This is a genomic window from Streptomyces sp. NPDC000880 (assembly GCF_053599675.1).
Genome location: NZ_JBSFMS010000018.1, coordinates 1 through 54,510 on the forward strand (window position 1 = coordinate 1; position 54,510 = coordinate 54,510).

At 69.4% G+C, this 54,510-nt stretch carries 55 protein-coding genes, 7 tRNA genes and 3 pseudogenes (1 of these 65 only partly in view); 31 read left to right on the top strand and 34 right to left on the bottom strand.

Going from position 1 to position 54,510, the window contains the following annotated elements:
• Window positions 1–186: 186 nt before the first annotated feature.
• Window positions 187–666, bottom strand: a complete 480-nt coding sequence (locus ACWDO5_RS08675; RefSeq protein ID WP_450529586.1) for a TIGR02611 family protein — start codon at window positions 664–666, stop codon at window positions 187–189.
• 189 nt (window positions 667–855) lie between these two features.
• Here ACWDO5_RS08675 and ACWDO5_RS08680 point away from each other — a divergent pair, with 189 nt between their 5' ends.
• Complete coding sequence (locus tag ACWDO5_RS08680) at window positions 856–1,269, top strand: SsgA family sporulation/cell division regulator (RefSeq protein WP_003959770.1); 414 nt, start codon at window positions 856–858, stop codon at window positions 1,267–1,269.
• A gap of 191 nt (window positions 1,270–1,460) precedes the next feature.
• The gene (locus ACWDO5_RS08685) at window positions 1,461–2,018 is read left to right on the top strand and encodes a CGNR zinc finger domain-containing protein (protein ID WP_450529588.1); all 558 of its coding nucleotides are present in this window, start codon (window positions 1,461–1,463) and stop codon (window positions 2,016–2,018) included.
• Window positions 2,019–2,021: 3 nt separating this feature from the next.
• Here ACWDO5_RS08685 and ACWDO5_RS08690 read toward each other — a convergent pair whose 3' ends face one another.
• Window positions 2,022–2,174 (bottom strand): hypothetical protein, encoded by a 153-nt coding sequence (locus ACWDO5_RS08690; protein ID WP_450529589.1) that lies wholly within the window; start codon window positions 2,172–2,174, stop codon window positions 2,022–2,024.
• Window positions 2,175–2,256: 82 nt separating this feature from the next.
• Window positions 2,257–2,700 (bottom strand): hypothetical protein, encoded by a 444-nt coding sequence (locus ACWDO5_RS08695; RefSeq protein ID WP_450529590.1) that lies wholly within the window; start codon window positions 2,698–2,700, stop codon window positions 2,257–2,259.
• 167 nt (window positions 2,701–2,867) lie between these two features.
• On the opposite strand from ACWDO5_RS08695, the gene ACWDO5_RS08700 reads away from it, so the two are divergent.
• The gene (locus ACWDO5_RS08700; protein ID WP_450529591.1) at window positions 2,868–3,389 is read left to right on the top strand and encodes a DsbA family protein; all 522 of its coding nucleotides are present in this window, start codon (window positions 2,868–2,870) and stop codon (window positions 3,387–3,389) included.
• 17 nt (window positions 3,390–3,406) lie between these two features.
• Here the strand turns inward: ACWDO5_RS08700 and ACWDO5_RS08705 are convergent, their stop codons facing one another.
• From ACWDO5_RS08705 to ACWDO5_RS08715, 3 genes are all read right to left on the bottom strand, one after another.
• The gene (locus tag ACWDO5_RS08705; RefSeq protein WP_450529593.1) at window positions 3,407–4,246 is read right to left on the bottom strand and encodes a GNAT family N-acetyltransferase; all 840 of its coding nucleotides are present in this window, start codon (window positions 4,244–4,246) and stop codon (window positions 3,407–3,409) included.
• Window positions 4,247–4,360: 114 nt separating this feature from the next.
• A complete protein-coding gene (locus ACWDO5_RS08710; protein WP_450529594.1) occupies window positions 4,361–5,191 on the bottom strand; it encodes an aminotransferase class IV in 831 nt (276 codons plus the stop codon).
• Window positions 5,192–6,247, bottom strand: a complete 1,056-nt coding sequence (locus ACWDO5_RS08715) for a chorismate-binding protein (protein ID WP_450529595.1) — start codon at window positions 6,245–6,247, stop codon at window positions 5,192–5,194.
• Window positions 6,248–6,392: 145 nt separating this feature from the next.
• On the opposite strand from ACWDO5_RS08715, the gene ACWDO5_RS08720 reads away from it, so the two are divergent.
• The 7 genes from ACWDO5_RS08720 to ACWDO5_RS08750 all read left to right on the top strand — a co-directional run bounded on the left by ACWDO5_RS08720 (window position 6,393) and on the right by ACWDO5_RS08750 (window position 7,078).
• Window positions 6,393–6,465 (top strand) — tRNA-Gly (locus tag ACWDO5_RS08720).
• A gap of 33 nt (window positions 6,466–6,498) precedes the next feature.
• Window positions 6,499–6,572, top strand: a tRNA-Cys gene (locus ACWDO5_RS08725).
• Window position 6,573: 1 nt separating this feature from the next.
• Window positions 6,574–6,645, top strand: a tRNA-Val gene (locus ACWDO5_RS08730).
• Window positions 6,646–6,692: 47 nt separating this feature from the next.
• Window positions 6,693–6,764, top strand: a tRNA-Val gene (locus ACWDO5_RS08735).
• 27 nt (window positions 6,765–6,791) lie between these two features.
• Window positions 6,792–6,860: transfer RNA gene (locus tag ACWDO5_RS08740), tRNA-Val, on the top strand.
• Between the two features lie 47 nt (window positions 6,861–6,907).
• Window positions 6,908–6,979: transfer RNA gene (locus ACWDO5_RS08745), tRNA-Val, on the top strand.
• 24 nt (window positions 6,980–7,003) lie between these two features.
• A tRNA-Val gene (locus ACWDO5_RS08750) sits at window positions 7,004–7,078 on the top strand.
• A gap of 115 nt (window positions 7,079–7,193) precedes the next feature.
• Here the strand turns inward: ACWDO5_RS08750 and ACWDO5_RS08755 are convergent.
• The 6 genes and pseudogenes from ACWDO5_RS08755 to ACWDO5_RS08780 form a co-directional block, all read right to left on the bottom strand.
• The gene (locus ACWDO5_RS08755) at window positions 7,194–7,316 is read right to left on the bottom strand and encodes an MFS transporter small subunit (RefSeq protein ID WP_450529596.1); all 123 of its coding nucleotides are present in this window, start codon (window positions 7,314–7,316) and stop codon (window positions 7,194–7,196) included.
• Window positions 7,291–8,649 (bottom strand): L-lactate MFS transporter, encoded by a 1,359-nt coding sequence (locus tag ACWDO5_RS08760; RefSeq protein ID WP_450529598.1) that lies wholly within the window; start codon window positions 8,647–8,649, stop codon window positions 7,291–7,293. Before ACWDO5_RS08760 ends, ACWDO5_RS08755 begins: the two co-directional genes overlap by 26 nt.
• A 150-nt stretch (window positions 8,650–8,799) precedes the next feature.
• A complete protein-coding gene (locus ACWDO5_RS08765; protein WP_356231932.1) occupies window positions 8,800–9,078 on the bottom strand; it encodes a TFIIB-type zinc ribbon-containing protein in 279 nt (92 codons plus the stop codon).
• Window positions 9,079–9,145: 67 nt separating this feature from the next.
• Window positions 9,146–10,108 (bottom strand): phosphotransferase family protein, encoded by a 963-nt coding sequence (locus tag ACWDO5_RS08770; RefSeq protein WP_450529600.1) that lies wholly within the window; start codon window positions 10,106–10,108, stop codon window positions 9,146–9,148.
• Window positions 10,109–10,569: 461 nt separating this feature from the next.
• Window positions 10,570–10,775: pseudogene (locus ACWDO5_RS08775) on the bottom strand (hypothetical protein).
• A gap of 188 nt (window positions 10,776–10,963) precedes the next feature.
• Window positions 10,964–11,221: a hypothetical protein gene (locus ACWDO5_RS08780; protein WP_450529602.1), complete on the bottom strand. Its 258-nt coding sequence runs from the start codon at window positions 11,219–11,221 to the stop codon at window positions 10,964–10,966.
• A gap of 232 nt (window positions 11,222–11,453) precedes the next feature.
• Between ACWDO5_RS08780 and ACWDO5_RS08785 the strand changes: the two genes are divergently transcribed.
• Complete coding sequence (locus ACWDO5_RS08785; protein WP_450529603.1) at window positions 11,454–12,629, top strand: serine/threonine-protein kinase; 1,176 nt, start codon at window positions 11,454–11,456, stop codon at window positions 12,627–12,629.
• Between the two features lie 12 nt (window positions 12,630–12,641).
• Here ACWDO5_RS08785 and ACWDO5_RS08790 read toward each other — a convergent pair.
• Window positions 12,642–13,065: pseudogene (locus ACWDO5_RS08790) on the bottom strand (TrmH family RNA methyltransferase); the annotation flags it as partial.
• A gap of 163 nt (window positions 13,066–13,228) precedes the next feature.
• Here ACWDO5_RS08790 and ACWDO5_RS08795 point away from each other — a divergent pair.
• Both ACWDO5_RS08795 and ACWDO5_RS08800 read left to right on the top strand, forming a co-directional pair.
• Window positions 13,229–13,408, top strand: a pseudogene (locus tag ACWDO5_RS08795) (transposase); the annotation flags it as partial.
• A 132-nt stretch (window positions 13,409–13,540) separates the two neighbouring features.
• Window positions 13,541–13,684, top strand: a complete 144-nt coding sequence (locus ACWDO5_RS08800) for a hypothetical protein (protein WP_450529605.1) — start codon at window positions 13,541–13,543, stop codon at window positions 13,682–13,684.
• Window positions 13,685–13,729: 45 nt separating this feature from the next.
• Here ACWDO5_RS08800 and ACWDO5_RS08805 read toward each other — a convergent pair whose 3' ends face one another.
• The 6 genes from ACWDO5_RS08805 to ACWDO5_RS08830 all read right to left on the bottom strand — a co-directional run bounded on the left by ACWDO5_RS08805 (window position 13,730) and on the right by ACWDO5_RS08830 (window position 19,453).
• Window positions 13,730–14,404: a GntR family transcriptional regulator gene (locus tag ACWDO5_RS08805; RefSeq protein ID WP_450529607.1), complete on the bottom strand. Its 675-nt coding sequence runs from the start codon at window positions 14,402–14,404 to the stop codon at window positions 13,730–13,732.
• A gap of 679 nt (window positions 14,405–15,083) precedes the next feature.
• Window positions 15,084–15,851 (bottom strand): creatininase family protein, encoded by a 768-nt coding sequence (locus ACWDO5_RS08810; RefSeq protein WP_450529609.1) that lies wholly within the window; start codon window positions 15,849–15,851, stop codon window positions 15,084–15,086.
• A gap of 11 nt (window positions 15,852–15,862) precedes the next feature.
• Window positions 15,863–16,966: a mandelate racemase/muconate lactonizing enzyme family protein gene (locus ACWDO5_RS08815; protein WP_450529611.1), complete on the bottom strand. Its 1,104-nt coding sequence runs from the start codon at window positions 16,964–16,966 to the stop codon at window positions 15,863–15,865.
• Window positions 16,963–17,784, bottom strand: coding sequence for an amidohydrolase family protein (locus ACWDO5_RS08820; RefSeq protein WP_450529613.1), 822 nt, complete (start codon window positions 17,782–17,784; stop codon window positions 16,963–16,965). Before ACWDO5_RS08820 ends, ACWDO5_RS08815 begins: the two co-directional genes overlap by 4 nt.
• Window positions 17,781–18,557: an amidohydrolase family protein gene (locus ACWDO5_RS08825; protein WP_450529615.1), complete on the bottom strand. Its 777-nt coding sequence runs from the start codon at window positions 18,555–18,557 to the stop codon at window positions 17,781–17,783. The genes ACWDO5_RS08820 and ACWDO5_RS08825 overlap by 4 nt, the downstream gene beginning before the upstream one ends.
• A complete protein-coding gene (locus ACWDO5_RS08830) occupies window positions 18,557–19,453 on the bottom strand; it encodes an NAD-dependent epimerase/dehydratase family protein (RefSeq protein WP_450529617.1) in 897 nt (298 codons plus the stop codon). The genes ACWDO5_RS08825 and ACWDO5_RS08830 overlap by 1 nt, the downstream gene beginning before the upstream one ends.
• A gap of 232 nt (window positions 19,454–19,685) precedes the next feature.
• Here ACWDO5_RS08830 and ACWDO5_RS08835 point away from each other — a divergent pair, with 232 nt between their 5' ends.
• The 15 genes from ACWDO5_RS08835 to ACWDO5_RS08905 all read left to right on the top strand — a co-directional run bounded on the left by ACWDO5_RS08835 (window position 19,686) and on the right by ACWDO5_RS08905 (window position 35,110).
• A complete protein-coding gene (locus tag ACWDO5_RS08835; RefSeq protein ID WP_450529619.1) occupies window positions 19,686–20,369 on the top strand; it encodes a GntR family transcriptional regulator in 684 nt (227 codons plus the stop codon).
• 53 nt (window positions 20,370–20,422) lie between these two features.
• Complete coding sequence (locus tag ACWDO5_RS08840; RefSeq protein ID WP_450529620.1) at window positions 20,423–21,325, top strand: dihydrodipicolinate synthase family protein; 903 nt, start codon at window positions 20,423–20,425, stop codon at window positions 21,323–21,325.
• A complete protein-coding gene (locus ACWDO5_RS08845; RefSeq protein WP_450529622.1) occupies window positions 21,325–22,098 on the top strand; it encodes an SDR family oxidoreductase in 774 nt (257 codons plus the stop codon). The genes ACWDO5_RS08840 and ACWDO5_RS08845 overlap by 1 nt, the downstream gene beginning before the upstream one ends.
• Window positions 22,099–22,330: 232 nt before the next feature.
• Window positions 22,331–23,740: an ABC transporter substrate-binding protein gene (locus ACWDO5_RS08850; protein ID WP_450529624.1), complete on the top strand. Its 1,410-nt coding sequence runs from the start codon at window positions 22,331–22,333 to the stop codon at window positions 23,738–23,740.
• A 115-nt stretch (window positions 23,741–23,855) separates the two neighbouring features.
• Window positions 23,856–24,872, top strand: coding sequence for an ABC transporter ATP-binding protein (locus tag ACWDO5_RS08855; protein ID WP_450529625.1), 1,017 nt, complete (start codon window positions 23,856–23,858; stop codon window positions 24,870–24,872).
• Window positions 24,869–25,879, top strand: a complete 1,011-nt coding sequence (locus ACWDO5_RS08860; protein ID WP_450529627.1) for an ABC transporter ATP-binding protein — start codon at window positions 24,869–24,871, stop codon at window positions 25,877–25,879. Before ACWDO5_RS08855 ends, ACWDO5_RS08860 begins: the two co-directional genes overlap by 4 nt.
• Complete coding sequence (locus tag ACWDO5_RS08865; RefSeq protein ID WP_450529630.1) at window positions 25,879–26,826, top strand: ABC transporter permease; 948 nt, start codon at window positions 25,879–25,881, stop codon at window positions 26,824–26,826. The genes ACWDO5_RS08860 and ACWDO5_RS08865 overlap by 1 nt, the downstream gene beginning before the upstream one ends.
• Window positions 26,823–27,749, top strand: a complete 927-nt coding sequence (locus ACWDO5_RS08870) for an ABC transporter permease (RefSeq protein WP_450529632.1) — start codon at window positions 26,823–26,825, stop codon at window positions 27,747–27,749. The genes ACWDO5_RS08865 and ACWDO5_RS08870 overlap by 4 nt, the downstream gene beginning before the upstream one ends.
• 14 nt (window positions 27,750–27,763) lie before the next feature.
• Window positions 27,764–28,693, top strand: coding sequence for a D-2-hydroxyacid dehydrogenase (locus ACWDO5_RS08875; RefSeq protein ID WP_450529634.1), 930 nt, complete (start codon window positions 27,764–27,766; stop codon window positions 28,691–28,693).
• Window positions 28,690–29,652, top strand: coding sequence for a D-2-hydroxyacid dehydrogenase (locus ACWDO5_RS08880; RefSeq protein WP_450529636.1), 963 nt, complete (start codon window positions 28,690–28,692; stop codon window positions 29,650–29,652). The genes ACWDO5_RS08875 and ACWDO5_RS08880 overlap by 4 nt, the downstream gene beginning before the upstream one ends.
• Window positions 29,653–29,673: 21 nt before the next feature.
• On the top strand, window positions 29,674–30,525 hold the full coding sequence (locus tag ACWDO5_RS08885) for a fumarylacetoacetate hydrolase family protein (RefSeq protein ID WP_450529638.1): 852 nt from the start codon (window positions 29,674–29,676) through the stop codon (window positions 30,523–30,525).
• A gap of 1 nt (window position 30,526) precedes the next feature.
• Entirely contained in the window at window positions 30,527–31,816 is a 1,290-nt protein-coding gene (locus ACWDO5_RS08890) for an amino acid deaminase (protein ID WP_450529640.1), read from the top strand.
• An 89-nt stretch (window positions 31,817–31,905) separates the two neighbouring features.
• Window positions 31,906–32,298: a RidA family protein gene (locus tag ACWDO5_RS08895; protein WP_450529642.1), complete on the top strand. Its 393-nt coding sequence runs from the start codon at window positions 31,906–31,908 to the stop codon at window positions 32,296–32,298.
• Window positions 32,295–33,914 carry an N-acyl-D-amino-acid deacylase family protein gene (locus tag ACWDO5_RS08900; RefSeq protein ID WP_450529643.1) on the top strand — a complete coding sequence of 540 codons (1,620 nt, stop codon included), beginning with the start codon at window positions 32,295–32,297 and terminating at the stop codon, window positions 33,912–33,914. Before ACWDO5_RS08895 ends, ACWDO5_RS08900 begins: the two co-directional genes overlap by 4 nt.
• Window positions 33,911–35,110, top strand: a complete 1,200-nt coding sequence (locus ACWDO5_RS08905) for a hypothetical protein (RefSeq protein WP_450529644.1) — start codon at window positions 33,911–33,913, stop codon at window positions 35,108–35,110. Before ACWDO5_RS08900 ends, ACWDO5_RS08905 begins: the two co-directional genes overlap by 4 nt.
• 45 nt (window positions 35,111–35,155) lie before the next feature.
• On the opposite strand, the gene ACWDO5_RS08910 is transcribed toward ACWDO5_RS08905, so the two are convergent.
• The 9 genes from ACWDO5_RS08910 to ACWDO5_RS08950 form a co-directional block, all read right to left on the bottom strand.
• Window positions 35,156–36,055 (bottom strand): TrmH family RNA methyltransferase, encoded by a 900-nt coding sequence (locus ACWDO5_RS08910; RefSeq protein WP_450529645.1) that lies wholly within the window; start codon window positions 36,053–36,055, stop codon window positions 35,156–35,158.
• 70 nt (window positions 36,056–36,125) lie between these two features.
• Window positions 36,126–37,364, bottom strand: a complete 1,239-nt coding sequence (cobA, locus tag ACWDO5_RS08915) for a uroporphyrinogen-III C-methyltransferase (protein WP_450529646.1) — start codon at window positions 37,362–37,364, stop codon at window positions 36,126–36,128.
• A 148-nt stretch (window positions 37,365–37,512) separates the two neighbouring features.
• Window positions 37,513–40,794, bottom strand: coding sequence for a nicotinate-nucleotide--dimethylbenzimidazole phosphoribosyltransferase (gene cobT / locus ACWDO5_RS08920; RefSeq protein ID WP_450529647.1), 3,282 nt, complete (start codon window positions 40,792–40,794; stop codon window positions 37,513–37,515).
• A gap of 332 nt (window positions 40,795–41,126) precedes the next feature.
• Window positions 41,127–42,371 (bottom strand): precorrin-6y C5,15-methyltransferase (decarboxylating) subunit CbiE, encoded by a 1,245-nt coding sequence (gene cbiE / locus ACWDO5_RS08925; protein ID WP_450529648.1) that lies wholly within the window; start codon window positions 42,369–42,371, stop codon window positions 41,127–41,129.
• A 102-nt stretch (window positions 42,372–42,473) separates the two neighbouring features.
• A complete protein-coding gene (locus ACWDO5_RS08930) occupies window positions 42,474–43,121 on the bottom strand; it encodes a GNAT family N-acetyltransferase (protein WP_450529684.1) in 648 nt (215 codons plus the stop codon).
• Between the two features lie 147 nt (window positions 43,122–43,268).
• On the bottom strand, window positions 43,269–44,129 hold the full coding sequence (locus ACWDO5_RS08935) for a MetQ/NlpA family ABC transporter substrate-binding protein (RefSeq protein ID WP_450529649.1): 861 nt from the start codon (window positions 44,127–44,129) through the stop codon (window positions 43,269–43,271).
• A gap of 77 nt (window positions 44,130–44,206) precedes the next feature.
• Window positions 44,207–44,878: a methionine ABC transporter permease gene (locus tag ACWDO5_RS08940; RefSeq protein ID WP_450529650.1), complete on the bottom strand. Its 672-nt coding sequence runs from the start codon at window positions 44,876–44,878 to the stop codon at window positions 44,207–44,209.
• Window positions 44,875–45,942 carry a methionine ABC transporter ATP-binding protein gene (locus ACWDO5_RS08945; protein ID WP_450529651.1) on the bottom strand — a complete coding sequence of 356 codons (1,068 nt, stop codon included), beginning with the start codon at window positions 45,940–45,942 and terminating at the stop codon, window positions 44,875–44,877. Before ACWDO5_RS08945 ends, ACWDO5_RS08940 begins: the two co-directional genes overlap by 4 nt.
• 386 nt (window positions 45,943–46,328) lie before the next feature.
• A complete protein-coding gene (locus tag ACWDO5_RS08950; RefSeq protein WP_450529652.1) occupies window positions 46,329–46,976 on the bottom strand; it encodes an HAD-IA family hydrolase in 648 nt (215 codons plus the stop codon).
• A 70-nt stretch (window positions 46,977–47,046) separates the two neighbouring features.
• Here ACWDO5_RS08950 and ACWDO5_RS08955 point away from each other — a divergent pair, with 70 nt between their 5' ends.
• Together ACWDO5_RS08955 and ACWDO5_RS08960 are read left to right on the top strand one after the other, a co-directional pair.
• Window positions 47,047–47,406, top strand: a complete 360-nt coding sequence (locus ACWDO5_RS08955; RefSeq protein ID WP_450529653.1) for a hypothetical protein — start codon at window positions 47,047–47,049, stop codon at window positions 47,404–47,406.
• A gap of 2 nt (window positions 47,407–47,408) precedes the next feature.
• Window positions 47,409–47,831, top strand: a complete 423-nt coding sequence (locus tag ACWDO5_RS08960) for a hypothetical protein (protein WP_450529654.1) — start codon at window positions 47,409–47,411, stop codon at window positions 47,829–47,831.
• Between the two features lie 9 nt (window positions 47,832–47,840).
• Here the strand turns inward: ACWDO5_RS08960 and ACWDO5_RS08965 are convergent, their stop codons facing one another.
• The 3 genes from ACWDO5_RS08965 to ACWDO5_RS08975 form a co-directional block, all read right to left on the bottom strand.
• Window positions 47,841–48,344 carry a GNAT family N-acetyltransferase gene (locus ACWDO5_RS08965; RefSeq protein WP_450529655.1) on the bottom strand — a complete coding sequence of 168 codons (504 nt, stop codon included), beginning with the start codon at window positions 48,342–48,344 and terminating at the stop codon, window positions 47,841–47,843.
• Window positions 48,345–48,380: 36 nt separating this feature from the next.
• Entirely contained in the window at window positions 48,381–48,911 is a 531-nt protein-coding gene (locus ACWDO5_RS08970; RefSeq protein ID WP_450529656.1) for a sigma-70 family RNA polymerase sigma factor, read from the bottom strand.
• Window positions 48,912–48,995: 84 nt separating this feature from the next.
• A complete protein-coding gene (locus ACWDO5_RS08975) occupies window positions 48,996–50,153 on the bottom strand; it encodes a glycerophosphodiester phosphodiesterase (RefSeq protein WP_450529657.1) in 1,158 nt (385 codons plus the stop codon).
• Between the two features lie 230 nt (window positions 50,154–50,383).
• On the opposite strand from ACWDO5_RS08975, the gene ACWDO5_RS08980 reads away from it, so the two are divergent.
• The gene (locus ACWDO5_RS08980; RefSeq protein WP_450529658.1) at window positions 50,384–51,073 is read left to right on the top strand and encodes a lysophospholipid acyltransferase family protein; all 690 of its coding nucleotides are present in this window, start codon (window positions 50,384–50,386) and stop codon (window positions 51,071–51,073) included.
• Between the two features lie 222 nt (window positions 51,074–51,295).
• Here ACWDO5_RS08980 and ACWDO5_RS08985 read toward each other — a convergent pair whose 3' ends face one another.
• From ACWDO5_RS08985 to argH, 3 genes are all read right to left on the bottom strand, one after another.
• Window positions 51,296–52,840: an MFS transporter gene (locus ACWDO5_RS08985; protein WP_450529659.1), complete on the bottom strand. Its 1,545-nt coding sequence runs from the start codon at window positions 52,838–52,840 to the stop codon at window positions 51,296–51,298.
• Entirely contained in the window at window positions 52,837–53,388 is a 552-nt protein-coding gene (locus ACWDO5_RS08990) for a TetR/AcrR family transcriptional regulator (RefSeq protein WP_450529660.1), read from the bottom strand. The genes ACWDO5_RS08985 and ACWDO5_RS08990 overlap by 4 nt, the downstream gene beginning before the upstream one ends.
• Before the next feature lie 113 nt (window positions 53,389–53,501).
• A protein-coding gene (argH, locus tag ACWDO5_RS08995) for an argininosuccinate lyase (protein ID WP_450529661.1) crosses the window boundary here: on the bottom strand, window positions 53,502–54,510 show its 3' portion. The gene runs 419 nt beyond the window's last position; 1,009 of the gene's 1,428 nt are visible here — the last part of the coding sequence; its start codon lies beyond the right edge, outside the window; it ends in the stop codon at window positions 53,502–53,504.

Genomic DNA, 54,510 nt, shown 5'->3' on the forward strand with positions numbered 1-54,510 from the left:
GCCGGCCCACCTGCTCGACGGTTCCGAGCACGCCGGTCGCGGGGTAGGTCCCGTCGACGCGCGGAACAAGCAGCACCGTCGGCTTGCTGTCACCGGTGTGAACGAAGCGCTCTCCCACTGAGCTAATCGCCCGGGTGCACCGCAAACATTACCCGATGTCAGCGGGTCCCCCTGACCATTTTCCGGTCACTCCTTGATCTTCCAGGGCATCACGATCCCGAACTTCCAGACGTAGATTCCGACCAGCACCGCGATGATCACGAGACCGATTGTGGTGAGGATGATGTTCCGTCGCCGCACCTTGGGATCGAGCGCTCGCTGGGCCGCCGCGGTCACCTTGCGTTTGGTCCAGCGCAGCACCAACTGTGCCCAGACGAACTCGGTCGCCCAGATCGCGATGCCGCCGAAGATCACCAGCCAGCCGGGGCCCGGCAGCGGCAGCATCACGACGCCTGCGGCGACCACCGCAAGGCCGGCGATGAAGACGCCGACCTGCCAGCTCAGGTGCAGCGGCTTGGAGCGCTTGATGAAGTGGGGCGCCTTCGAGCCGAGCTCCGGCTCCTCCCCGGCCACCACGTCCACCACGTCTCCCGTCCCGTCCCCCGTCGCGGGTTTCGGGTCCGTCGCCGCGACGGCCTCCCCCCGCTCGTCACTCTCCGCATTCATGGACCCAAACTACCGGATTGAGCGCGGTCACCGAAATGGGCGTATAACACAAAGTGAGGCACCGCCGTACGAGCGACATGAAGGATCACAAAACGGTCAGAGGGGTTTACAACGGCACCGTAGGTGGCATGTCGATTTCGCCGACGTGCGAACCCCCGAGCGCACACTGAGCGAAAGGCCCTGGCGCTTATGAACACCACGGTCAGCTGCGAGCTGCACCTGCGCCTCGTTGTATCGAGCGAGTCTTCACTGCCTGTACCCGCGGGCCTGCGGTATGACACGGCCGATCCCTATGCCGTGCACGCCACCTTCCACACCGGAGCCGAAGAGACGGTCGAGTGGGTCTTCGCCCGCGATCTTCTCGCTGAGGGTCTGCATCGGCCCACTGGCACGGGCGACGTCCGAGTCTGGCCGTCCCGCAGCCACGGCCAGGGCGTCGTCTGCATCGCGCTGAGCTCCCCGGAGGGCGAAGCCTTGCTCGAGGCCCCGGCGCGGGCCCTGGAGTCGTTCCTGAAGCGGACCGACGCCGCGGTGCCACCGGGCACCGAGCATCGTCACTTCGATCTCGACACGGAGCTTTCGCACATCCTGGCCGAGAGCTGAGCCAGGCAGCGAGCTGCACGGCGCCGTCCTACTCGGGGAGACGGCGCCGCGCGGACAACCACATACGGCACACACCGGCGCCGTCACCGCGGATTCCATCGCGGCGACGGCGCCGGTGCACTCTCAGCGCGAACCGCTAGAGTCAGCGCAATTCGGCGGGCACCGGCCCGCAGCAGGCCAGGGAGCGAATCGTGCTGATTCCCCACGACACCCGGATCGCCCTCAACACCGTCGTCGATCTGGTGAACACCGCACCGGAGAGCGAGCAGGGCGACGGGCTCGCGGACGTTGCCGCGCTGTACGACTTCGTGCGCAGCCACGACGTCAGCGGCGTGGGCGAACTGAACCAGCGGGACCTCAGGGCGGTGCACAGCGTACGGACCCAGTTCGCGGAGATCTTCGCGGCGCCCGACAGCCGCACGGCGGCCGAGCTGGTCAACGAGCTGGTGGCGGCCGCGGGGACCACCCCGCAGCTCACCGACCACGACGGCTACGACTGGCATGTGCACTACTTCGCGCCGGGCGCGTCCGTTGCCGACCATCTCGCCGCGGACTGCGGGATGGCGCTGGCCTTCATAGTTGTCGCGGGCGAGCAGGAGCGGCTGCGGCGGTGCGAGGCGCCGGACTGCGGGCGCGCGTTCGTCGATTTGTCGCGCAATCGCTCACGCCGCTACTGCGACAGCCGCACCTGCGGCAACCGCCTGCATGTCGCCGCGTACCGCGCGCGCCGCAAGGAAGCGGCCGGCTGAGGCTCACAGCAGGAACAGATCGTGTATCGCGGCCATGAGCAGTAAGAAGCCGATCACCGCGAGGAAGATCATCAGGGGTGGCTGGGAGAGCGCGAAGAGGCAGCCACGCGGCTCTTCGGTCGGTGCGGGGGCCTGGCCCCGGGAGGTATCGAGCATCTCGGGGTGATGATGTCGCAGCCCGGCCCGTCATGATCGACCAACACGCCCCGCGACTGCGGGAGTTCACTCAGATCCCGTGCTAGATGCCGTGCTTCTTCAGGATCGCCTCGATGTCGCTGAAGTCCTCGCCGGAACCGGCGGCCTTCCCCTTCGTCGCGGGCTGCGCGGCCGGCCGGCCCGCCTGCCCCAGTGAGGGCGCGGAAGCCTCGGACGCGACCGCCTCGCGCTGGGCCGACTTCGCGGCCTTGCGCTCCTTGCGGGTGCCGACGCCGCGCCGTTCGACGGCCCGGGTCGTCATGAAGAGCAGCCACGCGCCGCCCAGCAGGCCGAAGCCGAGCCACGCGGTCGGGCTGAAGGCCGTGTCGACGGCCCATTCGACGGCGCCTGTCAGCACCAGGCCGATCGGGACCAGGGAGTAGGCGGCAATCCGGGTCGCGGCCAGGAAACGCTTGCGGTAGGCCGTGATCGCGGCGACACCCAGGCCCGCCGCGGACACCGCGGAGAAAATGGTCTCGGCAATCATCCGGTCCTCCAGGCTTCGGCGGGCATGGGCGGGTACGTCCCTATCCATCGTGCACCGTCCGGCGGCGCGGGGGCCACGGTCCCGTACGACCTCAGGGAGATCTCCGGGACGACCTCCTCCCCAGGTCCCGGTCCAGGGGCATGCCGGAGGGCTGGGAGACTGGTCCCATGAGCGACTCCACCAACCCCCGCCCCGTCGTACTCGACATCTGGTGCGAGCTCCAGTGCCCGGACTGCCGCAGCGCCCTGGACGATCTGCGGGCCCTGCGCGAGCGCTACGGCGACCGGCTGGAGCTGCGGCTGCGGCACTTCCCCCTCGACAAGCACAAGCACGCCTTCACCGCCGCCCAGGCCGCGGAGGAGGCTGCCGAACAGGGCAAGGGCTGGCCGTATGTGGAGGCCGTGCTCGCGCGTACTGAGGAACTGGCGGCGAAGGGCGAGCCGTTCCTGCTGGAGGTCGCGCGTGAACTGGGCCTGGACGCCGAGGAGTTCGACACCGCCCTGATCGACGGGCGGCACATCCTGATCGTCGACGCCGACCAGGCCGAGGGCAAGGCGATCGGCGTCACCGGCACTCCGACGTACGTCTTCGACGGCGAGCGCCTCGACGGCGGCAAGAGCCAGGACGGGCTGCGGGCGCGCATCGAGGAGATCGCCGACCGGCTGCTCGCCGGCTCCGAGGCGGACTGAAGGATCCGGCGCCCAGGCTAGAGCAGCTGCTTGAAACTGTTGATGTGGGTCGTCCCGTAGCCGAGCGACTCGTAGAGCCGGATCGCCGGGGTGTTGTCCGCGAAGACATGGAGTCCGAGCAGCGGTAGCCCGGCGTCCAGGGCTACTCGTTCGGCGAGGAGTATCAAGGACCGGCCGTGGCCCCGGCCGCGCCGGCCCTCGACGACTTCGACGTCGTACACGTACGCCCCCGGTTCACCGGGGCGCACCTCGCGCCGGCCGACGAGGACGTGGCCCACGACCGCGCCCTCCTGAACCAGGACTTCGAGCCGGATGTCCGGACTGGCAAGGCCGTCGGGCAGGAGCGCGCGGTGCTGGGTCTCCGACTTGGCACGCGCCTCATCGGGCGGGACTCCCCTGTCGATCCAGTTCTGCGCACAGGTCCCGACGGCCGTGGCACGCCACTGCTCGAATTCCGCCTCGCTCATCGGGCGGCCCTCGACATCGGCGGGCAGGGCGGGCGGCCCACCGGGCAGCTCCTTGAGCATGTTGCGGCCGCGCTCGACGTAGCCGAGTGCGGTCACGAGCCTCGCGGCGGCGGTGGCCCCCGGTGCCACGGCGACCTGCACCTGGGTGCAGCCCCAGCCGCGCAGCACCTCCTCGGCGGCGAGCGCGGCGACGGTCCCCCGCCCGCGCCGCCGGTCCGTCTCCTCGATATGGAGCGAGCGGATGGTGCCGGCCGTGGCGCTGAGGGCGGGGAAGGTGGCGATCTCGATCGTGCCGACGGGGCGGCTGTTCACACAGACTTCGTACGAGCGCGACCGCGCGCCGTCCGCCTCGCGCTGAAGCGGCCCGGTCGGCCGCAGGGTGGTGGTCATCAGGGGTGTTGTACCTGCCTGGCGGCCGCCCGTCACCCAGTTTCGCGTGACCGGCCGGGCGTCCGGCCCGCCGTGGAGCGGCAGGGGGCCCGGCGTCCCCCGGGGAAACCGCAGTTACGGAGCCTTCGGATCGCTGTCGGCGGCCGCGCGCTCCTCGAAGATCCGCATCGCCTTGGCGGTCACCGGTCCCGGCGCGTTCGTGAGTTCCCGCCCGTCGATCCGCCGAACCGCCTGTACGTCGCGGAGGGTCGACGTCAGGAAGACCTCATCGGCCCGATCCAGCACGTCGAACGGCAGGTCGGTCTCCCTGGCCCCCGTCCATTCCACGGTCAGCGCGCGTGTGATGCCCGCCAGACAGCCGGAGGAGACGGGCGGGGTGTACAACTCGCCGTCGAGTACGACGAAGACGTTGGAGCCGGTGCCCTCGCAGAGCTGTCCGACGGTGTTGGCGAAGAGCGCCTCGGACGCCCCCTGCTCGCTCGCCCTGGCGAGTGCGACGACGTTCTCCGCGTACGACGTCGTCTTCAGCCCGGCCAGCGCGCCACGCTCATTGCGCGTCCACTCGACGGTGATCACGGCCGTGGTGTCGGGGCGCCGCTTGGTCTCGCCGAGGGCGACAACGAGGCTCGGACCCGCGGTGCCGCGGTCGGAGCCGAGGGGCGAGGTACCGCCCGTGTACGTGATGCGCAGCCTGCCGAGGGCCATGGGATTGGCTTTCAGCACGGCCGCGCAGGCGTGCCGCACCTCGTCGTGGTCCGGGTCCGGCAGGCCGAGGCCGCGGGCCGAGCGGGTCAGCCGTTCGAGGTGCTGGGTGAGGGCAAAGGGCTGCCCGTGGACGGCCTTGACCGTCTCGAAGATGCCGTCGCCCACGGTCAGACCGTGGTCGAACACGGACACCCGGGCGTCGTCGGCGTCCCTGAGTGCGCCATTGACCCAAAGCTTCATCTAGCTGGTCCTTCCGCTCGCCTCGTACGCTCCCGACGCTACCGCGAGCAGCCGGGAAGCCTTCAGTTCGGTCTCCTCCCACTCTCCCTCGGGATCGGAGCCCCAGGTGATCCCGGCGCCGGTGCCGAAGCGGAGCACCGGCCTGCCGACTTGGGCGCGGTCGATCCAGAAGGTGCGTATGCCAACCGCGAGCTCGCCGGTGCCGCGGTCCGCGTCGACCCAGCCGATGCCTCCGCAGTACGGTCCGCGGGGCGCCGTCTCCAGCGCCTCGATGATCTTCAGAGCGCTGGACTTGGGCGCGCCGGTCACCGAGCCCGGCGGGAAGGTGGCCGCCAGGAGTTCCTGCCAGCCCGCCTTGGGCCCCAGCTCCCCGCGCACGGTGGAGACGAGGTGCACAAGACCGGGATGTGGCTCGACCGCGCACAGCGCCGGGACGGTCACCGTGCCCGTGGCGCAGATCCGCCCCAGGTCGTTGCGGACCAGGTCGACGATCATCACGTTCTCCGCGTGGTCCTTCTCCAGCAGATCGTCGACAGTACGTCCGGTGCCCTTGATCGGCCCGGACTCGACGGTATGCCCGTCCCGGCGCAGATACAGCTCGGGCGATGCGGTGGCGATCTCCACGCCGTGCGCGGGCAGCCGAATGGTTCCGGCGTACGGAGCGGGGTTGCCGCGCGCCAGCAGGGCGGTCAGCACGTCGACGTCGGCGGCGTCCGGGTCGGGCAGCGGCGCGGAGAGAATTCGGCAGAGGTTCGCCTGATAGACCTCGCCCGCCGCGATGTGGTCACGGATGCGCCGGACTCCGGCGGAGTACGCGGCACGGCCCAGGGAGGACGTCCAGTCGCCCGCCTCCGGGCCCCGCCAGCGACCCGGCACGGGCTCAGGCACCGGCTCCGTACGCACTTCGCCGAAGCGGGCGCAGGTCAGACCACCCTCGAAGTCTGCGGCGACCGCCCAGAAGCCGGCGGAGTCGAGTGCTTCGGGGTCACTGGTGACATCCCGGAGGTCTGATGCGAGGAGGCTGCCGAAGCGGGCCAAAGGAGCGAGGTCATGCACGTCTGTGAGTCTATGGCGGGCGCCGATGAGCCGCTTCGACGTGAACACACCTCAGCACGCTGCGGAAACGCGTTTTTGTGCTGGCCCAGGAATCCGCTAGAGTTCCCTACGTCGCCGGGACGCGTAAGCGGGCCGGAACCGACAAGCGGACGTGGCTCAGTTGGTAGAGCATCACCTTGCCAAGGTGAGGGTCGCGAGTTCGAATCTCGTCGTCCGCTCGAAGGGGGATTTTCCCGAACCCCTGCACTCAGGGTGGAGTGGCCGAGAGGCGAGGCAACGGCCTGCAAAGCCGTCTACACGGGTTCAAATCCCGTCTCCACCTCCAAGGACGATTAGCTCAGCGGGAGAGCGCTTCCCTGACACGGAAGAGGTCACTGGTTCAATCCCAGTATCGTCCACTGGATCCGCGAGGATCCTCCCCTGGTCTTCGGCATGGGGGACCCCGGCGCGATTAGCTCAGCGGGAGAGCGCTTCCCTGACACGGAAGAGGTCACTGGTTCAATCCCAGTATCGCGCACGCACTACAAAACAAGATTGTCCCGCGCGATTAGCTCAGCGGGAGAGCGCTTCCCTGACACGGAAGAGGTCACTGGTTCAATCCCAGTATCGTCCACTGGATCCGCGAGGATCCTCCCCTGGTCTTCGGCATGGGGGACCCCGGCGCGATTAGCTCAGCGGGAGAGCGCTTCCCTGACACGGAAGAGGTCACTGGTTCAATCCCAGTATCGCGCACGCACTACAAAACAAGATTGTCCCGCGCGATTAGCTCAGCGGGAGAGCGCTTCCCTGACACGGAAGAGGTCACTGGTTCAATCCCAGTATCGCGCACCAGCCAGAGCCCCCGGCCGCATCCATGGCCGGGGGTTCTGTCGTTGCCGGGCCCGGCCCAGCCAGAGCCCCCCGGCCGCATCCATGACCGGGGGGTTCTGTCGTTGCCCGAGCCCCCTCACCCCGTGAAGAGCTGGGTGGCCTTGCGGATCAGCTCGTACAGGCCGTAACCGAACGGCACGGCGACCCAGAGCCAAACCGCGGCGCCGAGCGCCCTACGACTCCTGGTGCTGGCGCTCATGGAGCGTCTCCTTCTGCTGCGGCTCGTGGAAGCGGGAGTGGACGGGGCGTACGAGTTCGTTGGCGAGGAAGCCCACCGCCAGCAGTCCGATCATGATGTACAGCGATGCGGCGTAGAGGCTGGGGCCGGTGCGGCCGGCCGATTCCTGGCTGTCGGCGACCCAGTTGACGATCAGCGGTCCGAGGACGCCGGCGGTGGACCAGGCGGTGAGCAGCCGGCCGTGGATCGCCCCGACCTCGTACGTGCCGAAGAGGTCTTTCAGATAGGCCGGGACGGTCGCGAATCCGCCGCCGTAGAAGGACAGGATCACCAGCGCGCAGACGACGAACAGCGGTTTGGAGTCGTTGCCGAGCTGGGCGATCGCCAGGTACATCAGCGCGCCTATGCCGAGGTAGACGCGGTAGATGTTCTTGCGGCCTATCAGGTCCGAGGTGGAGGACCACAGGATGCGGCCGGTCATGTTCGCGAGCGAGAGCAGGGCGACGAATCCGGCTGCGGCGGAGGCGGTGACCGCGGCGGATGTGTCGGCGAAGAAGTCCGTGATCATCGGAGCGGCCTTCTCCAGAATGCCGATGCCCGCCGTGACGTTCATGCAGAGGACCACCCACAAGCACCAGAACTGCGGGGTCCGCAGGGCGTTCCGCGCGGAGACCTGGGCAGTGGTGATCAGGGCGCGGGTCTGTTGCTTCGGCTGCGGGCCTGCGGGCTGCCAGCCCGGTGCCGGTACGCGTACGAGCGCGACACCGAGGGACATGAACACGGCGTACGCAAGACCGTGGACGAGGAAGGTGGTGGCGATGCCGGAGCTGTCCGAACCGAAGGTTTCCAGCATCTGGGTGGACCAGGGGGACGCGATCAGCGCTCCGCCGCCGAACCCCATGATGGCGATTCCGGTGGCCATGCCGGGGCGGTCCGGGAACCACTTCATGAGGGTGGAGACCGGCGAGATGTAGCCGATTCCGAGGCCGATGCCGCCGATGAAGCCGTAGCCGAGGACGACGAGCCAGTACTGGCGGGTGGCGGCACCGAGGGCGGCGACCAGGAAGCCGGAGGAGAAGCAGACGAGGGAGACGAACATTGCCCAACGCGGGCCGTTGCGTTCGACGAGAGTGCCGCCGAAGGCCGCGGAGAGGCCGAGCATGACGATGCCCAGCTGGAAAGGGAGAGCGCTGGCGGTGCCGGAGATGCCTAGCGATGACTCGAGCGGAGGCTTGAACACGCTCCAGGCATAGGCCTGTCCGATGGAGAGATGGACCGAGAGCGCGGCGGGTGGGACGAGCCAGCGGCTCCAGCCCGGCGGTGCGACGGTGCGGGACCGGTCGAGAAAGATCATGTTCCGAACCTTAGACATCGACCATGTGCATGACTAGATGGTTGACGAGATCAACGAAATCCAGTCGATGGTATGCAATGCGGGCCCAGGCTCAGTGCCCGGGCCCGCATTGCGGTTTCAGGGGTGGTTCAGGTGGCCGTTCAGGAGGGTTCAGGAGGAGAAGAGCATCCGGCCGAAGCTCTTCTGGCGGTGGTGCCCGCCGTGGTGTCCGCCGTGGTGCGGCGCGCCCCAGGCGGGGGCGGGGGCGGCCGGGTAGGCCTGCGGGGCGGGCGGCGGGGGCGGAGCCTGGGTCCACTGCGACTCGAGGCGGGTCAGGGACTCCAACTCGCCGTAGTCGAGGAATATCCCCCGGCAGCCGCTGCACTGCTCGATCTGGACGCCGTTGCGGTTGTACGTGTGCATCGCTGCATGGCACTTGGGACACTGCATGGTCTGCTCAGCTCCTCGCCGTTGGTCGACGTCGCCCGGATGCGTGCCCGGTGACGAGGAGTTCAGACTACGACCCGGGCCCGAACTCCAACTCGGGTGGGAGGGCCGCGATTCGGGCGCAGGCGTCGATCACGATCTGCTCGACGTCGTCCGGATCGCGGTGTTCCGCGGCGGATTTCGCCAGGGCGAGGGCGGCCGTCTGGATGGTCAGTGCGCGGGCGGGGACGTCGAGTTGGGGCCAGGGGTCGGCGTCTGCGCCGACCGCCGGGCCGTCTGCGGCTGTGTACGCGCCGAGGAACCGCTGCCAGATCTGTGCGGGCAGCAGACCGGCGGCGTACCAGGCGGCGGGGCGCGCCAGGTCCCAGGCGGGGTCACCGAGGCCGAGATCGTCGACGTCGATCAGCAGCCAGGGGCCGGCGGGGGCGGGGTGGCGGACGAGCTGGCCCAGGTGGAGGTCGCCGTGGCAGAGGGCGCTTCTGCGGGGGGAGGCCGCCTCGTCGCGTGCCCAGGCGGGGAGTCGCTCCCAGGCCCGCTGGACGATGGCGGCCGCGGGGTGGTCCGCCGCCGCACGCATCCGAGCAAGGGCCCGGGCGGCCTTGGCGGGGCCGCGCATCGGCGGGAGAGGGCCGGGGAGTTCGGCGGGCTCAACGCGGTGGAGCCGGGCGAGCAGCACCCCGGCGTCCTCCCAGGGTGCGGCGTCGGGGTCCGTGGGGTCCACGGGGACGCCGTACGGCCAGGCCGTGACGGGCCGGCCGTGCACATCCCGTACGCGGAGCGGAAGCGGTGGAAGCAGGATCCCGGCGAGGCGCGGGTGCGCGGCGGCGGCGATGCGGGCGCGGTGTCCGTCCGGGTCGGTACCGGGTGCGTGCGCCTTGGCGACGGCTTCCCCGTGCCGTACGACGGCGCCGTCGTCCCGGTCCGCGAGCACGGCCTCATCCCGCCCACAGGCGCGGCAGGCCGGACGCGGACCTGGCAGATGCGCGGCATCGCGGGCGGCATCGGCGAGCGCGCGTACGACGGATGCGGTCACGGTCTCCCCCGGGGCTGGTGCGGTCCGGCTGGGAGCGTACGCGGTGGGGCGGGCCGTTTCCCCTACCCGCCCCTTCCCGAAACTGTGGGCTGACGCCCCCAGACCCCCGGAGGGGGAAGGTTACGTGGGGAGCTGACGCGCCCCCACACCCCCCGGCGCCAGCCTCGCGGCGCAGAGCACCGCACCTCCGGGCACGAAGGGTTGGTTGGGGCTGACGCCCCCACGCCCCAACGCGCCGGCCAGGCGGCGCAGAGCCCCGCCCCACGGCGTGAAGGGTTATGTGGGCGCTGACACCCCCCGGTCGCACCGGGCGAGGGTGCGAGAGTTAGGTGGGCAGCGCGATGGCCGGTCAGCTCCCCAGCTGACCGGCCAAACGCTGCCGTCCGCCGCACCCCCGTCCCCACGGGGTTGTTGGCCGGATGTCCCCGACCCGGACCGCTCTTCCGGGCCCGGGGCGCCGCTCAGCGCCCCAGCATCACGCCCACGGACGACGCTTGTGTGACCACTGCTTCCCAGCCGCCGAAGGCGACCACGAGCAGTGCCGCCAGAGGATAACCATGGCCGTCGCCACCAGCGGGTGGCGCCTGCCTGACGGACGGCCGCCGAACGCAGCGAATGCCTTGCGTCCCTGCGTGCGGATGATGGTCCGCGATGCCGTGTCCGCCATGGTCCCTCTCCTGTTCGTATGGGCAGCGGCGGGTGTATGACCTCGGGGGACGAGTGCTGCACCCGCCGCTTGACTTCAACACTAGGGAAGCGACAAGGCCCAGGCGTCATGCCCGCGTACCGATTGCCGGGCCTCCCGGAGGATGAGCTGCCACCCAGGGGTGTACTCCTCTGGGTGGAGACGCCGACCTAGGCCTTGGGGTCTACCCGGAGGGGACGCTCCGATGAGTCCTCCCGCGGCACCGGCTGCTCGACCAGCGCCAGCACCCGGGTGGCCATGAAGCGGGCCGTCCGCACCACCCCACCGCTGCGGGTGACTTCGCTCACTTCCACCACCCCCCTGCGCACGGCCGTCTCGACCCTGCGACCCGCCCGGCTTGCTACCACTTCGTACGTACGCGTCGTGTCTCCCGCGTCCACGACTATCTCCACCCGGTCACCCTTCACTAATCCAATCCCCCTTCTGCGACGGACCTTTGAGATCTCGCACGGGCTCGGGGCGACGGATCCGCCGTCCCCTGACCACTCTTCAAGTTTCCCACCCGGCACTGACAATCGATCGGGCCTTGAGGGCGCGGCCTATGAGCACACCGGGGCAGGGATACGTAAGCTGTGCCACGTCAAACGGACGACCGTGGCAGCGGGGGTGGGGTCTCCCCACCGTAGGTAGGGGACGGACATGGCGATGATGCGGCTCCGGCGCGAGGATCCGCGTGTCGTCGGCTCGTTCAGGCTTCACCGGCGGCTCGGTGCGGGTGGCATGGGCGTCGTCTACCTGGGCTCCGACCGCCGCGGGCAGCGCGTCGCGCTGAAAGTGATCCGGCCGGATCTGGCGGAGGACCAGGAGTTCAGGTCGCGGTTCGCGCGCGAGGTGTCGGCCGCGCGGCGGATCCGCGGCGGCTGTACGGCACGGCTGGTGGCCGCCGATCTCGAGGCGGACCGACCGTGGTTCGCCACCCAGTACGTCCCCGGTCCCTCCCTGCACGACAAGGTCGCCGAGGACGGCACGCTGCTGGCCGCCGAGGTGGCCGCGGTCGGCGCTGCGCTCTCCGAGGGCTTGGTCGCGGTGCACGAGGCCGGTGTCGTGCACCGGGATCTGAAGCCGTCGAACATCCTGCTCTCCCCCAAGGGCCCCCGGATCATCGACTTCGGCATCGCCTGGGCGACCGGCGCGAGCACGCTGACGCATGTCGGCACCGCGGTGGGCTCGCCCGGTTTCCTCGCGCCGGAACAAGTGCGCGGCGTTGCGGTCACCCCGGCCACGGACGTCTTCGCGCTGGGCGCCACGCTCGCGTACGCGGCGATGGCCGACTCGCCCTTCGGACACGGCAGTTCGGAGGTCATGCTGTACCGGGTGGTGCACGAGGAGCCGCAGCTGTACGGGGTCCCGGACGCGCTGGCTCCGCTCGTCCGGGCCTGTCTGGCGAAGGATCCCGAGGAGCGCCCGAGCACGCTGCAACTGTCAATGCGGCTCAAGGAGATCGCGGCACGGGAGGCCCAGGGGCTGTCCGAGGGCCGGCCGCCGGCCCAGCGCGAGCGCATCGAGCAGGACCGTCCGACCTCGCGCTACACGCAGCGGACCGAACGCGCGGAGCGGACCGAACGCATGGAGCGGCTTACGGCGGGCACGCCGGCGCCGCGCCCGCAGCAGCCGTCGCGCACCGGCGGCACCCGCCCCCAGTCGCCGCGCAACACCTCACGTACGAACGGCCGTCAGGGCACCAGGCCCGGCGTCCGCACGACGTCGGCCGGGCGGCGGCCCGCCAACCCGCGGCTGCTGCGGCAGCGCGTCATCGTCTTCTTCGTGGTGACGCTGATCGTGGCTCTGGGGATCGCGGCGGCCCAGCAGCTGTAGACCGGCCGGGGCTCAGGACTGCGGGCGGCCCGTCACCACCGCGTAGAACGTGACCGCCGCGGCCGCGCCCACATTGAGCGAGTCCACTCCGTGCGCCATCGGGATGCGCACCCACTCGTCGGCGGCGACGAGCGCCTGGGTGGAGAGTCCGTCCCCCTCCGCGCCGAGCATCAGCGCCACCCGGTCGAGCCGGTGCGGGCCGCATCGTCGATCGCGGCGGCCTTCTCGTCGGGGGTGCGGGCAAGCAGCTTGAAGCCCGCTTCCCGTACGGATTCCAGGCCCCCCTCGGCCAGGATTCGAGGCGGGCGTACGGAACGGAGAAGACCGCGCCCATGGAGACCTTCACGGACCGGCGGTAGAGCGGGTCCGCGCAGTCCGGCGAGAGCAGCACAGCGTCCATGCCGAGGGCGGCGCCGCTGCGGAAGAATCGCGCCACCTGTTGACTGAACTATGGACGGAGTTTTCCCAGGTCAGTGCTATGTGGCGGGATCGTCGTTGAGTGGGCCATGTCGGTCGACCGCCAGCTCGAAGCCTGTCGGCAGCTCTGTGAGCTGCGCGGCTGGACCGTCGTGGGGGCGCTCTGCTGGCCGATCGTCTAGCTCGCACTCGACCTGCTGGCCTGGATGCCCATGCTTGCCCTGACCGGCAAACCCCGACTCTGGGAACCGCGCCGGCTCCGTCTTCGACTCTTCTCGGCCGCCGCCCAACTGATCACCACCGCACACCGTCGGCATCTGAGGTTCACCCAACACTGGCCCTGCACCGAACCTGTTCAGTGAAGCCAGGCGTGCACCCCCGCGGTGGGCCGTCCAACCCATTGGCAGTGAAGGAGGGGACTGGCCAATCCGCCAGTCAGTTTTCCGACCATCGGGCCGCGGTCGACATGTTGCCGACGTCAGTCGAGGACTTCGGTGACGGCTGCGTGGGCGGCATGGGGTGAGGCTCTCCTGGCTGGCTTCCAGGGCGCGCAGATCGGCGGGCTCCACTTCAGCGCCCGGGCCAAGCTGTACGAGAAGGAGCAAGCCGGACAGGACTGGACTCGGGAACAAGTGTGACGTTTCGCCATATCGGCGCGGTGTGCTTGGCCGGGAGGGGCCGGATCACACCCGGCTGGGCGACTCCCTCAGGACCAGAGTCATCACATGGTGGATGTGCTCGAACAGCGCCTCCGCGGCCCCGCGCGCGTCGCCGGTGCGCACGGCCTCAGCCACCTGGAGGTGCTCCTGAGCGCAGACCACGGAATCGCCGGAGGCCGGCACATCTCGCCTGCGCAGCGCCGAGGTGAGCACCAGTGCGTCGTTGACGGCCCGCGTCAGCAGGAGATTCTGGCCCGCCCTCGCGATGGCCATATGGAAGTCCATGTCGTGCCGTTGGAACCCCATACTGTCGCCGACGCGTGCGCTGGCCAGCGACGCCTCCGCAGCCACGACGATGTCGTCCCGTTCCGCAGTGCTCGCCCGAGAAGCGGCGTACCCGATTGCGGTGCGCTCCAAGCCGGCCCGCAGTTCGTATGCGTCCCGGATGGCGCCGGCCGACGGCTTGACCACGCGCAGACTCCGCCCGATGGGCTCGACCAGCCCCGACTGACGCAACCGGAGCAGCACCTCACGGACCGGCGTCTTGCTCACTTGCAGTTGCGCGGCCAACCTGGCCTCGCTGATCCGGCTCCCAGGCTCCAGCGTCTTCGACACAATGGCGTCCCTGATCGCCTCGAACACCTTTTCGGTGATGCTTTCCGGCTTAGCCGCAATGGGTTGGAGTCCGATGCTTGACATGCTGGAAACATATCTCATATATGCAGCGCTGGCGCACGCCCCCAGGTTAGCGCCCGTACGGATTCAGCCAACGTCTGGCCAGCGCTTCTCTTGCGAAGCCGGCGTGCCGCGCCGAGCCGATGACCAGGCCGCGACGTACTGAGGAGTCAGTCGAGAGCCTTCCACGCGACGACACTTACAGGCGTCAACTTCGCCTGTGGGGCGGATTTTCGGCGTTCCGGGGCGGCGATCATCCGCGCCGGGAACGCCGGCAGGCCACCGAGCGTGTCTGATGAGCGTCCTGACTGCCTGCGCTGGTGGTCCTGCCGCCCGTCAAGCGAGTGCGCAACGCCCGCACAGCCGGGGTCGCGTGACGGCAATCACGTAGAGTTCTTCCGCCCGGGGTGGGTCGGCGACGGATTCGGGCCGGCGCCAGCGACCACGTCGAAGGCATGGCGGCGGTGCGCAGCGAAAGAGGTCGAGTGCGGCTGAGGTATCGCGGGCGCGCAGGGCACTGACCAGCTCGCGGTCCTCGCCAGGGATGACGGCGTCCTCAGCAGCTGATCAGGCAATTAACGGGCACCAGATGGCCTTTTATACGTCGGCCGGAGCCGCCGTCCACCGCTCTACCCGGGCGAACCGTCCGGGATTTGGGGCCATCACCTCGTCGATGAGCGCACGCCACCGGTCGACTGGAGTACTAAGCTGCGGATGCCTTGATCGCCCGCTGGAAATCGGACAGGGCCACCCGCACGGCGTCTACACAGATGGCCAGCAGCTGGGCTCCGCGCTCGGCCGAACCGCCGCTCGGGTCATCGCTGAACCCGTCCCCGCCGCGGAACGGTCCGGGCGTGGCGAGGCGGTAGGTACGCGGCTGGGGCCAGCCCGCTTCGGGACGCGGTCGCTTCGGCGCCGCGTCCAGCCGGACCAGATGCGGGTACGCGGCCAGCATCAGCGACGTTTCGAACGCGCCTGCGTGGCCGGGCAGTTCGCCCAGTTCGGTCGCTCCGGCGGCGACCAGCGCGTTGGCCGCGGTCTGGAAGTAGGAGCCGCCTGCGACGCACGCCTGTCGTCGCAGTCCGACGTCACGCGCGACGAGCTGCACTATCTCAGCGTTGCCTCCGTGCCCGTTGAGCAGGAACACTCCGGCGAAACCGCTGACCAGCAACGAATCCACAAGATCGCCCAGCCCGGCGAGAAGTGCACCGGTGTCCAGCGAGGCGGTGCCGCCGAAGGGGAGGTGATGGTGCGAGCAACCGTAGGCGAAGACCGGCGCGACGACGGCATCCGGGAGATCGGCCGCCGCAGCGCGGGCGATGTGCTCGGCCAGCAGCGTGTCGGTGCCCAGCGGCAGGTGCGGGCCATGTTGTTCGAGCGCCCCCACGGGGAGCACCACTACCGTTCGTGCCGCGTGCTGCGCGGCCTCCTCCCGGGTCCATTCCGACAGCAGGGAACTCGGTATGGGCACTGCATTCTCCCTCAACGATCGATCCGGAACCGGTCCAGCGCGGCGGCGTCGACCGTGACGCCCAGGCCTGGCCCGCTCGGCACCGCGAGCCGGCCTTCCTCGATCCGCAGTGGTTCAGCCAGCAGGTCTTCCGCGTGGTAGGCGAAACCGCAGACGTCACTGGCGAGCGGGAGGTCGGGCACCGCGGCGGCCAGGTGGGCGTTCGCCGCGGTCCCCAGGCCGAGTTCCGGCATGCTGCCGATCCAGATGGACATCCCCGCAGAGCGCGCGAGCTCCGCAATCTGACGTGCCGCCCACAGCCCGCCCGCCTCGCTGAAATACACATTGAGCACGTCCGCCGCGCGGTTGCGCACGATGTCCAACGCGTCGTGGAACGACCACACGCTCTCGTCCGCGGCAAGCGGGATCTCGGACCGCCCGCGCAGTTCGGCCATGCCGGCCAGATCCCTGCCCGGAAGGGGTTGCTCGACGAGCTCGACATCGTATTCGGCAAGCTGCGCCAGTCGGCGCGCGGCGATCGGGACCGAGCGCCAGGCCTCGTTGACGTCCACCCGGATGGCGACATTCTCGCCGACGGCGTAGCGCACCGCGGCCAGCGCGGCCCGGTCCTGCGCCCATTCGCGGCCTATCTTCACCTTCAGTGTCCGGAACCCGGCCTCGGCCTGCTCGCGCGCGTCTTCGGCCATGGCGGCGGGATCGTTCATATGCAAGGAGAAGCTGAGGTCGATCCGGTCGCGCACGGCCCCGCCCAGCAACTGGTGAACGGGTACTCCGGCGGCCTTGCCGCAGATGTCGAGCAGGGCCATTTCGACGCCGGCTCGGGCGGGTGCGTCGAACCGAGCCGGCATCAGGTGTTCCATGCGCTGGGACAGCAAGGTGATCGCGGTCGGGTCGGCGCCGATCAGCGCCGGCGCCAGGATCGTGTTGACGTCGGGGCACAGTCCACTGCCCTGACGCCACCAGACCAAGCAGATTTCGCCCCAGCCAGTGATCCCGGCATCGGTGTCTATGCGGACTATCCCGGCCTCGGTGTGCTCGCGGAGGCCGAAAGCGCTGCGGGCCGGGCGCGCCCGCGGGAGCCGCACGGGGATCGCTTCGATGGCGACGATTTTCATGCGGGCACCTCGGTGAGGACGCCGTCGCGGACTTCGACACGCAGGATCCTGGCGAGGTTGTCGTACAGGATCGCGTCGCGGACGTCCTCGGGAATGTCGGCGTGCACGACGGCGCCGAGGATCAGCCCGGGTTCGATGAAGGGGCTGTCCGATCCCCAGGTGAGGCGGGTCTTGTCCGCGCGGGCGGCGAGGTGCTCGACCGCCCAGCAGTGTCGCTGCATCGCGGTCATGTCCAGGACGACATTCTCGGTGCGCTCGACGAGGGCGACCGCTTTGTCCAGCCCGAGGTCCAGTCCGGCGTGCCCGAGCAGGAGGGTGGCGCCCGGGTAGGTCTTCGCGAGGCGTTCGAACACCTCCAGGCGGTCGCCGGCGAAGTAGCTGTGGAACAGCACGGGGAGCCGGTGCTCATCGGCGTAGCGCCACATCTTCTGATATCCGGGCCCGTTGAGGGGGTAGTCGCCGTGCAGTTCGGGATGCACCTTGAATCCGCGGAACCCGGGTTCCGCGAAGCAGGTCTCGATCTCGGCCTCGACGGTGTCGGGATAGTTCGGGTTGATCACGCAGAACCCGATCAGCCGGTTCGGGTGCCGGCGGACCGCGTCGATGACCACTCCGTTCCCGTAGTGGTGATCGGCGGAGATGCCGGCGTGGTGGCTGACGCAGGCCACGTCGATGCCGACCGCGTCGAACCGTTTGACCATCCCGTCGGCGTCGTTGTCGGCGATATGGAAGTTGCGGTAGAAGCCCATGTGCGCGTGACCGTCGATGATCGGGGTCCTCTTGGCGAAGGCTCGGTACGTTGCGGTCCGATCGGTCACAGCTGAGCTCCTTCCAGCAGGCGTGCCAGGTTCCCGGCCGCGATGAGGGCTTTGTCCTCGTCGGAGACGGACGCCGTCGCCACGTGGTAGGCGGCCCCGGCGAGCGTCCAGTAGGGGAAGCCGGAGCCGAACAGCATGCGGTGTGCTCCGAACTGGGAGCAGATCCGTTCGATGCCGTTGTGCACCCAGTAGCCGCCGGTCTCGATGTACACGTTGGGCGCACGTTCGAGCAGCGGGTACAGGCCACGGTCGCTGCGTCCGCCGGGCCTGATCAGGATGAGCGGCAGGTCGGGGAAGGCGTCGGTCATGTCGTAGAGGCCCCGCCAGTCCGCCTCGTCGCGCCGTCCGAGGTCGAAGTCCACGAACACGGGAACCCGGGCGGCCTGCAGTACTTCGAAGAGGTTACCCAGCACGCGGGGGTCGAACGGATACCGGTGGACGCCCGCAGAGGGAAAAACCCGGACACATCGGGCGCCCCGTGTCTGGAGCTGGCTCAGTACCTCCGTGGGCTTCCACAGCTCTCCTGTGTGCTCCGGGAGCAGAGTGAGGCAGGGGACGAAGCGGTCTCCGGCGGGGAGCTCGTCGGCCAGCAGGTCGTTGCCTATGGAGGGCGAGTACTCCTTGGCCGCGACATGGGTGACCACGCCGCGAGCGATTCCGATCCTGTCGTGCTCCGCCCCGAGAACCGCCGGGGTCACCCGGTGCGGGAAGAACTTCGGCACTGCCACCTGGCCGACGAAGTTATTGCAGTCGAAGAAGGTCAGGTCGGGCATCAGGCACCGACCCTGCCGGGCCCGGCGGGCGACGTGCCCGTCAGCAGCTGCCGGATGTCCTCGGCGTAGGCGACCTCGGAATCGTCCTGGGGCTGGTAGCCGAAGACCTTCCGGGCCGAGGTCAGCGACCAGAAGGCCCGGGAGTTGTCGCTGATCCCGTAGACGACCTGCCAGGGAATGCCGTGCTCGTTGCGGATGTCCTCCGTCTCGACGCAGCGGAGGAACAGCTGCTGGGCGTCGCGGGCCGACAGCCAGGCGCCGAGGTCCCGCTTGTAGCGAGCCAGTCCGGTGGGGTAGTCGGGGCCGGGCTGCGGCGCCGGAGGCTCATCGGCCGAGTAGGTCGACGCGTCAATGTCGCGCGGGGCGCCGATCCGGACCTGCACCACCTCGAGGCTGCGACCGAGCGCCCCTGTGGCGTATACGAAACCCAGATGCTCGTAGCACGCCTTGGACCAGCCGTAGAAATTGTCGGCCAGGGGCAGCTCATCAGGGGTGACGACGTCCTTGAGCCCCTTGTGGACCAGCGCGTGCTCGTACCAGTCGGCAGCGTGGTTGGAGCTGGCCACGACGACCCGTCTGACCCCGGCGTCGTGAGCGCAGCGGTAGACGTTCTGGCTCATCCGGATGTTGCCGAATTCGATCTCGAACTTGTCGATGTGCGGAACGGTGTTGTCGTAGTTGCTGCCAGGAGCCGAGTGTCGGTAACCCAGGTGCAACACGGTGTCAACGCCGTCGAAAAGACCGTCCAGTTCGGACCGGTCGGTCGTACTCAGATCGGCGATCTGCACGCCGTCTTCCTTGCCGGGCTTGATGTCCACGAGCCGCAGGCGGTAGCGCTCGCGCAGTGCGGGCAGTAGCTGGTCGGCCATGTAGCCGGTGGCACCGGTGACGAGCATTAGGCGATCCGATTGTGCTGTGCGCAAGTCGAACTCCCTTTACATGCGGGTGGGTTGCGCAAAGTAACTGCTGTGTCATGTGCGGCAACCGTCGCGAGATGAACGCAGTGGGATGAACCGAGGCTTGTCGGCAGACCATACACCGTGTACGGTCCCCGTCCAGATGCCAGATGCCAGATGCCAGATGCCAGATACGGATACGAGATATCAGATGCTGTGAACGGAGGCCTGCATGTCCCGTCCCCAGTTGCGCCCCCTGCGATCCAAGCCGGAAAGCCTGACCGACATGGTCACCGACGCGATCAAGGAGGCCATCGTCGGGAAGGAACTCGCGCCCGGGACCCGGGTGTCCGAGGCGATGCTGGCCACGCGTCTGGAGGTCAGCAAGACCCCGGTCCGCGAGGCCCTCCTTCGGATGAGGCATTTAGGGTTGGTTGAGTCGAACGGCGGTGGGCTGCAGGTCGTGCAGCCTTCCTGGCAAAAGATCCACGACGCCTACGAACTGCGCGCCGGCCTCGAGCGGGTGTCGGCGAAGCACGCGGCGACCCGGCGTTCCGAGGCCGATCACATGATGTTGGCCGAACTCGCCGCGGCCTCGCTGGACTGCGCCAAAACCGCGGATGTCGCCGGTTTCCGTGATTCCGACCGGAGCTTCCACCATCTGGTGGCCACCTGCTCGGGGAACACGGCGCTCGCGGCGGCGGTCGACGAGGCACTCCTGCTCACTTCAGCTCTACGGCTTCGCGACGTCCCCCGCACCGGGGACTCGGTGTCCTGTGCCGCGGAGCACGTCCAGATCGCCAGGCTCATCGGGACACAGCAGCCGGAACTCGCGGCCGCGGCGATGGAGGCTCACGTCGAACACGTGATGTCGACCGTGCTCGCCGCGGTTCCGGAACCCGGCAAGTCCTTCTGATCCTTCTTCAGCACAGCGCTAAAGGGCACGATCAAGTGCCGGAGAGGTAACGGATGCAACGCACAGAACCACTCACCCGCGGCCTGTGGGGTGTGCTGGCGACACCCTTCACGGAGGACGCGTCCGCTGTGGACGACGCGTCACTCCGCCGTCAGGTCGACTTGCACCATGCCGCGGGATCGACCGGGCTCGTGGTGCTCGGAGTGTTCGGCGAGGGGGCGCGCCTCAGCGCCGCTGAGGGGGATCATGTGGTCTCCGTGGTGACGGCCGCCTCCGACCTGCCGATCGTGGTCGGACTGTCAGCGCTGGACACAGCCGAGGCCGTGGCCGCCGCGGAGCGGCTCAGCGGCAAGGTTCGCGGTGGTACGCCCTCGTTCATGGTGCAGGTCAACACGACCCATCCGGACGCGCTGGCCGCTCACTTCGGGGCGATCCACGAGGCGACCGGGGCCGGGATCGTGGTGCAGGACTACCCGGTGGCGAGCGGGGTGCACATCGCCGGCGCCGAGTTGGCCAAGGCCGTGCGGGAGTGCCCATTCGCGGTGGCGGTGAAATCGGAGGCACCGCCCACGTCGGCGGCCATCGCCGAACTGTCCAGTCAGGTCGAGGTTCCGGTGTTCGGGGGACTCGGCGGCATCGGCCTGCTCGACGAGTTGATGGCGGGCGCGGCCGGCGCGATGACCGGGTTCTCCTACCCCGAGGCACTCGCGTCCGTGCTGGAGGCATTTGAGGGAGGCGGTTATCCGGCGGCACGCGAGAAGTTCCTTCCTTGGCTTCCGCTGGTGAGTTTCGAGGCCCAGGTGAAGATCGGCCTGGGCATCCGCAAGGCCGCCCTCACCGAGCGCGGCATCTTCGCCCATGACGCGGTCCGGCCGCCGGCGCAAAGGATCGCCGACTCGCTGCGTCCGCTGCTGCGCGAACACCTCGACTCTGTGCACCACCTGGGAGTGATCTGATGGAACTGGGACTCGAAGGGCGTACGGCGTTGGTGGCCGGTTCGACATCCGGTCTGGGACTGGCGATCGCGCGCACTCTCGGCAGGGAGAAGGCCAACCTCGTCCTTTGCGGGCGCCGGTTGCCGCTGGCCGAGGAACAGGCCGCCGACCTGCCGTCCGCCATCGGCGTGGAGCTGGATCTCAGCGATCTCGACAGTGTGGCCAGTGCGGTCGACAAGGCAACCTCCGCATTCGGTGGGATCGACGTGCTGGTGCTGAACTCGGGTGGCCCGCCCGCCGGGCCCGCGGTGGATCTGACACCCGAGGGCATGGCCGCCGCCGCCCAGACCCTTTTGCTGGCACAGATCCGGCTCGTTTCCCTGGTGCTGCCCGGCATGCGCGAGCGCGGCTGGGGCCGGGTGCTCGCGATCGGATCCAGCGGTGTCCAGCAACCGATCCCGAACTTGGTCATGTCCAATGTGGCCAGAGCCGGACTCGCCTCCTATCTGAAAACGCTCGCGGGTGAAGTCGCCCGCTATGGCGTCACCGTCAACATGATTCTTCCTGGGCGAATCGAAACTGATCGCATCGGTGAACTCGACGCAGGTCAGGCGAAGCGGCTCGGAATCGACATCGAAACCGTTCGGAAACGTTCAGAAATTAGTATTCCAATGGGCCGTTACGGTAATCCGGAGGAATTCGCAGATGTGGCTACGTTCCTCTGTAGTGAGCGTGCCACCTATGTCACTGGTTCACAGGTCCGGGTCGACGGCGGGCTGATCGCCGGTCTGTGACTGAGAGTTGGAATCCCGCGCATACCGCCTTCCCAAAACCTCGCTCTGCGGGAAACACCATGTAAGCAAGGCCGATTCCGCGCCGGAAAGCGGCTCCCGAGAGGAAGTTCAGTAGATGAGGCTAAAGCTAATACGGGGAATCGCGGCCGTCACTCCGGCCCTCCTTGTGGTCACTGCCTGCGGTGGAGGGGCACCGAGCAGTTCGGGCGGCGGTCAGAACGGTACTCTGGTTGTGGCGGAAACCGTGACGCCGCAGACCTTCGACCCGACCCAGTCATCGCAGATCGCCACCATGTACGCGTGGCAATTGGTCTACAACGGACTTGTCCGGGACGACGCCCAGGGCAAGGTGCAGCCGGATCTCGCGGCTTCCTGGACCACGAGCCCGGACGGCAAGACCTACGACTTCACATTGCGCCCGGACGCGAAGTTCTCGGACGGCAGTCCGGTCACCGCCGATGACGTCGTCTTCTCGTTCGAGCGCCTCATACACGGCGGCCTTCCCTACGCCACGGCTCGGTTCCCCAATCTGACGTCGGTGTCGAAGATCGACAAAACGCACGCGCGGTTCACGCTGAGCAAGCCCGACGCCGGATTCCTGCTCAACCTGGGTTCGCCGTTCCTGATCGGTTCGGCGGTGCTCAGCAAGAAATTCTTTGCCACGCACAACCCCAAGACGGAAGTCATGGGCGCCGGACCGTTCAAGGTCGTGTCCTACAGCCCGAACAGCGAATTGGTGCTGCAGCGCAACGACAACTACTGGGACAAGCCCCTGTTGCCGAAGTACAAGACGCTCAACATCAAGTACATGCCGGACGCCTCGGCTCAGGCGGCGGCTCTGCAGTCCAACCAGGTCGACCTGATCTTCCCCAGCACGGAAAGCACCCAGCAGCTGAAGAAGAACAGTCAGCTCAAGGTCACCAGCGTGCCCGGGACGAACACGGTCCGGCTGAACATCAACACCAACCGCAAGCCGTTCGACAATCCGGATGTGCGGCGGGCGATCTCGCTCGCCCTGAACCGGGAGGAGATCGTGCAGGGTGCCTTCCTCGGTGAGGCTACGCCGAGTGCCCAGCTACCCCCGTCGACCTCGTTGTCGATTCCGATGGATGAGCTGAAGTACCAGAAGCACGACGTCGCACAGGCCAAGGCACTGCTGGCCAAGGCGGGTCACCCGAACGGCATCGACATCACGCTCGACCACATCGCCGGCTACGGAACCTATCTGGACCGCTTCTCGCAGCTGGTGAAGAGCGAGCTTGCCCAGGCGGGGATCCGGGTGGAGATCCAGGCCAACCAGAGCGCCGTGTGGCTGGACCATCAGAACAAGGCCAACTACGACATCCTGGACAACGTCTACGCCTTCACCGGTGACCCCAGGTCGCTGCTGACGCCGAGGCCGGGACGGCAGGGGCCGACTCCGCCGGAGATGACCTCGCTCATCGACAAGGCGACGAACGGCAGCATGGGCGACTACGGCAAGAACCTGCAGCAGTTGGCGCGCATGGAAGACGACCTCGTGTTCCCCGACATCGCGGTCGCGGCGCCGAACGCGATCGTCGTCACCGGGCCGAAGGTGGGGTCGGCCAAGCCGGATCCGACACTCGCCCGGCAGTTCCTCGGCTCGATAGTGCTCAAGTAGCCCGTCGGCTCCCGGTTCCGGCGGGACAAAGAGCTCCCGCCGGAACTGGGGCTCCAAGGTCGACTTTTGAAAGGATGTGGATCCGGTGGAGGATACGCGACCCACACAGCGCCCCGTGGTCGGAAGTGAACCCGTACTTTCCGTACGCGATCTCAACACCTGGTTCCACACGCCCCGCGGCGTGGTGCGGGCTGTGGAAGGGGTGTCGTTCGACGTCGGGGCAGGCGAAACCCTCGGCCTGGTGGGGGAGTCCGGTTCGGGTAAGAGCGTCACGGCCATGTCCGTGCTCCGGCTCGTCGCCCACCCAGGCCGTATCCAGTCGGGCAGCATCTCGCTGGCCGGGCAGGACGTTCTGGCGCTGAACCCGGAGCAACTGCGGCAGATGCGTGGATCGGGTGCGGGCATGGTGTTCCAGAACCCGATGACAGCGCTGAACCCCGCGTTCACCGTCGGCTGGCAGTTGTCGGAGGCCTTGCGCGCCCACGGCCGGCCGGCCGGCAAGGCCGCGCGCGAACCGGTGGAGGCCGCGTTGGCCGGGGTCGGCATGCCCGATCCGGCGCGCCAGCGTGTCTCCTACCCGCACCAGATGTCCGGCGGCATGCGCCAACGAGTCGTCATCGCCATGGGGATGATCAACGACCCGAAGCTGCTGATCGCCGACGAGCCGACGACCGCACTGGATGTGACCATCCAGGCGCAAGTGCTCAAGCTGATGAAGCGGCTGACCGCGGAGCTCGGCACCGCGCTCCTGCTGATCACGCACAACATGGGCGTGATCGCGAAGATGTGCGACCGGGTGGCGGTCATGTACTCGGGCGAGATCGTGGAAGAGGCACCGGTCCGCGAGCTGTTCGCGGCACCGCGCCACCCCTATACCGCGGGCCTGCTCCGGTCGACTCCGCGTGCCGACCAGGCCAGGGGCAAGGTGCCCACCCTGCCGGGGTTCCCGCCGGACATGGCCAACCCCCCGGTCGGCTGCCGCTTCGCCGAACGATGCGCGTTCGCCAGGGAAGCGTGCCGGACCACGCATCCCGAGCTGGTGGAGATCGCGCCCGGACACAAGAGCCGGTGCCTGGTGACCCAGGAGACCGGGCGCCCGGTCTCTGAACTCACGGCCGGGACAGGAGCGTGATCACCGTGCCGGAAAGAACGAAGTCCGCCGAGCCGTTGCTCGAAGTCAACGACCTGGTCAAGCATTTCCCGGTACGGGACGCCGGAAAGCACAAGCTCGTGCGTGCCGTGGACGGGGTCTCCCTCACGATTCAGGCTGGTGAGACGCTCGGGGTCGTGGGCGAGTCCGGGTGCGGTAAGTCGACCGTGGCCCGGCTGGCTGTGGGCCTGCTCAAGCCGACCGGCGGCACGGTGCGGGTCCGCGGCGGAGACATCTGGGCCCGCGATTCGGCCGGCAAGGAGCGCCGTCGCAGCCTGCAGATGGTCTTCCAGAACCCCGCGGGATCGATGAATCCGCGCAGGACCGTCGGGGCCGCCATCGAGGAGCCGTTGCGGGCTCAGGGATTGAGCGACAACCGCGAGCGGGTGGCCGAAATGCTCGCCATGGTGGGCCTGAAGCCGGAGATGGCCGACCGCTTGCCGCACGAGATGTCCGGTGGCCAGCAACAGCGCGCCTGCATCGCGCGTGCCCTCATCGCCGACCCCGCGCTGGTGGTGCATGACGAGTCGGTCGCCTCGCTGGACATCTCACTGCAGGCGCAGATCCTCAACCTGCTGGTCGACCTGCAGGACCGGCTCGGGGTGTCCTACCTGTTCATCAGCCATGATCTCGCGGCGGTGCAGGCGATCAGCCACCGCGTGGCGGTGATGTATCTCGGCGAGGTGGTGGAGACCGCGTCGGCGGAGCAGTTCGCCGAACGGCTGCTGCACCCGTATTCCATGGCCTTGCAGCGCGCAGCGTTGGTGCCCGATCCGGAGATCGAGCGCAATCGCAGCGACATCGTGCTGACCGGCGACGTGCCCAGTCCGATGAACCCGCCGAGCGGCTGCCGGTTCCGCACTCGCTGCCCGCTGGCCGAGCAGCGTTGTGAACTGGAGAAACCCTTGTTGACCGACGCCGGCGACGGCCGTCTGGTGGCCTGTCACTTCCCGGGCAAGCCGGTGCCGGGCGACGGGAGGGACGACTGATGGCCCGGATACTCGCGACCCGCCTGGCCAGTCTGACAGCGGTGCTGCTGGTCGTGTCGGTGCTGGTGTTCCTGCTCGGTTCGCTGATACCGGGCGACCTCACCAGCGTGATCGTCGGCCAGGAGGGAGCGACCGCGGCGCAGTTCGCGGCCGTGCGCCACCAACTCGGTCTCGATCAGCCGCTGCCGATGCAGTACGTGCACTGGCTCGGCTCCGCGCTCCAAGGTGACTTCGGCACCTCCCCGATCACGGGCCGCAAGGTCTCCTCGGATCTCGCGCAACAGATCCCGGTCTCGGCGGAGCTGGCCCTGTGGTGCCTGTTCTTCTCCACGCTGATCGGCATCCCGGCCGGCATCCTGGCCGCGGTGCACGCGAACCGGCGAGTGGACGTCATCCTTCGCTCCAGCCTGCTGGTGCTGTTCTCGATGCCGGTGTTCGTGATCGGCGTACTGGTGATGCTGGTCGGCGCCAAGATCGCGCCGGACCTGTTCCAGGTGAGCTACGTGTCCTGGCAGGAGGATCCGGTCGGCCACCTGCGCTCGCTGATCATGCCGCTGCTGACCATCACGTTCCCGTTCGCCGCGATGACCATGCAGATGACCCGTAGCGCAACGCTGGAGGTGCTGCACGACCCGTTCATCGTGACCGCTCGCGCGGTCGGTGTCCGGATCCGGAGGATCCATTACCTGCATGCCCTGCGCAACGCGCTGCCTCCGATCATCACGTTCCTCGGCTTCCAGCTCGGTGTCATGCTCGGCGGTCTGATCGTCGTGGAGCAGCTGTTCAGCCTCCCCGGGCTGGGCAGGGGCATGTTGGATGCGATCAACAACCGGGACTATCCCGAGGTGACGGCGGCGACGATGGTCTTCGCGGCGGTCTTCGTGGTGATCAATGCGGCAATCGACATGCTCTATCCCCTTCTCGATCCCCGCCAGAGGTCTCGATGAGCACAATCCAGAGTTCGAGCGTGCGGGAGGCAGACCCGTCGAAGCACGCGAAGCGAGGCCGTTCCCGCAGCGGTGTCGTCCACCAGCTAATACGCCATAAGGCGGGTGCCGCCGCGCTTGTCGTGATCGCGGTGTTCGCGGTGCTGGCGGTGCTGGGGCACTGGCTGGAGCCGTACGACCCGAACGTCGGCAGCGTGGCCGACAGCCTGAACGCACCCTCGGGCACGCACTGGCTGGGCACCGACGATCTCGGGCGGGACGTGCTCAGCCGGGTGATCGACGGAACCAGGATCGCCATGGCGGTCGCCCTGCTGTCGGTGGCGATCGCGCTGGTGATCGGCCTGGTGATCGGCGTGCTCGCCGGTTTTGTGGGCGGTTTCGTCGACACCGTCCTCACCCGTTCGCAGGACGTGCTGTTCGCCTTCCCGACGCTGCTGCTCGCGATCATCCTGGTCGCGGTGTTGGGCCCCGGCCTGCTCAACGCGTCGCTGGCGATCGCGATCGTCTACATACCCCGGTTCGCACGCATCGCGCGGTCCTCGACGCTGCAGATCAAGAACAGCGAGTATCTCGACGCCGCACGGCTCGCCGGGGTCAGCCCCATCGTGATGATGGTCCGGCACGTGGTGCCGAATGTGCTGCCGTCGGTGATCGTCCTCGCGGCATTGAGCATGTCGACCGCCCAACTGGCTTACGCATCACTGGCTTTCCTCGGGCTCGGCGTCAGCCCGCCCCAGGCCGACTGGGGCAGCATGCTGTCCGAAGCGCGCAACTTCGTCACGTCTGCCCCGTGGATGGTGTTGTGCCCGACGGTGGCGCTGGTGGCGCTGATGTTGGCGTTCAACGTGCTCGGCGACGCGATCCGCGACGTCCTGGATCCCCGCAGCAACCAGTCCGGAGCGGCGACGCTTCCGTCCGTGTGAACAGGAGTTCTTCAGTGATACGTGCAGTCCTGCACCCGTGGTTTCCCACCGGGGTGGACTCGATCCTGCACAAGGTCCCCGGCGTGGATCTTCTGGTCGCCCGGGACCAGGACGAGGTGGCGGCGGCGCTGGCCGACGGTGCCGAGGTGCTGGTCACCTCGTACTGGCGCGAGGATTTCCTCACCCCCTCGCTCCGTTGGATCGCCGGAACCGGCGCCGGCTTCGAGCAGTACCCGCTCGCCGATCTGGCGGCGAACGGAGTCGTGCTCACCACCGCCCACGGCGTCCACTCGGCGTGCGTGGCCGAACACGCCTTCGCGTTGCTGCTGGCATGCACGCGGGAAATCGGCCGGTCGGCTCGCAACATGGCCCAACACCGTTGGGAGCCGCTGACGGGTGAGGAACTCAACGGCAAGCGGATGTTGGTCGTCGGGCTCGGGCTCATCGGGGAGGAGGTGGCCCGCCGGGCGCTGGCGTGGGACATGGATGTCGTCGGCATCAAGCGGGACCCCAGCTCCTACGACGGTTGCGTGAGCGATGTGCGGGACCCGTCGGCGCTGGACGAACTGTGCGAGTGGGCCGACGTCGTCGTGCTGACCGCCCCGGCCACCCCGGACACCCGCGCGTTGATCGGCGAGCGAGCGCTGTCCCTTCTCGGGCCGGGGTGGCTGGTCAATGTCGCGCGTGGCGCCCTGGTGGACCACGACGCGCTGCTCAAGGCGCTCCGCAGCGGCGAGTTGCGCGGGGCCGGGCTGGACGTGACGGATCCCGAACCGCTGCCCGAGGACTCCCCGCTCTGGGACCTGGAGAACGTGGTGATCTCGGCACACAGCGCCGGCGACAGCCCGGGATACGGGTCGCGATGGGGGAAGCTGTTCGAGCGCAACCTCGCGGCGTTCACCGGCGACGGCTCGTGGCACAACCGATTGGGGACGCAGCGATGACGCGACTTGTAATGCTGCCCCCGCAGGACGACGTGACCCGGTCCTGGGCCGAGGCGGTGTCCGCTGTGGACGAGTTGAAGGTCCGGATAGCCGAGACACGTGAGGAGGCACTGGAACTGCTGCCCGGCGCCGAAGCCGCCTTCGGCACCCTGGATCCCGACCTGCTCGCGGCCGCACCGCAACTGCGCTGGCTGCAGGCGCCGATGGCCGCTCCGCCCCCGGGCTACTTCTTCGAGGAGTTGGTTGCGCATCCGGTGGAGGTCACGAACTTCCGCGGCATCTACAACGACCACGTCGCCACGCACGCCGTCGCGATGGTCCTGGCGCTGGCGCGCGGACTGCATCGGTACGCACGACAGCAGGCGGACGGCGCATGGGTCCGGCATCTGGACGATTCCGACGTCGTGCACCTGCCGGAGGCCACGGCCGTCGTGGTGGGGGTCGGCGGCATCGGCGCGGAGATCGGCCGCATGCTGAACGCGTTCGGCGTCACCGTGCTGGGCGTTGACCCGCAGCGCGAGAGTCCGCCCGAGGGCGTGCGGTCGATGCACTCGCCCGCGGAGCTGGACACCCTGCTGCCCCGGGCCGACGTCGTGGTGCTCACGCTGCCGCACACTCCGGAAAGCGAAGGCCTGATCAACGACGAGCGGCTGGCGTTGCTGCCGCCCCGCGCACTCCTGGTCAACATCGGTCGCGGCCCGACGGTGTCGCTCGACGCGGTCTGCGCGGCCCTGGACTCGGGACGCCTCGGCGGTGTGGGACTGGACGTGTTCGAAATCGAGCCGCTGCCGGCAGACCACCCGCTCTGGCGCCACCCGAAGGCGATCGTCACTCCGCACGTCGCCGTGGTGGGCCCCTACATCAACGACCGGCGACTGGAGGTGTTCCGCACCAACGCGGTGCGGTTCGCGGCCGGTGAGCCCCTGGTCAATGTCGTCAGCAAGAACCTGTGGTACTGAAAACCCTGTTGAGGAGAAGGCGTGAGGATTGCAACGATTGCCGGGGAACCGGCGGCCCGCCCGGTGCTGGTGGACGCGGACCGGGGGGTGATCCCGGTGGCCGAGGTGCTCCCCAGTTTCGCCGGCGACGCCATGGACCTGCTCGACCCCGAGACATACCGCGAGGCGGTGGCAGCCGCCACCGCGGCGGACAGTGACAGGTATTTCGACCCCGCTACGGTCACGTTCGTCGCGCCGTACCGGTCTCCGCGCAAGATCTGGGGCATCGGGTTGAACTACGTGGACCACGCGGGGGACCTGTCCGAGAGCGTCCCCACCGAGCCCGCCTCCTTCATGAAGGGCGACCACACCATCGTCGGTCCCGGCGAGGAGATCGTGCTGCCGGAGCAGAGCGGGCGGGTCACCGCTGAGGCCGAACTCGGCCTGGTGATCGGCAAGTTGTGCCGTGACGTGTCGGAAGAGGACGCACTCGACTATGTCTGGGGCGTCTGCACGATCCTGGACCAGACGGCCGAGGACATTCTGCAGCGCAACCCGCGCTTCCTGACCCGGTCGAAGAACTTCCCCACGTTCTTCTCCTTCGGCCCCGCCGTCATCCCGCTGGCCGAGGTGCTGGCGACCTTCGGCTCGCTGTCGCAGGTCGAGGTCAGCACCGCGCTCAACGGCGAGGTGCGGCGCACCAACACCGTCTCCAACATGGCCTTCGGCCCGGAGTTCCTGGTCAGCTTCCACAGCAAGGTGATGCCGCTCTTCCCGGGCGACATCATCTCCACCGGCACCCCCGGTGCTGTGGTCATCCAGGACGGGGACATCGCCGAATGCCGTATCCCCGGCATCGGAACCCTGGTCAACCCCGTTCGGGCGAAGGGCTGACATGAAGACCGAAGCGATGGCGGAACTCGGCGACATAGTCCTGGACCACCGGTTCAAAGGCATCCCCCTTGAACAGCTACTGCCTTTCGCCGAGTTCGGCAAGCAGGGATGGAACGTGGCCCGCGGCGACCTGTCGCTGCCGGTGACCACGCTGCGTGCCGGGGCGCTCGAACACAACATCGCCACCATGGCCGAGTACTGCGCCCGGCACGGGGTGCTGCTCGCCCCGCACGGTAAGACCACCATGGCGCCGCAGTTGTTCGAGCGTCAGCTCCAGGCCGGCGCCTGGGCCATGACCGCCGCCACTCCCGGCCAGGTGCGGATCATGCGCCGCTTCGGCGTACCACGGGTGCTGCTCGCCAACGAGTTGGTGGAACGCGGCGCGCTGCGGTGGGTGGGGCGCGAGCTGGAAGAGGACCCGTCCTTCGATTTCCTGTGCCTGGTCGACGACCCCGCCGCGGTGCGGCTCATGGACGACGCGCTCGATGGGGTACTCCGCTCCCGCGAACTGTCGGTGCTGGTCGAGGTCGGCGTTCCGGGCGGCCGCACCGGCACCCGTGAGGCGGACCAGGCGGTCGCGGTCGCCCAGGCCGTCGCGGCCTCCCGGCACCTTCGGGTGGCAGGCGTGGAAGCGTACGAAGGGCTGGCCGCACGCGGCGTGAGCCCGCAGGAGCTCGACGCGGTCGACACGGTGCTGGACCAGGTCAAGGCACTCGCGGTGGAACTGGCCGCGCAGGGCCTGGCCGATCCCGACGGGATGCTGATCACGGCGGGCGGCAGCATCTACTTCGACCGCGTGGTGGAGCGGCTGGGCGACTGGTCCGGCACCGGGGTCAGCCCCCGGTTGGTGCTGCGCAGCGGCTGCTACATCACGCACGACGCCGGCCGCTACCGGGAGTTGTCACCGCTCGACGAGCGGCGACAGCCGGGCGAGGCGCTGGAGCTCCGCAACGCCCTGGAGTCCTGGGCCGTGGTGCTGTCCCGGCCCGAACCGGGGCTTGCCATCCTGGGTGCCGGCAAGCGGGACCTGGCCTACGACGTGGAGATGCCGATGCCTGCCCGGTTGCACCGTGCGGACGGCGAGGTCGTCGACCTTAGTGGCACGGCGTCCGTGACCAAGCTGATGGACCAGCACGCGTTCATGACGGTAGACCCCCAACTGGCCATCAGCCCGGGGGACATCGTCACCCTCTTGGTGTCACACCCGTGCGCCGCGTTCGACAAGGCGCCCCTTCTGCCGATCCTCGACGACGACCACACGGTCGTCGACGGCATCCTCACCTTCTTCTGAACTTCGCCGGAATCCTCATTTATCCAAGCACCTCCCCTTCCTCGAACCGATTCTCCCGAATCGACTTCCCCACGTAAGGAGCAACCCTCATGACCCGTCAGGCTGGAGTCGTCCCGGACGGCCCCCCGGTCGGAGGCCCCTACTCGACGAGCTGCCGCATCGGCCGAATCGTGGCCGCGGCCGGACAGTGCGGCTATCTGCCCGACCGGTCGATCGTGGAAGGCGTGACCGCGCAGACCCGGCTGGCGATGGAGAACCTGCGGGCATCTCTGGAAGCGAGCGGGGCGTCGCTGGCGGACGTGATCTCGGTGGAGGCGTATCTCACCGACACCGACCACTTCGCCGAGTTCAACGGGGTGTACGCGGAGTTCTTCGAGCAGCCCTACCCGGCACGCACCACCGTGTACGTGGGCCTGCGCCCCGGCGTTCTGGTGGAGGTGAGCGCCCTGGCGGTGCTGCCCGATGACGGGCCTGGCCGATGATCCATGACCTGCTGCTGCGCGGCGCCACGGTGGTCGACGGGACGGGCGCACCGGGCTTCTCCGCCGACGTCGCCGTCGCGGACGGTCTGATCGTCGCCGTGGGCGACTTGGGGGGTACGCCCGCCCGGCGTGTCGTCGATGCCGAGGGCCTGGTGCTCAGCCCCGGCTTCATCGACCTGCACACCCATGCAGACTTCACGCTGCCGTCGTACCCGCGCGCGCTGTCGATGGTCTCCCAGGGCGTAACCACGCAGCTGACCGGTAACTGCGGGTTCTCCCCGTTCCCGGTGGTGCCCGAGCGGATGGCGCTGCTGCGCGAGTACGCCGGCTTCCTCGACGCCGGGCTGCCCTGGGGCTCCTGGCACACCGCGGAGGAGTTCTTCGCGCTGCTGGACGAGTTGCCGCTGTCCGGGAACGTCGCCTGTCAGGTGGGACACGGCAGCGTCCGGATGGCTGCGATGGGGTTCGACACCAGTGAACCCAGCCCGGAGCAACTGGCGCAGATGACCGAATACGTCGCGGACGCGATGGCGGCAGGCGCCTTCGGCATCTCCAGCGGGCTCACCTATGCACCCGCCAGCGCGGCCACGACCGACGAACTGGTCGCCGTCGCCGAGGCCGCGGCCCAGGCCGGTGGCTTCTACTCGACCCACATCCGCAGCGAGGCGACCACGGTCGAGGAGGCGGTGACCGAGGCGCTGGACGTGGGCCGCAGGGCCGGTCTCCCAGTGCAGCTGAGCCACCACAAGATCATGGGCCAGGGGAACTGGCCGAAGGTCAGCCGCACCCTGGCCCTGGTCGACGCAGCCTCGGCCGAAGGCATGGACGTGCTGCTGGACCAGTACCCGTACACCGCAGGAAGTACCGGGCTGGCGGTTGTCCTTCCCCGTTGGGCTCTGGTCGGTGGCGTGGCGGAGATGCAGGCGCGCCTGGCGGACCCGGACCAGCGTGCCAGGACCCGGGAGCAGATGGCCGCGCAGCGGCCAGAGGATCTGCGAGCCGGGCTGCGCGTGTTCGAGCCCGACACCGTAGTGATCGCCGAGGTGCCGGAGGGGCCGCTGACCGCGTACGTCGGCCGGACCCTCACCCAGGTCGCGCAGGCGCGCGGCCAGGATCCGGTCGACGCGGCGCTGGACCTGCTGTCCGAGGCGGGCGGGGGGATCCTCACGATCGTGCACGGGCAGTCCGAGGACAACCTGCGCCGGATCATGAGCCATCCGCTCACCGCCATCGCCAGCGACGGGTGGACGCTCAGCCCCGAGGCGGGGGGCCGGCCACATCCGCGAAGCTACGGAACGTACGCGCGGGTGCTCGGCCGATACGTACGCGAGGACAAGGTCCTCGGTCTTGAGGAGGCCGTGCGCAAGATGACGTCGCTGCCCGCGCGGCGTCTGGGGCTGACCGACCGCGGCGTGATCAAGCCGGGTGCGGCAGCCGATCTGGTGCTCTTCGACCCAGGATCGGTCATCGACAACGCCACCTTCGACGACCCGCACCGGTTCTGCGGCGGGGTGCGCACCGTCGTGGTGAACGGCGTGGTGGTGGTCGACGACGGGCACGACACCCACGCCGTGGCAGGGCGCGTCCTGCGGCGGACGACGGAGGGCGCGGCATGAAGGCCTCGATGTTCGTCTTCGGGACCGACTTGGTGCACGAAGGCTACGACAACGTGCTGGGCAACCTCGCCGACCGCGCCGGTGTGCAGGCGGTTTCCGTGTCGGCCACCTACCACAACGCGCGGGATGTCTTCCCGCACAATCCGGTGCACCGGGTGTATCGCCATGAAGGTGACATCTCCTGGTTCGTACCCCGGGCCGGCACCTATCCCGCCGGGATGGTGCCGCCCTTGGCCGAGGACGCCCAAGGCGTGGACGTCCTCGCCGAGTTGGGTAAGCGAGCCGAGCGGCACGGCCTCCAGGTGAATGCTTGGACGATCTTCACGCACAATTCCCGGATCGGTGCTACGAACCCGGATTGCACCGTGCGGAACGTCTACGGCGACACGTCCCGCGGTGATCTGTGCCCGGCCAATCCGAAGGTGCGCGACTATTTCCTGGCACTGGCGGCCGACGTCTGCCGGTATCCGGTCACCAGGCTGCTCGCCGAATGCCTGCACTACCGGCCCTTCGAGCACGGCGAACACCACGAGCGCTACCTGATCGACCTGCCTCCCACCGCCCGCATGCTCCTGGGCCTGTGCTTCTGCACCCACTGTCGGCAGCAGGGCGCTGCGGACGGGGTGGACGTCGAAGGACTGGCCACCGGAATCCGGCATGCCCTGGAGCCGCTCTGGGCCGGTGAGCCGATGCCGGCCCTGGAGCCCGCCCTTGCCGCGGAGTTGGACGGGTACCTGTCGATGCGCGAGACCGTGGTGGTGGAACTGACCAGGAACGTGCGCGCGGTCGTCTCCGCGGCGGGTGTCGAACTGACCTTCATCGACCACGCGGGAGCCATGTCTCACGTCATGGCCGGTACCGAAGCGGACGAGTCTCCCCTTGTGCCCGCCCGGAAACTCGGGGTTGCTCCGAGCCGGATCACGGCGGAGGCGGACGAGTTGGCGGTACTCGGCTATGCCGCGACCCCGCAGCGAGTGTCCTCAATACTGGCCGCGTACCGCGGCGAAATCGGCCAGGCGCCGTTGTCCGTCGCGATCCGGCCCCTGCTGCCGGATTGCGCCACACCCGAGAACCTGGCCGCGAAGGTGGCCGCGGCCAGGAACGCGGGCGTGCGGCGGGTCGACTTCTACCACTATGCGATGGCACCCCTGGACCGCCTGGACTGGATCGCCGCCGCCTTGACCACTTCGACGTGACCGACGGCCGCGCCTGCGGGCCGCGGCTCATGATCACTTCCGGGGTCAGTCAGACCTCGGCCGGGTGGCGTAGAAGGCGACAGCTGAGGCAGCGGCCACGTTCAGTGAGTCGACACCAGCATCCATCGGGATGCGTACATGCTCGTCGGCAGCCCGTAGCGCTCCGGCCGACAACCCCTCCCCCTCCGTGCCCAACATCACGGCCAGCTTCTCGTAATGGCGGTCGGCGAGCTCGTCGAGAGTGATGGACCGCTCCGAGAGGCAGAGGGCCGCGAGCACGAAGCCGTGCTTCCGGACGACATCGGCGTCACGCGGCCATGACTCAAACCTGGCGTACGGAACGGCGAGGACAGCCCCCATGGACACCTTCACGGCCCGCCTATAGAGGGGGTCGGCACAGCGCGGGGTGAGGAATACGGCGTCCACTCCCAGAGCCGCCGCATTGCGGAAGGCTGCACCCAGGTTGGCATGATCAACGATATCCTCGAAGATCGCGATACGACGTTGATCAGCACGCCTTTGTAGACTCAAAGGCAACACCGCGCCGATGTTGGTGTGGTCGTTGACCGACTCCATGACGACCACGCGACGGGCCGACTGGAGCAGATCGTCGGCCGTAGGAAGGGGTTTGCGCTGCATGGAGGCGAGTGCGCCGCGGTGGATGTGGTATCCGGTGACGCGTTCGGCGAGTTCGGGGCTCACCGCGTACACGGGGGCCGGGAGCTCGTCGATGACGTCGCGCATGACGTCGACCCACTTGGCGGAGAGCAGCATCGACCGCATCTCGTAACCGGCGTCCTTGGCCCGTCGGATGACCTTTTCGCCCTCGGCGATGAACAGGCCTTCCGCGGGCTCGCGCTTGCGCCGGAGCTCGACGTCGGTCAGACCCGTGTAGTCGCGCAGGCGCGGGTCGTCGGGGTCCTCGACAGTGATGAGATCAGCCACAGGGTGATACTGCCTTCTCCAGGGTGTGGTGCCAACGGCCGGGCGGAGGTGTGTTACTGACGGTTACGCATTAGGCGTTGCGCCGTGCGGCCTGCGGGCCGACGGTGACGACTTCGCCGATCACAATGACCGCCGGCGGGCGTACGTCCTCGGCCAGTACCGTCTCGGCCACGGTCGCCAGGGTCGCGTCGACGCGGCGCTGGGCCGCGGTGGTGCCCTCCTGGACCAGGGCCACCGGGGTCTTTGGGCTCTTGCCGTGGGCGATGAGGGTCCGCGCGATCGCGCCGATCTTGTCGACTCCCATCAGGACGACGAGCGTGCCGCGGAGCCCCGCGAGGGAGGCCCAGTCGACCAGCGAACGCTCGTCGTCGGGGGCGACATGGCCGCTGACCACCGTGAACTCGTGCGCGACACCGCGGTGGGTGACCGGGATGCCGACAGCACCGGGGACGCTGATGGAACTGGAGATGCCGGGGACGACCGTGCACGGGATGTCGGCCTCGGCGAGGGCTTCGGCCTCCTCCATGCCACGGCCGAAGACGAATGGGTCGCCGCCCTTGAGGCGTACGACCGCCTTGCCCGCCCTCGCGTGCTCGATCAGGGCGTTGTTGATGGCCTCCTGGGCCATGTAGCGGCCGTACGGGATCTTCGCGGCGTCGATCACCTCGACGTGGGGCGGGAGTTCGTCGAGGAGGTCGCGCGGGCCGAGGCGGTCGGCGATGACGACGTCCGCCTCGGCGAGGAGGCGGCGGCCGCGGACGGTGATCAGATCCGGATCGCCGGGACCGCCGCCGACGAGGGCGACGCCGGGGGTCCTGGTGCGGTGGTGGCGGGCAGCGAGCGTGCCGTCGCGCAGGCCCTCGACGATGGCGTCGCGCACGGTGGCGGAGCGGCGGGGGTCGCGCCCGGTCAGCACCGCGACGGTCACGCCCTCGGACCGCCCGGTGGCCGGGGTCCAGGCGGTGGCGGCGCTCGCGTCGTCGGAGCGTACGCACCAGGTGCGGGTGCGCTCGGCCTCGGCGGAGGCGCGCTCGTTCGCCTCGGCGTCGGAGGTGGCGATGAGGGCATACCAGGCGTCGGCAAGGTCGCCCTCGGCGTACGGACGCCGCTCCCAGCGGATCTCGCCGGCCGCGGCCATCGCCTCGACGGAGGGGGTCGCGTCCGGTGACACGAGGACGATCTCGGCGCCGCCCGCGATGAGCGCGGGGAGCCGGCGCTGGGCGACCTGGCCGCCGCCGAGTACGACGACGCGGCGTCCGGTCAGGCGAAGTCCGACGGGATAGGCGGGGTGCTCGGCATGCTCGGCCATGACGGTGCGGGCTCCTCGGGCGGGTGGTGCGTGCACGGAGCCGCTGCGGCGGTGAAGCGGCTGGTGGGGCGGGGTGCGAAGCCCCGGCGCCCACCTTACGGGCCGGGGGCGCCTGGGGCACCGTGCCCCCACCCCGGCCCCCGCCGCGCTACTTCTCCGTAACGCCCGCCGAGTCGAACGTCGCCACCTCGTGCATCGCTCTCGCCGCGCTCTGCACCACCGGCAGCGCCAGCAGCGCACCCGTGCCCTCGCCCAGACGCAGGTCCAGGTCGATCAGCGGGCGAAGGCCCAGCTTGTTGAGGGCTGCCACGTGGCCGGGCTCAGCGCTGCGGTGGCCCGCGATGCAGGCCGCCAGCGCCTCGGGAGCGATCGCACGGGCGACCAGCGCGGCCGCGCCAGCCGAAACGCCGTCCAGCACCACCGGCGTACGCAGCGACGCACCACCCAGGATGAAGCCGACCAGCGCCGCGTGCTCCAGGCCACCGACCGCGGACAGGACGCCGACCGGGTCCGCCGGGTCGGGCGCGTGAAGCTTCAGCGCGCGGCGCACCACGTCCACCTTGCGGGCGTGCATCTCGTCGTTGATGCCCGTGCCGCGGCCGGTGATCTCGCCCGGGTCCATGCCCGTGTAGACGGAGATCAGCGCCGCCGAGACCGTCGTGTTCGCGATGCCCATCTCACCGGTGAGCAGCGCCTTGTTGCCCGCCGCCACCAGGTCCCGCGCGGTCTCGATGCCGACCTCGACCGCCGAGAGGACCTCCTCGCGGGTCAGCGCGGGGCCGGTCGTGAAGTCCGCCGTACCCGGCCGGACCTTGCGCGGCAGCAGACCCGGCGTGGCCGGCAGGTCCCCGGCCACACCCACGTCGATCACGCAGACCTCCGCGCCCACCTGCGTGGCGAACGCGTTGCAGACAGCGCCCCCGCCGAGGAAGTTGGCCACCATCTGGGCCGTCACCTCCTGCGGCCACGCCGTGACCCCCTGCGCGTGCACCCCGTGGTCGCCCGCGAAAATCGCGACCGCGGCGGGCTCCGGGATCGGTGGCGGGCACAGCCGGGACAGTCCGCTCAGCTGCGCGGAGATGATCTCCAGCATGCCGAGCGCGCCCGCCGGCTTGGTCATCCGCTTCTGCCGCTCCCACGCCTCGCCGAGCGCCTTCGCGTCCAGCGGGCGGATGTTGGAGACGGTCTCCTGGAGCAGATCGTGCGGCTTCTCGCCGGGCAGCGCGCGCCGGCCGTACGTCTCCTCATGGACGACCCACGACAGCGGACGGCGCTTGGACCAGCCCGCCTGCATCAGCTCGGGCTCCTCCGGGAACTCGTCGACGTAACCCACACAGAGATACGCCACGACCTCGAGGTGCTCCGGCAGCCCCAGCGCACGCACCATCTCACGCTCGTCGAAGAAGCTGACCCAGCCGACACCGAGGCCTTCGGCGCGGGCGGCGAGCCACAGGTTCTCGACGGCGAGTGCGGAGGAGTACGGGGCCATCTGCGGCTGGGTGTGCCGACCCAGCGTGTGGCGGCCGCCCCGCGTCGGGTCGGCGGTGACCACGATGTTCACCGGGGTGTCGAGGATCGCCTCGATCTTCAGTTCCTTGAACTGCTTCGCCCTGCCCTTCGGCAGCGACTTGGCGTACGCCTCGCGCTGACGCTGGGCGAGCTCGTGCATCGTGCGCCGGGTCTCGGCGGAGCGGATGACGACGAAGTCCCAGGGCTGCGAGTGGCCGACGCTGGGCGCGGTGTGGGCGGCCTCAAGTACGCGGAGCAGCACGTCGTGCGGGATGGGGTCGCTGCGGAAGCCGTTACGGATGTCCCGGCGCTCGCGCATGACGCGGAGTACGGCTTCGCGCTCGGCGTCGTCGTAACCGGGTGCGGGCGCGCCGTCGACCGCGAGCGGCGCGGGCGCGGGCTCCTGTTCGGGTGCCGGCGCGGACTCTTCGGCCACGACGACCTCCTCGGCGACCTCAACGACCGTGGCGACCTCAACGACCGTGGCGTCCTCGTCGATTTCGGCGACCTCGGGAGCCGCGACGGGCTCGGCCTCGGCGGCGGGCTCGGGGGTGGGCTCCGCGAGCGGTTCCGAGCCGCCGTCGCGTGGCGCGGGCAGGGACACGAGCGCGACCGCCTCGGGCACAGGCTCGGGCGCGACCGCCTCGGGCTCGGGCTCGGGCTCGGGCTCGGACACGACCGCCTCGGGCTCGGGCTCGGACACGACCGCCTCGGGCACAGACTCGGCGGCCGCTGCCGCCACTTCCTGTACGGGCTCGGGCACCGCTTCGGGCTCGGGCGCCACTTCCGGCTCGGGTTCGACCGTCACAGCGACCGGCGTCGGCGCCAGGTGCGGCGTGGTGGGGAGCGCTGCCTCGACGTGGACGAACTGCCCGGCAGGCGTCGGCTCCGGCTCTGTTTCAGGCTGCGGCTCGGGTGCCGGGGCAGGCGCATCGGCCGCCTCCAGAGTGGCCGGCGCGGCAGGTGTGACTGGAGCGACCGGCGCGGGCTCTGGGACGACCGTTTCTGCTGCTGCCGGAGTCGGCGTATGGGACTGCGGAGGCTGCGGGTCCCAGGGGCCCGCGGCCTGCGGCGGGATCTCGCCCAACTGCGGCCCCGGCAGCACGGCGCCGGTCTCGTCGCGCGGAATGTCGAGGTACTCCAGGCCCGCCGTGGGCGGCCCGGGAGTGTGTACGGGCATGACGTGCGGCGGCGTCCCCGCCGGACCGCGGTCGGCGAGAGAGCGCACCACACCGCCGGTGCTGTCGGGCATCGGCGGGCCCATGTGCAGCGGGCGCCGCGCGGGCGGAGGCGTCGGCGTGGCCGATGCGGGCGGGACGCGTGCGGCACTGAGGTCTACGGAGCCGGAGTCACGGCCCCCGGCCTCGTGCGCTCTGGACTCGTTCGCGTGGTGGACGGGCGCGGCCGACTCGGCGACGGCCTCTTGCGCCGGAGCGAACTGTTCCTGCGCGAAGGCGGGTGCGGCAAGATCCGGAGCCGCGAACTCCTGGGCCACGGGCGCCTGCATCTGCGCGGGCACCTCGACATAAGACTCGGAGGCAAAGAGCTCGGCCCCGTGGTGTTGAGAAACGCCGTACTGAGAAGCGACGTGCTCAGGAACGACGTGCTCGGGAACGAGATGCTCAGGAACGAGGTACTCAGAGGAGACGTGCTCCGGCCCGGGCGCCTGAGCCACCGGCATCGCCACCGTAGCCCGGCCCCCAGCCCCCAGCCCCACCGGGCCCTGCTGTACGGGCTGCACCGGCTGCGGGTCGCTCCACGCCCCCTGCGCCCCCGGCATCAGCAGCAGATCGTCTTCTTCCGGACCGTTCTCGGAGGGTTCGAGGAAGGTGTACGCGCCCGGAGCGGGGATGCCCGGCTGCTCCACCATGCCTGCGTTCTCCGGCAGCCCCTCGCCCGGGATCTGGCCGGTGTCAGTCATGCGTACCCCTCGCCCATCGCTTGTGCTCCTTCGCCCATCGCCCGGGACGCCCGATCGCGGCACACCTGACGCCCGTCAACAAGAACGAGCGTGTGCGCCGAGCGGCACGATGACCCACGGACCCCAAGCATTCTCGCGGCCGTTCGCCGCCGCGGCAGGGAGATCCGCCACGGTCCGCTGTGGGCTGCGCCACGTTGCGCCTCCCCCGGTTCCGACGTACCACATACGGGAGCCAAAGCGCCCCCTTTTTCCGGACATTGTCGAACGAAGCGACGAACGACCGGCTGCGGTACAACGATCCGCCAGCCTACCCCGCGCCGCGCGGCGCGGGGTCAGGGGGCGCGGTCCAAGCGCCTGCCGGAGAGCAGAAAGACGACGGAACGATCCCGCTCCGCCCAGTCCGCGGTGTCCAGTTCGACGGACTGCAGCAGTGCGCACTCCACCGCATATCCGCCCGCGGCCAGTGCCGCGCCGATCGCCTCGGCCTCGTCCCGGGTCGAGGCATGGGTCACGATGCGCTGCGGGCGCCTGTCGGCGCAGGCGGTCACCACCGGCACCCCCCCACCCCCGAGCCGTACGACATCGGGTTCGGGCAGCCGCTCCAGCACATGCGGCGCGCGGCCCTGGACGACCTGGAGCTGGACGCCCGAGTGCCGGGCCGTGGCGTCGGTGCGAGCGCAGGCGGCCGGGTCCGCGTCGACGGCGATGACCGCGGCGCCGAAGCGGGCAGCCTCCGCCGCGAGCGCGCCGCTGCCGGAGCCGATGTCCCACACCAGGTCGCCGATGCGGGGGCCGAGACGGGCCAGTTGGGCGGCGCGCAACTGCACCGACTCGCCCTCGCCGAGGCCTTCTCCGTACGACTGTCCATACGCCTGTCCGTACGCCTGGGAGGGCAGCGCCCAGCCGCGCACCGCCGGCGGGTAGCCGGGTTCGTGGCCCGCGATCCAGCCCCCGCCGGGCACCGCAGGGGTCCCCGCGCCGCCGATGACGACGACGACATTCGGGTCGCGCCAGGCGTGGTCGGCGGCCTTGTCGGAGGTGATGACGGTGACCTGCTCACGGTCGGTGCCGAGTTCCTCGCAGATGACGAAGGTGCGGTGCACGCCTTCAAGAAGCAGGGCGAGCTCGGCCGGGCCGGCGCCCGGGGAGGTGAGGACGGCGACCTTGGGGTGCGCCCGGCACACATTGACGGCGCGACGCAGCGTACGGCGGTGGGCGACGACGACCTGGGCGTCGTCCCACGGCATGCCCGCCCGGGCGAAGGCGGTGGCGACGGACGAGACGGCGGGCACGACCTCGACCTCCAGGCCGTGCTCCGGGGCGCGCAGGGTGCGTACGACGCCGAAGAAGCCGGGGTCGCCGTCGGCGAGGACGACGGCGCTGCCGCGGTGGCCCGCGATCCGCCGGGCGGCGAGGTCGACGCTGCCGAGCCGGATACGCTCGGCGCCCTTGGGCACCTCGGGGAGGGCCAGGTGGTGGGCCGCTCCTGCCACCAGGGTTGAGGCCGCGAGGGCGGACCTGGCCGCAGCGGTGAGCGGCGAACCGTCCCAGCCGATCACCGTGACCCGGTCGGCCATCGTTGTCAGTCTCCTGGTGTCGTCGCAGGTCGGGGAGCCCGCACGGGTGCGGGCAGGGTGAGAGTACCTGGCGCGGCGGTGGCCGACCCCGACCGGCTGCTGTCAGTTCCAGTCGGTGAAGGAGGCGTAGCCCGCGTCCGCCATCTGGTCGGCGACGCCCTCGAGGTCCTCGGGCAGCAGGCTCCAGACGATCAGATCGGTGCGGATGTCGGCCCAGCCTCCGTCCTCCGTCTGCGTACGCGCTATCCAGGCGTTGCGCAGCACGCCCTCGCTGATGCAGCCGATCTTCTGCGCGACCTGCTGGGAGGCGGTGTTGTCGGCGGCCGTGCGCAGTTCCAGGCGCTCGAACCTCTGGTTGCGGAAGAGCCACTTGGCCACGGCCAGCACCGATTCGGTGGCGTAGCCCTCGCCTCGCGCCCAGGGGGCGGTGACGTACGCGACCTCGGCGGCGAGCGTGCGCCAGTTGGTGTTCTGCAAATGGACGGTGCCGACGAGCCGCTGGGTGAGGAACTCAGTGACGGCCAGAACGATTCCACGGCCTTCGGCGCGCTCGGCAGGAGCGATCCTGCCGACCCATTCCTCGGCGTCGGCGACGGTGTACGGGTGCGGCACCGAGGTCCAGGCGGTGACTTGTTCGTCGTTCATCATCTCGGTGTGCGCCGGGATGTCGGCTTCCTCGAAGGGGCGCAGCACCAACCGCTCCGTGCTGATGGACACGTCCGGGAAGGTGGTAGTCATGCGCAGCTCCATGCCGAAGACCGTCGTAAGGGTCATAGCCGTAAAGGCACAGCATGCAGCATCGGGTGGGGGATGTGCATGGCCGGGTGGGCCCGCGAGGAGGCCCCACGCACCGGAACGCGGTGCGCGGGGCCTCGTTCAAGGGGCTTTCGGCGAGCGCTACTTGACGGCGCCGAAGGCCGCGACGACGGAGCCGGCGTACTTGTCGCCGATGAACTTCTTCACCTCGGGGGAGTTGAGGAGCTTCGCGAGCTTCCCCACGCGGGCGTCCTTCTCGTTGCCTTCCTTGACGGCGAGGAAGTTGGCGTACGGGTTGCCGTCGGGCTTCTCCAGCGCCAGGGAGTCCTGGGCGGGCTTGAGGTCGGCCTCAATGGCGTAGTTGCCGTTGATGACCGCGGCGTCGACGTCGTTCAGGGCGCGGGGCAGCGTGGCGGCCTCCAGCTCCTTGAACTTCAGGCCCTTGCTGTCCTTGATGTCGGAGAGCTTGGCGTCGGTGCCGGCGCCGTCCTTGAGGGTGATCAGGCCGTTGTCGGCGAGCAGCTTGAGCGCGCGGCCCTCGTTGGTGGTGTCGTTGGGGACGGCGATGGTCTGGCCGGCCTTGATCTCCATGATGTCCTTGGACTTCTTGGAGTAGAGGCCCAGGGGCTCCAGGTGGACGTTGACGACCGGGACGATGTGGGTCTTGTTCTTCTTGTTGAAGTCGTCGAGGTACGGCTTGTGCTGGAAGAAGTTGGCGTCGACCTGGCCGCTCTCGGTGGCGGTGTTCGGCAGGACGTAGTCCGTGAACTCCTTGACCTCGAGGTTCAGTCCGGCCTTCTTCGCCAGGTTGTCCTTGATGTAGTTGAGGATGTCGGCGTGCGGGGTCGGCGACGCGGCGACGACCAGCGCCTTGGACTCGTCGGCCTTGTCGCCGGAGTCGGACTTGGCGGCCGGGTCGGAAGCGGTGCCGCAGGCGGTGAGGCCGAGGGAGAGAGCGGCGGCAGCGGCGGCGACAGCGGTGAGCTTGATGTTCTTACGCACGAAGAGTGCCTCTTTCTGGTGGAACTGGTGGAGCGGAACGGCGCCCGGACAAGGAGTGCGGGCTGTGCGGGATGCGGTCAGGAAGCGGTACGGCCCCGGCGCGCCAGGAGTCGTACGACGCCGTCACCGATGAGCTGCACGGCGGTGACGATGGCGATCAGGATGACGACCGTGATGAGCATGAACTGGGTCTCGAAGCGCTGGAATCCGTAGGTGACGGCCTTGGATCCGAGCCCCTCGCCGCCGACCGCGCCGGCCATCGCCGAGTAGCCGACGAGCACGATCACGGTGGTGGTGACGGCGGAGACGAGCGAGGGCAGGGCCTGCGGCAGCAGCACCTTGCGGACGATCGTCGGGATGGACCCGCCCATCGACTGGACGGCCTCGACCAGTCCGTGGTCGACCTCGCGGATCGCCGTCTCGACGAGTCGCGCGAAGAACGGAATGGCGCCCACGGCGAGCGGCACGATCATCGCGGTGGGGCCGATGAAGGTGCCGACGACCAGCGTGGTGAAGGGGATCAGCGCGATCAGCAGGATGATGAAAGGCAGCGACCGGCCGATGTTCACGATCACGCCGACGACCTTGTTCACCGGGGTGTTCTGCAGCAGCCCGCCCTTGTCGGTGAGGACGAGCAGCACACCGAGCGGCAGTCCGCCCGCGACGGTGACGAGGGTGGACCACAGAACCATGTAGAGGGTGTCGACGGTGCCCTGGCTCAGCAGCGGCTGCATCTCCGACCAGGTCACTTGGCACCCTCCTTGACCAGCGCGGCGCCGCCCTGCGTGGGGAGGGCGACCGGCTCGGCGGGGGCGTCGACGACGTCGACCTGGAGGCCCTGCTCGCGCAGAAAGCCGACCGGGACGACGTTGTCCTCGTACCGGCCCGGGAGTTCAATGCGCATCCGGCCGATCTGCTTGCCGGCGACGGTGTCCATCGCGGCGCCGAGGATCGAGATGTCGATGTTGTACGTACGCGAGAGCTGGGAGATCACGGGCTGGGTGGCGGCATCGCCGTGGAAGGTGACGTCGATGACCGTGCTCTCCGGTCCTGAAGCCTCGCCGTCCACCGGGAACAGCTCCCGTGCCAGTTCGGAGCCGGGGGTTGCGAGCAGTTCGCTCACCGTGCCGGATTCGATGACCTTCCCCTTCTTCATCAGGGCTGCCGAGTCGCAGATCGTCTTGACGACGTCCATCTCGTGCGTGATGAGCAGAACTGTCAGTCCGAGCTGCTGGTTGAGGTCGCGGAGCAGCTGGAGGATCGAGCGGGTGGTCTCAGGGTCCAGGGCGCTGGTCGCCTCGTCGGAGAGCAGCACCTTGGGGTCGCCGGCGAGCGCCCGGGCGATGCCGACGCGCTGCTTCTGGCCGCCGGAGAGCTGTCCGGGGTACACCTTGGCCTTGTCGGCGAGACCCACCAGGTCGAGGAGTTCCAGGGCCTTGCGCGAGCGCTCGGCGCCCGGGATCCCGAGGATCTCCAGGGGCAGTTCGACGTTGTCCTTGACGGTGCGCGAGGACAGCAGGTTGAAGTGCTGGAAGACCATGCCGATGCGGCTGCGCGCCTCGCGCAGTTCCCTGGTGGCGCGCCGGCCGCGGCCGGCCAGCGCGGTGAGGTCCTGGCCGGCGACGGTCACGGTGCCGGAGGTGGGGCGCTCCAGCAGATTGACGCAGCGGATGAGCGAGGACTTTCCGGCGCCGCTCTGGCCGATGACTCCGAAGACCTCGCCCTCACGGACATGCAGGTCGACACCGTCCAGGGCGGTGACCTGGCGGCCTCGCGACTCATAGACCTTGGTAAGGCCCGTAGTGGTGATCACAGGGGGTATTCCGTCACTGTCGAGTGCACGGCGCGGTGTCCGCCGGGCACGGGGCATTCAGGTTCGGACAGTCGGGCGCAGCACGGCCGATTCGGCTGGTGGCCGGTGGGCGACGTGTGCGCGGGGGCAGGCTCGGTCCGATGCGGTCGGGCGGTGCATCGGATTCGGCTCGGCTGTCGGGTCTCGCTTCGGGGCGCGAGGCTCAGGCAGGGGCCCTCAGATGGCGCACATTCGACACATACAACGAGCACCGGGCGTCGTGATCGCCTCGGTCGCAAGGGTGCGGCTGCTCGTCGTGGTCATGTTGGCAAGTAAAGCAGACAGGAGTACGGAGCGATCAGGGCCATCCGCATATCGGACAGCCCTGACACGCCCTGCGGACAGGCTCAGCCGGCCGTGATGATCTCCACTCCCGTGCCCGTGGCCTGCACGGACACGGCCGAGAGGTCACCGACGACCACATCGGCGAGCAGCTCGGAGGGCTCGTGCGTTGTGGCCAAGGCCACGGTTCGCATGCCCGCGGCGCGCCCCGCGGCCAGCCCCGCCGGGGCGTCCTCGAAGACCACGCAGCGCGCCGGGTCCACGCCGAGCCGCCGCGCCCCGAGCAGGAAGGGCTCCGGGTCGGGCTTGCCGCGGGTGATGTCGTCGGCGGCGATCAGGTTCTTGGGCCGGATGCCGACCTCTTCGAGCCGGGCCTCGGCCAGCCGCCGGGTCGCGGAGGTGACCACGGCCCAGCGGTCGGCGGGCAGCTGCGCCAGCAGTTCGGCGGTGCCCGGCAGCAGGACGACTCCCCCGGGCACGTCCTCGACCTCGAGCTGTTCGATACGGGCCACCGCCTCGGGCACCACGTCCGCGGGCAGCAGGTCGGCGGCTATCTCGGCGGCGGGGCGGCCGTGCAGCTCGACGCGGGCGAAGGCCTCCGGCGTGATTCCGTACTCCTGCGCCCACCTGGTCCAGCAACGGTAGACGGACTCCACCGAAGAGATGAGGGTTCCGTCGTTGTCGAACAGCAGCGCTTCGGCATGGATCTTCATGGTCGTCGACCCTACGGGTCGCACGGGGCCGCGCGCATCAGGCCTTTTGGCCCGTAATACGCTCGGGGCCATGCTTGACGCCCTGACGGTCGCGGTCGCCGTGACCGCGCTCGCCCTCGCCGCCTGGTGCGGCTTCGCCGCCTACCGCGACCAGCCCACCAAGGACTGGCACTTCATCGGCATGGCCGTGGTGTCGGTGCTGGCGCTGGCGCAGCTTGGGGTCGGAATCGTGCAGTTGGCGCGCGGCGAGAAGGCGCACGAGGCAACCGCGATCTTCATCGCGTATCTGGTCGGCTCGTTCGCGGCGGTCCCGGCGGCCGGCTTTCTCTCGCTGGCCGAGCGGACCCGCTGGGGGTCCGCAACGGTCGCTGCGGGCGCCGTGGTTCTCGCCGTGCTCGAAGTGCGGCTCTACGACATCTGGGGAGGCTGACGATGGCCGAGCCGGTCACCGACGAGCAGCAGCGGCGCACCAAGCTGGTGCAGGGACCCGGACTCCTGCTGGTCTGGCTGTACGGAGTGATGTCCGTCGGCGCCGTCTCCCGCTCGGTCTACCAGATCCTCACCGACTTCGGCTCGGCGCCGCTGGCCCACACACTCTCCGCTGTGGCGGCCGTGGTGTACGCGTTCATCACGTACACCCTCGTACGCGGCGGGGAGACGGCCCGCAGGGCGGCGCTGGTGTGCTGCGCCGCCGAGCTCGCGGGCGTGCTGATCGTCGGGACCTGGACCGTGCTGGACCCGTCCGCCTTCCCCGATTCCACGGTGTGGTCGGAGTACGGCATGGGCTACATCTTCATTCCGGTGCTGCTGCCGGTCACCGGAATGCTCTGGCTGCGCAGGTCCCGGCAGGGCTAGGCGCCGCGCCTAGGCGCTGGCGACGTACTCCCGCTCCGACGCCTCCTTCTCCAGCGTGACCAGTGTGAGCCTCGGACCGACCCGCTCGCTGGCCACCGGCACATAGCCGCGGCTGCGGTACAACCGCAGATTGCTCTCGCTGCGGTGCCCGGTGAAGAGCTGGAACCGCTTGGCGCCCGGATCCCCCGCGAAGCACTCCTCGATCGCGTCGAGCAGCCGCCCGCCCAGGCCATGGCGCTGCATCCGCGGATGCACGATCAGCTTGGCGATCCGGGCCATGCCGCCCGCGTCGACCCTGCCGCGCACGGAGGCGACCACCTCGTCGCCGAGCCTGGCCACCAGGGCGTGGCCCTGGGCCATTTCGGCCCGCAGATCCTCAAGTGACTGGATGAGGGGCTCGATTCCGTAGTCGCCGTAGAGCTCGGCCTCGGTCTGGTAGCACAGATACTGCAGCTTGAGGATGTGCTCCGCGTCCTGTGCTCTCGCCGCTGAGATGGTCACGCTCATGCCCATGTGCGCATGCCTCCCGCTCACCTGTCCGCCGGTTGTCTATCGCTCCTTTCCCCCAAGTTCAGGAGCCGCAACCTCTGCCGTCAGCATTCTGCGCAGGCATCCCAGGCAGCGGGAACGCATCGGCCCAAGGCTCCCTTGTGAGATTCCCAACTCCCCTGCGATTTCACGGTAGGTGGGGTCGTCGGGGGACAGCATCGCGGTCAGAAGCCGGGGACAGTTCCCCGGGGTGCGGGCGACCGCTGCCCGAATGACGCGGCGCCGCTCGGCCCTCAGCGCGGCCCGTTCGGGGCTGCCTGCCGGGTCCGACGGGTCATGGCCGTACGGGAGTTCCCGGGCGGCCGTGCGACGGGCGCGGCGGGCTTCCGCGCGTACGGCCGACTTGACCCAACGGGCGGCGTCCGGCAGCAGACCGTCCCCGCCGAGCCGCTCGAGGAGCCGTACCCAGACGGCCTGTTCGAGGTCACGGGCCTCCATCGCGGCGGCCGGGGCCTCCGCAGTCGCCTCGGCGCTCACGAGCGAGCGCAGCGCGCTGACCACTTGGGCGGCGGTTTCGTGGCGAAGGGTCATGCCCTGCGGGACGTGCTGTCGCGCGGCGGCGGTTGCCGTGCGACAGCACACTCACCCGTACGGGCCAAAGGGCGTCGGGAGCCGTCAGCCGCGGAAGTCGGCGGCGGCGAGCAGCCCGGTGTCGGCGTTGTCCGTGAAGATGCCGTCGATGCCGGTCTCGAAGCAGGCCTTGAACACGCCGAAGACGTCGCCGTACGCGTTCGGGTCGGTGCCACGCCGGAAGTCGGCGGGCAGGAAGGTGTTCTCGTTGCGCATCGTGTACGGGTGCACGACCAGGCCCTTGGCGTGCGCGTCCCTCACCAGCGTCGTCGGCGTGCTGAGCTTGCCGCTCGCGTCCCTCGGGATGACCAGGTCGAGGGTCGGGCCGAGGCCCTGCGCGAAGGACGCGATCCACTTCAGGCCCTCGGGCTTGACGAGGTCCGCGACCGTGCGGGGGTCGCCCGCCTCGACGAAGTCCCAGGGACGCGTGCTCGCGCCGGACAGCAGCACGACGCGCGGCGAGGAGACCAGCTTCGCCAGCCTCTGCATGCTGCTCGGCTCGAACGACTGCAGGAAAACCGGCGAGCCCTTACCGTCGCGTCCGTAGCGGCGAAGCAGCTTCGCGAGCGGCTCCTCCAGACCGAGCCCGATCCCCCGGAAGTACGTGGGGTGCTTGGTCTCGACATACAGCCAGACAGGACGACCGCGCCGACGGCCCTCCTGCTCCGCCCAGCGCAGCACCTCCTCGAAGGTGGGGACGGCCCAGCGGCCGTCGTAGAGGGTGTTCTCCTGACGGTTGCCCGGTATCCGCTCCTTGGCGCGCAGCGTCTTCAGCTCGGCGAGAGTGAAGTCCTCGGTGAACCAGCCGGTGAGGCTGACGCCGTCGACGGACTTGGTGGTCTTGCGCGACGCGAACTCCGGGTGCGCCGCGACATCCGTCGTACCCGTGATGTCGTTCTCGTGACGGCATACGAGATGGCCGTCCTTGGTGGGCACCAGGTCCTGCTCGATGACGTGCGCGCCCATGTCGAGGGCCAGCTGGTAGGAGCCGATGGTGTGCTCGGGCCGGTAGCCGCTGGCACCCCGGTGGGCAATGACGGTCGGGTAGGGCAGATCCCGGTACGAGGATCCGTCGCCGCCCTGGCGCTCGTCGGCCTCGGCACGTGCCGCGGTGGCGCCGCCGACGCCGAGAGCGGCCGTGCCGAGCACCGCCGCTCCTAGTACGGTCCGGCGCCCCGGACTTCTGTCCGCACCCTGAGTCATCGACATTCCTCCATCTTTCCCGCGTGTGATGTCACGCACCTGTCGAGCGACGGCCGATGCTAGGCGGCAACGCCCTATCTACGGCAGACCCTGGGCGAACGCAGCGAAAACACACATCAACACTGCGTATCCGCTCCGTGAACCGATGTGCGATCAGGTGTGACCCGCGAGTATCGTCCTCACCTGCAGAGACTTCGCCTGCCGTCACAGTCCGCCCCACGACACCGTCCATGACACCGGAGGACCCGTTGTCCCGCTTGTCGCTCATCAAGGCAGTGCTCGGCCCCATCCTGCGCCTGATGTTCCGCCCCCGCGTGGAAGGTGTCGAGAACATCCCCGGGACCGGACCTGTCATCCTCGCCGGAAACCATCTGACGTTCATCGACTCGATGATCATGCCGCTGGTGTGCGCCCGTCCGGTCTACTTCATCGGCAAGGACGAGTACGTCACGGGCAAGGGCTTCAAGGGCCGGCTGATGGCCTGGTTCTTCACCGGCTGCGGAATGATCCCGGTGGACCGCGACGGCGCGAACGGGGGCGTGGCCGCGCTGATGACGGGCCGCCGGGTGCTGGAGGAGGGCAAGGTCTTCGGCATCTACCCGGAGGGCACCCGCTCCCCCGACGGCCGGCTCTACCGCGGCCGTACGGGCATCGCCCGGCTGACGCTGATGACCGGCGCGCCGGTGGTCCCGTTCGCGGTGATCGGCACGGACAAGCTCCAGCCGGGCGGGGCGGGGCTGCCGCGGCCGGGCCGGGTGACGGTCCGCTTCGGCGAGCCGATGGAGTTCTCGCGCTACGAGGGGATGGACCGCGACCGCTATGTGCTGCGGGCGGTCACGGACTCGGTGATGGCGGAGGTCATGGAGCTGTCGGGGCAGGAGTACGTGGACATGTACGCAACGAAGGCGAAGGCGGCCTGACGGCCGCGAGGGCGTGACGGGGCCGGCCCGGGCGGCGCGATCGTTCCAGTCCGGCCGGCGGCGCGATCGTTCCAGTCCGGCGCCGGTCGGCCCGTTCGGCCGAAGCGTGTGAGGCGCGTCCCGGCGCCGAGCCCGCGGGAGCGACGGACACAACCACCGCGACCGGGGCGAAGTCAGTCAGGCGCACGAAGGGCCGGCCCTTCGCCGTGTCGCACGCTCCGGTCACGGGTGCTCGATGCCCTCCTCGAGCTTCTGGCCCCGCAGCAGGAACCACGCCGCGACCGCCGTGGCGAACAGCACCGCCGCGCCCACCGCGGCCGCCCCCTGGAAGCCGTCCGTGAAGGCGTCCTGCGCGGCCGACAGCATCGTGTCGCCCTGTTCCGGCGGCAGGTCCTTCGCCGACTCGACCGCGCCGCCGAGGGAGTCGTGCGCAGCGGCCACCGCCTCGGCCGGGACGCCCGGCGGCGCGGTGAAGCCGCGGTACATGCAGGTCACGATCGAGCCGAGCAGCGCGATGCCGAGCGCCGCGCCCAGTTCGTACGCCGTCTCGGACACCGCGGACGCCGCGCCCGCCTGCTCCTTGGGCACGCTGGAGAGGATGACGTCCGCGGTCACGGTGAAGGCGAGGCCCGCTCCCACGCCGCCGACGAACAGCGCGATGCCGAGCGCCACGACGCCGGTGGACGCGCTGATCGTCGTACAGGCGGCGAGAGCGAGACCGACCGCTGTCAGTCCGCCGGACACGGCGCTGCGTACGGAGGCTCTGCGGGCGAGATGACCGGCCAGCAGTCCCGCGCCCACCGCGCCGATCGCGGCGGGCAGTTCGATCAGTCCGGCCTCCAACGGCGAGCGCAGCTGGACCAGTTGCAGGAACTGCGAGAGGAAGAAGACCAGGCCGGACAGGCCGAGGATGGTCAGCAGATCAGCGAGCACCGCGCCGGAGAAGCCGCGGTGGTGGAAGAGCCGCATGTTCAGCAGGGGCGAGGCGAGCGTCAACTGCCGCCGGGCGAACCAGTACAGCGCGGCCAGGCCGATGGCCGCGGCCGCCGCCATGTCCCCGCCCACGCCGTGCACCGCCGCTTCCTTGACGGCGTAGACGACGCTGACGATGCCGATCAGGGAGAGGGCGACGCTGGTCAGGTCCCAGGGGCCGGGGGCCGGGTCGCGGGACTCCGGCAGGAGCTTGATGCCGACGAGCACCAGCACGGCCATGACGGGCAGGTTGATCAGGAAGACCGAGCCCCACCAGAAGTTCTCCAGCAGGAAGCCGCCGACGACGGGTCCGACCGCGGCGCCCGCGGAGGCGGCCGCGCCCCAGATGCCGACGGCGAGGCTGCGTTCCTTGGGATCGTGGAAGATGTTGCGGATCAGCGCGAGGGTGGACGGCATCAGGGTGGCGCCCGCCACGCCGAGCAGGGCCCGCGCGAGGATCATCAACTCGGGGCTGGTGGCGTACGCGTTGAGCACGGACACGGCGCCGAACGCGACCGCGCCGATCAGCAGCAGCTTCTTGCGGCCGATACGGTCGCCGAGGCTGCCCATGGAGACGAGCAGGCCGGCGATGACGAACGAGTAGACGTCGCCGATCCACAGCAGTTGGGTGCCCGACGGCCTGAGGTCCTCGCTGAGGAACGGCGTGGCGAGGCCGAGGACGGTCGCGTCGACGGCGACCAGCAGCACGGCAGGGACGAGGACGGCGAGCGCGAGCCACCGGCCCGGACTGCGTGCGGCCGCGGTTTCCGTCGCCCGCAGGTCGGTACCAGTCATTGCTCCACGCTCCGGCGTGCGCCGCCGAGCAGCAGCTCGGCGATCATGTACTGGAAGTCCTTGGCCGCGACGCGCCCTTCCTGCACCGACCAGGCGCCGGCGCCGACGAGGCCGTACAGTGCCTCGGTCAGCCAGGCGGGCGTGAGGTCGATGCGGAACTCGCCCTGTTCCTGTCCGCGCCGGAAGAGCGCGGAGACGCGGGCGTCGAGGCGGTTCCAGCCCTCGTGCATCTGGTCGCCCTCGAAGAGCTGGTTCTCGGTGACGAGGAAGGCGAGCAGCGGGGCGGCGGGCTCCACTTCGGCGATGAGCCGGCGCAGGGCGCCCTCGGCGGTGCCGTGGTCGAGCCGGGCAGCGTCGAGGGCGGCCTCGAACTCCCGGATGCCGAGGTCTTCGAGGGCCTTGACGAGGGAGTGCCGGCCGGCGAAGTGCCGGTGCAGGGTGGCGCGTCCGATGCCCGCGGCGCGCGCGACTTCGTCCATGGTGGCGGTCGCTTTGCGGGAGAGCAGGGCGGCGGCGGTGCGCAGCACCTGTTCGCGGTCGACTGCCATGAGACAACCATAACCCATGTGAGACATGAACGTCTCACATGGGTCAGAGGGCAAAGCTCAGCGCCGCCGCCCGGTAGCCGGGCGGCGGCGCTGGAGGAGCACTGACGGGCCGGCTACCGCTTCGCGGTCGCCCACGCGTGCTGGAGGGCCAAGTCCGCCTTGACCTCCGCCAGCTGGGCCGCTACCGCCGACGGGGCCGTACCTCCGCGCCCGCTGCGGGACGCCAGCGCGCCCGGGACGTTCAGGACCGTGCGGACCTTCGGCGTCAGATGCTCGGAGATCTTCGCGAACTGGGCGTCCGTCAGCTCGTCGAGCTCGATGCCCCGCTGCTCGCACTCCTTGACGCACTCGCCCGCGACCTCGTGCGCCACCCGGAACGGCACCCCCTGCTTCACCAGCCACTCCGCGATGTCCGTCGCGAGCGAGAAACCGGCCGGAGCCAGCTCCTCCATCCGTGCGCGGTTGACCGTCAGCGTCGCCATCATCCCGGTGAATGCCGGAAGCAGGACCTCCAGCTGGTCGCAGGAGTCGAAGACCGGCTCCTTGTCCTCCTGGAGGTCGCGGTTGTACGCGAGCGGCAGGGCCTTCAGGGTGGCGAGCAGGCCGGTCAGGTTGCCGATCAGGCGGCCTGACTTGCCGCGCGCCAGCTCCGCGATGTCCGGGTTCTTCTTCTGCGGCATGATCGACGAACCCGTCGAGAAGGCGTCGTGGAGCGTGACGAAGGAGAACTCCTTCGTGTTCCAGATGATGATCTCTTCCGCGATACGGGAGAGGTTGACACCGATCATCGCGGTGATGAAGGCGAACTCCGCGACGAAGTCACGCGACGCCGTGCCGTCGATGGAGTTACCCACCGAGCCGTGCTCGAAGCCCAGGTCCGCGGCGACCGCCTCCGGGTCGAGTCCGAGCGAGGACCCCGCCAACGCACCCGATCCATAGGGCGATACGGCCGTACGCTCGTCCCACTGCCGCAGCCGCTCCGCGTCCCGCGACAGCGACTGGACATGCGCCAGCACATGGTGCGCGAAGAGCACCGGCTGGGCGTGCTGGAGGTGCGTACGGCCGGGCATCGCCACGTCCGGGTGCGCCTCGGCCAGGCCGACCAGCGCGTCCTGGAGGTCT

What these genes read in the sequence shown, in the direction of transcription:
- ACWDO5_RS08840 (WP_450529620.1), top strand. Translation starts at nt 20,423, where the DNA reads ATGCAACGCACAGAACCACTCACCCGCGGCCTGTGGGGTGTGCTGGCG.
- ACWDO5_RS08845 (WP_450529622.1), top strand. Translation starts at nt 21,325, where the DNA reads ATGGAACTGGGACTCGAAGGGCGTACGGCGTTGGTGGCCGGTTCGACA.
- ACWDO5_RS08815 (WP_450529611.1), bottom strand. Translation starts at nt 16,966, where the DNA reads ATGAAAATCGTCGCCATCGAAGCGATCCCCGTGCGGCTCCCGCGGGCG.
- ACWDO5_RS08955 (WP_450529653.1), top strand. Translation starts at nt 47,047, where the DNA reads ATGCTTGACGCCCTGACGGTCGCGGTCGCCGTGACCGCGCTCGCCCTC.
- ACWDO5_RS08755 (WP_450529596.1), bottom strand. Translation starts at nt 7,316, where the DNA reads ATGAGCGCCAGCACCAGGAGTCGTAGGGCGCTCGGCGCCGCGGTTTGG.
- ACWDO5_RS08825 (WP_450529615.1), bottom strand. Translation starts at nt 18,557, where the DNA reads ATGCCCGACCTGACCTTCTTCGACTGCAATAACTTCGTCGGCCAGGTG.
- ACWDO5_RS08680 (WP_003959770.1), top strand. Translation starts at nt 856, where the DNA reads ATGAACACCACGGTCAGCTGCGAGCTGCACCTGCGCCTCGTTGTATCG.
- ACWDO5_RS08830 (WP_450529617.1), bottom strand. Translation starts at nt 19,453, where the DNA reads ATGCTCGTCACCGGTGCCACCGGCTACATGGCCGACCAGCTACTGCCC.
- cobT (WP_450529647.1), bottom strand. Translation starts at nt 40,794, where the DNA reads ATGACTGACACCGGCCAGATCCCGGGCGAGGGGCTGCCGGAGAACGCA.
- ACWDO5_RS08690 (WP_450529589.1), bottom strand. Translation starts at nt 2,174, where the DNA reads ATGCTCGATACCTCCCGGGGCCAGGCCCCCGCACCGACCGAAGAGCCG.
- ACWDO5_RS08765 (WP_356231932.1), bottom strand. Translation starts at nt 9,078, where the DNA reads ATGCAGTGTCCCAAGTGCCATGCAGCGATGCACACGTACAACCGCAAC.
- ACWDO5_RS08675 (WP_450529586.1), bottom strand. Translation starts at nt 666, where the DNA reads ATGAATGCGGAGAGTGACGAGCGGGGGGAGGCCGTCGCGGCGACGGAC.
- ACWDO5_RS08970 (WP_450529656.1), bottom strand. Translation starts at nt 48,911, where the DNA reads ATGACCCTTCGCCACGAAACCGCCGCCCAAGTGGTCAGCGCGCTGCGC.
- ACWDO5_RS08900 (WP_450529643.1), top strand. Translation starts at nt 32,295, where the DNA reads ATGATCCATGACCTGCTGCTGCGCGGCGCCACGGTGGTCGACGGGACG.
- ACWDO5_RS08705 (WP_450529593.1), bottom strand. Translation starts at nt 4,246, where the DNA reads ATGACCACCACCCTGCGGCCGACCGGGCCGCTTCAGCGCGAGGCGGAC.
- ACWDO5_RS08835 (WP_450529619.1), top strand. Translation starts at nt 19,686, where the DNA reads ATGTCCCGTCCCCAGTTGCGCCCCCTGCGATCCAAGCCGGAAAGCCTG.
- ACWDO5_RS08990 (WP_450529660.1), bottom strand. Translation starts at nt 53,388, where the DNA reads ATGGCAGTCGACCGCGAACAGGTGCTGCGCACCGCCGCCGCCCTGCTC.
- ACWDO5_RS08700 (WP_450529591.1), top strand. Translation starts at nt 2,868, where the DNA reads ATGAGCGACTCCACCAACCCCCGCCCCGTCGTACTCGACATCTGGTGC.
- ACWDO5_RS08805 (WP_450529607.1), bottom strand. Translation starts at nt 14,404, where the DNA reads ATGTCAAGCATCGGACTCCAACCCATTGCGGCTAAGCCGGAAAGCATC.
- ACWDO5_RS08710 (WP_450529594.1), bottom strand. Translation starts at nt 5,191, where the DNA reads ATGAAGCTTTGGGTCAATGGCGCACTCAGGGACGCCGACGACGCCCGG.
- ACWDO5_RS08905 (WP_450529644.1), top strand. Translation starts at nt 33,911, where the DNA reads ATGAAGGCCTCGATGTTCGTCTTCGGGACCGACTTGGTGCACGAAGGC.
- ACWDO5_RS08975 (WP_450529657.1), bottom strand. Translation starts at nt 50,153, where the DNA reads ATGACTCAGGGTGCGGACAGAAGTCCGGGGCGCCGGACCGTACTAGGA.
- ACWDO5_RS08895 (WP_450529642.1), top strand. Translation starts at nt 31,906, where the DNA reads ATGACCCGTCAGGCTGGAGTCGTCCCGGACGGCCCCCCGGTCGGAGGC.
- ACWDO5_RS08980 (WP_450529658.1), top strand. Translation starts at nt 50,384, where the DNA reads ATGACACCGGAGGACCCGTTGTCCCGCTTGTCGCTCATCAAGGCAGTG.
- ACWDO5_RS08870 (WP_450529632.1), top strand. Translation starts at nt 26,823, where the DNA reads ATGAGCACAATCCAGAGTTCGAGCGTGCGGGAGGCAGACCCGTCGAAG.
- cobA (WP_450529646.1), bottom strand. Translation starts at nt 37,364, where the DNA reads ATGGCCGAGCATGCCGAGCACCCCGCCTATCCCGTCGGACTTCGCCTG.
- ACWDO5_RS08965 (WP_450529655.1), bottom strand. Translation starts at nt 48,344, where the DNA reads ATGGGCATGAGCGTGACCATCTCAGCGGCGAGAGCACAGGACGCGGAG.
- ACWDO5_RS08695 (WP_450529590.1), bottom strand. Translation starts at nt 2,700, where the DNA reads ATGATTGCCGAGACCATTTTCTCCGCGGTGTCCGCGGCGGGCCTGGGT.
- ACWDO5_RS08930 (WP_450529684.1), bottom strand. Translation starts at nt 43,121, where the DNA reads ATGGAGCTGCGCATGACTACCACCTTCCCGGACGTGTCCATCAGCACG.
- ACWDO5_RS08865 (WP_450529630.1), top strand. Translation starts at nt 25,879, where the DNA reads ATGGCCCGGATACTCGCGACCCGCCTGGCCAGTCTGACAGCGGTGCTG.
- ACWDO5_RS08985 (WP_450529659.1), bottom strand. Translation starts at nt 52,840, where the DNA reads ATGACTGGTACCGACCTGCGGGCGACGGAAACCGCGGCCGCACGCAGT.
- ACWDO5_RS08960 (WP_450529654.1), top strand. Translation starts at nt 47,409, where the DNA reads ATGGCCGAGCCGGTCACCGACGAGCAGCAGCGGCGCACCAAGCTGGTG.
- ACWDO5_RS08760 (WP_450529598.1), bottom strand. Translation starts at nt 8,649, where the DNA reads ATGATCTTTCTCGACCGGTCCCGCACCGTCGCACCGCCGGGCTGGAGC.
- ACWDO5_RS08890 (WP_450529640.1), top strand. Translation starts at nt 30,527, where the DNA reads ATGAAGACCGAAGCGATGGCGGAACTCGGCGACATAGTCCTGGACCAC.
- ACWDO5_RS08950 (WP_450529652.1), bottom strand. Translation starts at nt 46,976, where the DNA reads ATGAAGATCCATGCCGAAGCGCTGCTGTTCGACAACGACGGAACCCTC.
- ACWDO5_RS08785 (WP_450529603.1), top strand. Translation starts at nt 11,454, where the DNA reads ATGGCGATGATGCGGCTCCGGCGCGAGGATCCGCGTGTCGTCGGCTCG.
- cbiE (WP_450529648.1), bottom strand. Translation starts at nt 42,371, where the DNA reads ATGGCCGACCGGGTCACGGTGATCGGCTGGGACGGTTCGCCGCTCACC.
- ACWDO5_RS08880 (WP_450529636.1), top strand. Translation starts at nt 28,690, where the DNA reads ATGACGCGACTTGTAATGCTGCCCCCGCAGGACGACGTGACCCGGTCC.